Consider the following 48,147-nt stretch of genomic DNA (forward strand, 5'->3'; position numbering starts at 1 on the left):
CAGGGCGGCGCGCTCTCCCTGGCGTCCAGCGTTCTTTTCGGGCTGCTGCTTTTGGCCTGCGTTGCGCTGTGGATCATGGTGCGGCGCGGGCTGGTCTGAGCCTGCGCCGCGGCGGGCTCACATGCCGCTGTAAAGCGGGAAGCGCGCGCAAAGCGCCTCGACCTCGGCCTTGACGCGGGCCTCGACCTCGGCATTGCCCGCCTCGCCATGCGCGGCCAGCCCGTCCACCACCTCGACGATCCAGCGGGCGATCTGGCGGAACTCCTCCTCCTTGAAGCCCCGCGTGGTGCCGGCCGGGGCGCCCAGACGGATGCCCGAGGTCACGAAGGGCTTCTCGGGATCGAAGGGCACGCCGTTCTTGTTGCAGGTGATATGGGCGCGGCCCAGGGCCGCCTCGGTCGCCTTGCCGGTCACGCCCTTGGGGCGCAGGTCCGCCAGGCACAGGTGGTTGTCGGTGCCGCCCGAGACGATGTCGATGCCGCCGCGCATCAGCTCGTCCGCCATGGCGCGGGCATTGGCGACGACCTGCGCGGCATAGTCCCTGAACTCGGGGCGCAGCGCCTCGCCGAAGGCCACCGCCTTGGCGGCGATCACATGCATCAGCGGGCCGCCCTGCAGGCCGGGGAACACGGCCGAGTTGATCTTCTTGGCGATCTCGGCATCGTTGGTCAGCACCATGCCGCCGCGCGGGCCGCGCAGCGATTTATGCGTGGTCGTGGTCACCACATGGGCATGCGGCAGCGGCGAGGGATGCTGGCCGCCCGCCACCAGCCCGGCGATATGGGCCATGTCGACCATCAGCCAGGCGCCCACCTCGTCGGCGATCTTGCGGAATTCGGCCCAGTCCCAGATCCGCGAATAGGCGGTGCCGCCGGCCAGGATCAGCCTGGGCTTCGTCTCATGGGCCTTTTTGCGGATCTCCTCCATGTCCAGCAGCTGGTCCTGCTGGCGCACGCCGTAGCTGACGACGTTGAACCACTTGCCCGACATGTTGACCGGCGAGCCATGCGTCAGGTGGCCGCCCGAATTCAGGTCGAGCCCCATGAAGGTGTCGCCCGGCTGCAGCAGCGCCAGGAACACCGCCTGGTTCATCTGGCTGCCGCTGTTCGGCTGGACATTGGCGAAGCCGCAATCGAAGAGCTGCTTGGCGCGTTCGATGGCCAGCTCCTCGACCACGTCGACATATTGGCAGCCGCCGTAATAGCGCTTGCCGGGATAGCCTTCGGCATATTTGTTGGTCAGGACCGAGCCCTGCGCCTCAAGCACCGCCTTCGAAACGATGTTCTCGGACGCGATCAGCTCGATCTCGTCGCGCTGGCGGCCAAGCTCCTGGCGGATCGCCCCGAAAATGGCAGGGTCGCGGGTGGCAAGCTCATCGGCGAAGAAGCCCGCCCGGGATGGGTGTTCGTTCATGTCCTCTTTCTCCTTGTTGCCGCTATCCGGTCCAACCCAGCGCGGTCGAGATGCTGTTCATGGTCTGCATCAGCGGTATGGAAATCTCCGGCCCCGGCCGGTGGCGATTGTCGCCAAGCAGCCTGACCTGCACCCCGTGCACCCGTTCCAGATCGGCACGGACGCGGCCGAAGCGACCGGCCATGTTGGGAAAGCGTTCGCCAATGCCGGCCTGGCCGGTCAGGAAAACCACGGCAGCGCGGCTGCATTCATATTCCTGGCCGATGCGGCCGAAGATGTCGCCGCGCACCGCCGGGTCCCGGACCAGCGCCGCATAGGTCTCGGCGATCCGCATATCCGCGTGGAACAGCGATTTCTCGACCTCGTCCACGATCAGCCGGAAGATGCGCGAATCGCGGAGCATCCGCCGCAGAAGCGCGTCGCCGTCCTCGCGGTGGAAGCGCCGGAAGGTCTCGACGGCGGTGCCGAAGCCATACCAGCCGGTGATCAGGTGGCGGTTCTGCGACCAGGCAAAGACCCAGGGTATCGCCCGCAGGTCCTCGAGCCCGCCGGCGCCGAAGCGTCGGGTGGGGCGCGAACCCATCTTCAGCAGCGCCAGCTCCTCGACCGGGCTGGCCTGGCGGAAATAGTCGATGAAGCCGGGCCGGTGCAGCAGCGCGCGATAGGCGGTGCAGGACATGTCCGCCAGGGCTTCCAGCGTGTCGTTGAATTCCGGCCGCACCGGCTCGGGCGTCGCCTGCAGCGACTGCGCCAGGACCGAGGAGACCAGCAGCTCCAGCTCGTATTCCGCGGTGCTGCGATTGGCGAATTTCAACGACACGACCTCGCCCTGTTCGGTGGTGCGCAGCTGGCCGTTGATGGTGCCGCGCGGCAGGGCGGCGATGGCGCGTTCGGTCGGCGCGCCGCCGCGGCTGACCGAGCCGCCGCGGCCGTGGAAGAAGACCGGCACCAGCCCGTGCCGCGCCAGCACCGCCATGATGCTGCGCTGCGCCTTTTCCAGTTCCCAGGTGGAACACAGGAAGCCGCCGTCCTTGTTGCTGTCGGAATAGCCCAGCATGACCTCGACCCGGTTGTCCTCGGTCACCAGGCTGCGGCGGGCCAGCGGCACGCGCAGCAGCTCGTCCAGGATCCGCGGCGCGGCGCGCAGGTCGTCGATGGTCTCGAACAGCGGCACGACGCGCAGGTCCAGCCGCTCGGCCCCGAAGCCGGCATGGCGGGCCAGCAGGAACACCGCCAGCAGATCGTCGCAGGAGCGCGTCATGGACAGGATGAAGGTGCCGATGGCCTGCGGATCGGCGCCGAACCGGGCGCGATGCAGCAGCGCCAGCAACTCCAGCAATTCCCGCGCCTCGTCGCCAAGGGCGTCGCGGTCCAGCCGGGGCAGTTCCTCTTGCCCCAGTTCGCTGCGCAGCCGCCGCGACCATTCCGCGCTGCCATATTCCGGCGCCGGGCCGGACTGCGCCCAGATCCCGGCCAGCACCCGCGTGGTGACCGAGGAATTCTGCCGCACGTCCAGCGTCACGGTGCGGAAGCCAAAGACCTCGGCCTGCCAGCGCAGCGGCCGCACCAGCCGATGCGCCAGCGTCTCGGCGCCGATCTCGGCCAGCGCCGTCTCGACCCGGCGCAGGTCGGCGAGGAAATCGCGCAGATGCGGATAGGCCGGTCCCGGCCCGCCGGCCAGCGCAGCGATGCGGCGCTGCATGGCGCTTGCCGCCTGGCGGAACAGCTCGCCCGGATTGCGCTGTCGGTCGGCGGCGGGCAGGTCCGCGGCGTCGATCACCGCCGCCAGCCGCGCGCGGGTCTCGGGCCGCAGGCCGGCGATCTCGCTGCTGATGCTCAGATGCCGGGCGGCCAGCGTCAGGCCCTGAAGATAGCGGTCGAGGATCGCGTCGCGCCCCAGCTCCAGCGCGGCGCGGGTGGTCTCGACCGTGACATGCGGGTTGCCGTCCCGGTCGCCGCCGATCCAGGAATGGAAGCGCAGCGGCGCGCCGGTTTCCTCGCCGGGGCCGTAGCGGCCGGCGACGGCGTCGTGGAACTGCCGCACCAGGTTCGGCACCGCGTCGAACAGGCTGTCGCGGAAGAATTGCAGCCCCCATTCGATCTCGTTCAGGGGCGAGGGCCTTTGCCGGCGCAGCTCTCCGGTCAGCCAGAGCAGGTCGATCTCGCTTTCGATCTCGGCCATCAGCGCCGCCCGTTCCTGCCGCGTCCAGCGCTGGCTTTCCAGCCGGACCAGCGCGCGATAGATGCGGCGGTGGATTTCCAGCACCGTGACGCGCTTGGCCTCGGTCGGATGGGCGGTGATGGTGGGGCCGACGCGAAGCTGGCGCAGGCTGCGCGCGACGCTTTCGCGCGGCATGTCGGGGGCGGATTGCAGGGTCCGGGCCAGGCTGCCCTCGATCGCCGCGCGGCCCGAGCGGGACTCGACCGTGCGGCGCAGCCGCATGGCGGCATGTTCGTCGATGATCCGCAGGAGCTGGAACCAGATGTCGAGCCCCTGCAGATAGGCGCTCATCTCTGCTTCCTGCGGTTCCGCCGCCTCGCCGGTCAGCAGCGGCAGGACCTGCGGCGCGTGGCGCTGGATGACCCGGTGCCAGAGGCCGCGCAGCTCGCCGCGCAGCCGGTCGGCCTGACCCGCCGACGGCTCGGCACCGATATCCGCCACCCCCGCCCGCATCTCAGTTCACCCGGTCGCGGGGCTCGCGGCCCGCAAAGAAGTCTTCGAGGTTCTGGATGACGCGGAAGCCCATGGCCTCGCGCGCCTCGCGGGTGGCACTGCCCAGATGCGGCAGCATCACCAGCCGGTCGCAATCCTTGAGTTGCGGGTTGATGTTCGGCTCTCCGTCGAAGACATCCAGCGCCGCGCCGCCGATGGAGTCGAACCACAGCGCATGGGACAGCGCCGTCTCGTCGATCACCTCGCCGCGGGCGGTGTTGATCAGGAAGGCATCCGGCCGCATCAGGTCCAGCCGGCGCGCATCGATCAGGTGACGGTTCGATGCGCCCCCCGGGCAATGCAGCGAGATGAAGTCGCACATGGGCATCAGCGCGTCCAGGCTGTCCACCTGCACGGCGTTGCATTGCGCCAGCACCTCGGGCGCGACCGGGCTGCGGTTGTAGACCAGGATGGTCATGCCGAAGCCGTGATGGGCGCGCCGGGCCATTTCCTGGCCGATGCGGCCATAGCCGACGATGCCCAGCGTCTTGCCCGAGACCTTGGTGCCGACCAGATGCGTCGGCCGCCAGCCGGTCCAGAGCCCGGCGCGCAGCTCGCGCTCGCCCTCGCCGGCCCGGCGGGCGACCATCAGAAGCAGGGTCATCGCCAGATCGGCCGTGCATTCGCTCAGCACGTCGGGGGTGTTGGTCACCACGATGCCATGCCGGCTGACGCGGTTCAGGTCGATATGGCTGTAGCCGACGCCGTAATTGGCCAGGATCCGGGTCTGGGGCCGGTCCAGTTCCAGCGCCGGGGTGCCGATCCTGTCGGTCACCGTCGGCAGGATCGCGTCATATTCCCGCATGGCCGCCCGAAAATCCTCGGGCGCCAGGGGTTTGTCCGCAAGGTTCAGCTGCACGTCGAAGATTTCGGACAGCCGCGCCTCGACCGCTGCGGGCCAGCGGCGGGTGACAAGAACTCGGGGTTTTGCCATCGCCGCCCCCTATTGCATGACGCGAGCGATGGTTTCGCCGATCACGGCCGGATTCTCGGCCATGGTGACGCCCGCCGCCGCCAGGATCTCGACCTTCTCGCTGGCACTTTCCCCGAAGGCCGAGATGATCGCCCCGGCATGGCCCATGGTGCGGCCCTTGGGCGCGGTCAGGCCGGCGACATAGGCCACCACCGGCTTGCTGACATGGTTGCGGATATATTCCGCCGCCTCGGCCTCCTGCGGGCCGCCGATCTCGCCGATCATGCAGATCACATGGGTTTCGTCGTCCTGCTCGAAATGCTCCAGCACGTCGCGGAAGGACGAGCCGTTGATCGGATCGCCGCCGATGCCCACGCTGGTCGAGACGCCCAGCCCGCGCTCTTTCAGCTGCGCCGCCGCCTCATAGCCCAGCGTGCCCGAGCGGCCGATGATGCCGACATTGCCCGGCAGGTAGATATGGCCCGGCATGATGCCCAGCATGGCCTTGCCGGGGCTGATGGTGCCGGCGCAGTTCGGGCCGGTCAGGATCATCCGCCGTTCCTTGGGATAGCGGTACATGTAACGCTTGACGCGGATCATGTCCTGGGCGGGGATGCCGTCGGTGATGCAGACGCAGTAACGGATGCCGGCATCGGCGGCCTCCATGATGCTGTCGGCCGCGGCGGGCGGCGGCACGAAGACCAGCGTGGCCTCGGCCCCGGTCTCGGCCACCGCCTGCTTGACGGTGTCGAAGACCGGCACGCCCTCGCAGGTCTCGCCGCCCTTGCCGGGCACGACGCCGCCGACGACATTGGTGCCGTAGTCGATCATCTCGCGGGCATGGAAGCGGGCCATCTTGCCGGTGATGCCCTGAACGATGACGCGGGTTTCGCGATCCAGAAAAATGCTCATCAGACGGCCCTCAGGTTGGGATTGCGCTGGGTATCGGCGCGCCATGCGGCGACGGCGCGCTCGGCGGCTTCCATCAGGGTGGTGGCGCGGATCAGCGGCAGGCCGCTTTGCGCCAGGATCTTCTGGCCTTCCTCGACATTGGTGCCGGCCAGCCGGACCACCACGGGCACCGGCACCGGGTTCTCGCGCAGCGCGCGGACCACGCCCTCGGCCACCCAGTCGCAGCGGTTGATGCCGGCGAAGATGTTGACCAGGATCGCCTGCACGTTCTTGTCCGACATGACCAGGTTGAAGGCCCGCGCCACCCGTTCCGGCGTGGCGCCGCCGCCGATGTCGAGGAAATTCGCGGGCTCGCCCCCGGCCAGCTTGATCGTGTCCATGGTGGCCATGGCGAGGCCCGCGCCATTGACGATGCAGCCGATATTGCCGTCCAGGCCGACATAGGACAGGCCGTGGTCGGCGGCACGGGATTCCCGCGGGTCCTCCTGCGACTTGTCGCGCAGTTCGAGGATCTGCGAGTGACGGAACAGCGCGTTGTTGTCGAAGGTCATCTTGGCGTCCAGCGCCAGGATGCGGTCGTCGCTGGTCACGACCAGCGGGTTGACCTCGACCATCGTCGCGTCAAGCTCTCGGAAGGCGCGATAGCAGCCGCGCAGGGTGCGCACCATCTGCTGGACCATGGCGGGCTTGATGCCGAGCGCGAAGGCGATCTCGCGGCACTGGAATTCCTGCAGGCCCACGGCCGGCTCGACGGTGGCGCGCACGATGCTGTCGGGCTTCTCGGCCGAGATCTCCTCGATCTCCATGCCGCCCTCGCCGCTGGCGACGATCATCACCCGCTGGCTGGCGCGGTCCAGCACGAAGCCCAGATAAATCTCGCGGGCGATGGGCACGGCCGCCTCGACATAGACGCGATAGATGCCCTTGCCCTCGGGGCCGGTCTGGTGCGTCACCAGCTTCTGGCCGAACATCGCCTCGGTCGCCGCCTGGATCTCCAGATCGCTGTCGCAGAGCTTGACGCCCCCGGCCTTGCCGCGGCCGCCGGCATGGACCTGCGCCTTGACGACCCAGCGGTCGCCGCCCATCTCGCGGGCGCGATAGGCCGCCTGTTCGGGGCTGTAGGCCAACGCGCCCTGCGGAATGCCGACCCCGAAGCGGTTGAGTATTTCCTTGGCCTGGTATTCGTGGATGTCCATGTTCGCCTCCTCCCTCGGGCGCCGTTATTCGGCCGCGACCGTCGTCTGGTAATGATCCTCAAGCCGCTCGGTGATCCGGCCCATGTCGATATTCGCGCCCATCCCGGTCATCGCCGCGGCGAAGCGGGTGACGATGTCGGTGATCGCCTTCCGGTTCAGCAGGTTCAGGATGCCGATGCGGATCTGCACCGGCTCGGACAGCGTGGGCCAGATGCCGAAGCCCTGGGCGCGGCAGTTCTGCACCAGCTCCATCTCGCGGCCCTTCAGCGCCTCGGGCAGGTTCAGCACCACCAGCGAGGTCATGTTCGAGGTCACCTTGCAACCCATCGCCGTCACCGCGTCGCGCAGCGCCGCCTCGTGGAAGGCATAGGCCTTGGCGCGGCCGGCCACGGTCTGCTGCAGCAGGATACGCAGCGCCTCGTGGAAGGCGGCGACGGCATAGGCGCTGTGGGTGCGGTGATAGCTGCCCTTTTCCACATCCTTGCCGTCGATGATGCCCCAGTGCCGCGCCTCGAGGATCGGGTGATGCACGAAGGTCCGGCAGCCGGTCCGGCGCAGTTCCGCGATGTAGCGGTCGCTGAAGCTGACCGGCGCATAGGTCAGCGGCAGGCAGCAGATGCCCTTCTGCGGGCAGGAGGCCCAGCCATGCACGCCCGGATAGTCGTCGATGCGGAAATCCTCGACGCCCAGCGACGAGACCGCATCGACCAGCCCCATCGCACCGTGCCGTTCGCAGGCATCGGAAAAGCCGCGCATGTCGTTGGTCCGGCCCGAACCGGTTTCCCAATGCGCCATGGCGGCCCATTTCGGCTTGTGCTCGGCCAGCGCCGCCTCGACGATCTCGGCGGTCACGGACTGGCCGTGCGGCACGGTCACGACCTTGACCGAGGCCGGCTGCGGGTCCATCGGATTGGCGGCCAGCTCCTCGGCGGTGGCCGCCTTCATGCGCAGGGTCAGCCCGTCGATGCCCGAGAAGGTGCCATTGACGAAGACCACCACCTTGTCGCCCGGCAGCACGGCACTGAACAGGCAGTCGAGCCCGCTCCAGCCGGTGCCGGCGACGCCGAAGGTATGGATGTTCGCGGTGCCCATCACCTCGCGCAGCATCTGCTTGCATTCGATCATGCCGCGCAGCACATCGGCCTGCATGTGATCCGCGACCCCGGCGCTGGCAAAGCGTTGCAGCACCCGCAGGTCGGTATTGCCCGGTCCCGGGCCGGCCGCGAGAGTGTTGGGAATTTCAAGCTGCGGGAAGATCGCCACTTCAGCCATGATATTTCCTTACGATTAAGTTTCTTTAACTTCAAGAAAACCTCTCTCGACAGATGCCGCAACGTAAGATTATGCTGCTTCTCGGTATCCCTTTGGGTGGTCATATCCCTACCCAAAGGAGTGGGAGGACAAGATGCCGAAAAATTTCCCAGGCTTTTCCGCCTTTTACACGCGTGGGGCGGGCTGATGCGCACCGTCAGCAGCGTGGAAAAGGCGGTTACGATCATGCTGGGCGACAGCAATCCGCTGGTCCTGTCCGCCATGTCCGAGGTTTTTCAGCGCGACACGCGCTTTTCGCTGCTGGCCACCTCGGCCACGGCCGAGGGATTCCTGGCCACCGTGATGCGGATCCCCGCCCAGGTCGGAATCATCGACTGGAGCCTGCCCGCCATGGGCGGCGCCAAGCTGCTGGAACAGTTGCGCGAGCAGGAGGGGGCGCCGCGCATCGTGGTCTATGGCGACCAGGCCAGCGAGGCGCATCTGGGCGCGCTGGGGGCGGGCGCCGCCGGTTTCGTCGCCCGCAGCGACCCGGCCGAGACGCTGCTGGAGACCTGCCTGGCCGTGGCCGCGGGCAAGATGGTCTTTCCCTATCTGGACGTGCGCGCGCTGCAACGGAGTCCGCTGCAATCGCTGTCCCCGCGCGAGATGGACATGCTTGAGGCGCTGTCCAAGGGCCTGACCAACCGCGAGCTGTCGCGCGAGCTGGGCATCTCGGGCAATACGGTCAAGTTCCACCTCTCGAACCTCTACGAAAAGCTCTCGGTGCGCAGCCGCGCCCAGGCCATCGCCTTCTATTATTCCAGCCGCCACGGCCCCCCGCCCGGCAGGGGGAGCGACTGAATCTGTGGCAGATCGGAACCGATGGGAAATTTTATTTCTTGACTGGAAATACCAATCTGCCTTCTCTTGTCGCATTCCCCCACATGTCGCAGGAGCGTTCCGCCATGAGCTTCCACCCCATCGAACAAGCCCCCGCCCGCCTGAACCGCAGCGAGCTTGCCGTGCCCGGCAGCCAGCCGCAAATGTTTCAAAAGGCGGCGGATTCCGACGTCGACGTGATCTTCCTCGACCTTGAGGACGCGGTCGCGCCGGACGAGAAGCCGCAGGCCCGCAAGAACATCATCAAGGCCCTGAACGAGATCGACTGGGGCAAGAAGACCATGTCGATCCGAATCAACGGGCTCGACACGCATTACATGTATCGCGACGTCGTGGACGTGGTCGAACAGGCCGGCGAGCGGCTGGACCTGATCATGATCCCCAAGGTCGGCACCGCCGCCGATGTCTATGCGGTGGACATGCTGGTGACGCAGATCGAGGACGCGAAGGGTCTGAAGAAGCGCATCGGTTTCGAACATATCATCGAGACGGCGCTGGGAATGCAGAACATCAACGAGATCGCCGCCGCGTCCAAGCGCAACGAAAGCCTGCATTTCGGCGTCGCCGACTATGCCGCCTCGACCCGCGCCCGCACCACCGTGATCGGCGGCGTGAACGAGCATTATTCCGTCCTGACCGATGCCGATCCCGAAGGCGGCCGCCACGTCCATTGGGGCGACATGTGGCATTATGCGCTGTCGCGCATGGTCGTCGCGGCGCGCGCCAACGGCTTACGGCCGATCGACGGGCCCTTCGGCGATTTCTCGGACCCCGAGGGCTACAAGGCCGCCGCCTATCGCGCCGCGGTGCTGGGCTGCGAGGGGAAATGGGCCATNGCCGACAACCGCACCGGAGGGCCCGCGATGCGGAAACGCCGCTGTCCGCTGCGGAACGGCAGCAGCGCCTGTTCCACCACGGCGCCGATCTCGGCATCCAGCGCATGGGACTGGGTCAGCAGCGATTGCGCCTGCGCCAGCGCGCCGATGCGCTGGCGCAGCACCGCGCGCGCCTCCTGCCCCGAATGGGTCTGCAGCGTCTGGTTGACGATGGCCGACACCACCGTCAGCGTGTTCTTCATCCGGTGGCCCAGCTCGCCGTTCAGCAGCCGCATCTGGCGGCTGGCCTCGACCTTGCCGGTGGTCTCGATCACCGTGTCGATCATGCCGCGCACCACGCCGGTCTCGTCGCGGATCGGGCTGTAGCAGAAGGTGAAATGGCATTGCTCGGGATAGCCGTAGCGGTCGATGACCAGCGGGAAATCCTCGATGAAGGTGGCCTCGCCGGCATAGGCGCGCTCGGCGATGGGGCCGATCTCGGGCCAGGCCTCGCGCCAGATATCGGCGAAGGAGCGGGCGAGCACATGCCCCTTGTCGCCCAGGATCGGCCGGAAGGCGTCATTATACAACGAGACCAGCCCGGGCCCCCAGACGATGCATTTGGGGAATTTCGAGTTCAGCGCCATGCCGACCGCGATCTTCAGCGCCGAGGGCCAGCCGTCGGGCGGGCCAAGCTCGTTTCTGCTCCAGTCATGGGCGCGAATCGCCCGGGCCATCTCTCCGCCACCGTCCAGAAAATGCACCGAACCGCCCATTCCCCCACCTTTCCGTGCCACCCGCACCCGTCCCGCCGCCGGGTTCGTCCCGGCGCAACGCAACAACCCCCGCCCGGGTTGCGCAGGCAGGGGCCGGACCGCCTCCGGAGGGCGGGTGACAGGAATGTCGGACGCGGCCGGTGCGGACGTGGGGACGGTTCCGTCCGGCGGCAAAGCCTCTGGCGAACCCGGCACAACATGCGCCCTGCCGCCGCTTGGCCGGATCGGGCCGCGCCCTCCGCGCCAATCCGCAGAGGGAACAACCTGGCCCTCCGGCAGGTTCCTTTCCCGATGCAAGCCGAGGGACGTCCGATACATCACGAGGAGACCCGCAATGTCCGCACCACGCACGAATCTGGAAAAGCAGAAACGCCGCCACCTTGTCCCGATCATCGGGATCATCGCCGTCGTGCTGGTGGTGATCGCCGCCTTCCTGTGGTGGTTCGACGACGAGACCAGCAATCCCGAGATTCCCGGCCAGGTGCCGGGCCCCGTGGACGAGATCACCGAGCCCGCCCCCGCCGGAACCGGCACCGAAACCGGAACCGCGCCGCCCGAAACCGCGCCGCCGCCTGCAGAGCCGGCGGAATGAACCACCGGCGCGGCCGCCACCTGTCCTGAGGGCCGGGCGACCGGAACCATACCCGGCGGGGAGAGCGTCGCAGGCGCCTTTCAGGCCCAACCCCGCGGCTGGCCAAGGGAGAACCGGCAGCCGGAGGGGGCGCGGGCGCCGGTCATTGGCGCCTTGCGATGCCGGTCCGGGCGGTATGCGCGGGCGGCTGGCAAGGTCCTGCGGCCAGCAACGCCACCTAGGCGGTCACGCGCAGGATCGCCGCCCCAGCGCGCCAGCAGCAGGAAATGCATGAAGCTCAAAGCACACCCCAGACCAGCCGGCTGCTTGCAAGCCGAAGCCCGGCCGGCGAGCCGGCAGTTCCGACCGCGCGCAGAAAGGAACGGTGGTGATCGCCGCGAACAGGCTGAACCAGCCCGGGCCCCCGCCGTCCACCGCAACGACGCGGTTACGGGCCGCGAGAAATAGATGCTGAACATCGGCGTAGCGCCGCCGCCCGGATCCTCTGCAGGTCCGCGCGGCGGTCCAAGGCGCCCTGCAACACCCTGCCCGCCATGACCGGACCCGAAACCAGGTTGATCTCGCGATTCTCGATCCCCGGGGCCGCATCTGCGCGCAAAGCCGGAGGCAGGGCACCGGCCAGTCCGATCCCGTCACCGGGAGACCGGCGTCTCCGGCTCGACCCTGATCCGGCGGCGCTTGGCGCCGGTTTCGGGCGGCAGGCCGTGGTGAAAGGCCAGCTCGGGCAACGCACAGCCCAGGCGCCGCGCCATGGCGGCAAGGCCGGTGCGCAGCGCCGCCTCGGTTCCCCAAGCCGCGCCGTCCAGCCAGAGATGCAGCACCGCGCCGCGCTGGATGACCCGATAGTCCCGCAGCGCCTGCGGCAGGCAGGCGATGGCGGTGCGGATCGCCTCGGAAGTGACCAGACGCGGACCCGTGGCCGAGGTCCACCACAGCATGTCGTCCTCGCGGCCCTCGATCCGGGCGATGCGCTGGCTGGCGCAGCCGCAGGGGCAAGGCTCGGGATCGGGGATCAGCACGTCGTCCAGCCGATAGTTCAGGATCGGCAGGCTTTCGCGGGTGAAATCGTGGACGATCGGACAGAACGCGCCCGTGGCCCTGTCGATCACGTCGCGGTCGATGCGCAGCCAGCGTTCATTCAGGTGCAGGTGGCCCAGCCGGCAGGTCATCGCCAGAACGCCCTCGGTCGCCTGATAGACCTGATCGACGCGAATGCCGAAGGCGCGTTCGATCAGCGCCGCATCCTCGGGCGACAGCGTCTCGGCGACCGAGATCACCCGGCGCGGCGCCAGGGCCAGCCCGCCCGCCGCCTGCCGTTCGGCCAGCAATGCCAGGATGCGCGCGGGCGCGATCAGCACGCTGGGGTTCAGTTCGGCCAGCCGGGGCAGATGCGCCTCGAAAGGCGACAGCAGGTCGAAGAAGGCAAAGCGGACCAGCGCATTCGACAGGCTGCGATACAGCGCATTGTCGGCGCGCATGAAAAAGGCCACGCGCTGGCGCCGCCACAGTTCCGGCCAGTAGCGCCCCAGCATGATCGCGGCCCAGAGCCGCCTTTCCCGCGGCGTCGCCAGAAACAGCCCGCGCTGGCCCGAGGTGCCGGTGGACAGCCCGACCGAGACATCGCCGATCAGCGGACGGAAATCGCGGCTGGCCTCGGCGCGGATGGCGATCTGCATCGCCCTGTCGCGGTCGATGCCGCAGGTGTTGATGGCCGAGAAATGCGCCATCAGCCGCGCCTTGTCCATGCGCGGCAGCGCCTCCAGCGGCCGGTCGGCCATGCCGCGATAGAAGGGCGAGCGCGGCATGACCTGCGCGCTGAACCGGCGGAAGGCGGCAGCGTGATGCGCCTCGATCCGGGCGCGAGACGCGAAGCCGCGGCCATGGCGGCTGTGCAGGAAGGCGGTCAGGCTCATGGTGCGGTCTCGGGGCAATGCGACGGGTCGATGGCGATGTCGGGACGGCGCTGCATCAGGGCGCGCAGCCGCGCGAAGGTCCGGCGATAGGCGGCGGCATCGCCCAGGCGCGCCAGCACCGGGCCGGGCGGCGGCCGGTTTCGGCGCAACGGCGCCCGGCCATAGGCGGCATCGGCGACCAGGAAGCGCGCGGCCCCGGGCAGCCACAGCCCCGTCTGGCCGGCGCCGTGGCCGGGCAGCGGCACGGCGATCAGCCGACCGTCGCCCAGCAGGTCGTGGCCTTGCGGGAATTCGGGCAGGCCGGTGGGGACCGCCGGCCGCGCCTCGACCCTCTGCGGATCGCGCGCCAGGATCGCGTCGCGCAGAAGCGGCGGACAGGCAGCGCGCAGGCTGGCCAGATCGCCGAGCGTCCGCAGCTCGGCAATCGCCGCGGCCGAAGCCATGACCGGAATGCCGGCCGGCAGGTCGATCAGCCCGGCGCTGTGGTCGGCATGCATATGGGTCAGGAACACCAGATCCGGCAGGCGCGGCAATTGGCGCAGCAACTGCTCCTGCCCCGGCAGCCGGACAGGGGTCAGCCAGCGATAGAACCGCGCCGGAAAGCCGCGCGTCGCGGCGAAAAAGGCGGGGCCGTAGCCGGTATCGACCAGCACGCAGGCGCTTTCGGTCTGGATCAGCGTCGCCAGCGCCGGAAACCGCGCAAAGCCTGGGCCGGGCAGCCCGGCAGCCCAGGCCGGGGCGCGGCATTCGCCGATCTTCAGCGTGGTCAGGCGAAGCATTCCGCCACCCCTTCCTCGAACCCCACCCGCGGCCGATAGCCCAGATCCCGGCGCGCGGCCGAGATGTCCAGCGTCAGGCTGCTGCCCAGCGAGGCCACGGCCTGCAGGGTCAGCCGGGGCTCGGCCCCGCCGCGCATCCGCGCCAGCCGCTCGGAGGCCCCGGCCAGCCAGCGCGCCAGCCCGTGCGGCAACGGCATGCCGCGCAGGCGCAGCCCGCCGCGATGCGCGATGATCTCGGCCAGGTCGCGGAACCGAAAAGCCTCGCCCGAGGTGATGTTCCACACCCCGCCGCGCGGGCCCGAGGCGGCCAGGATCATCCCCCGCGCCGCATCGTGGCGATGCGTCAGGTCGATCAGCGCCCGGCCGCCGCGGATCATCGGCACCCGGCCGCGGCGCATGGCCTCGATCAGGCGCGGCAGCAGCGCCCGGTCGTGGCGGCCGTAGATGGCGCGCGGACGGATCGCCGTGCAGGCCATGGCACCGGCATGGGCCAGCACCATCCGCTCGGCCTCGCGCTTGCTTTCGGCGTAAAGCGACAACGGCCGGGCCGGCAGCGGCGCATCCTCGGCCAGGTCCAGCCTGTCGGTGCCGTCGGCATAGATGCTGGGCGAGGAAGCAAGGACGAAGCGCATGACCCCTGCCCTTTCGGCGGCCTCCAGCAGCCGCCGGGTCGCCAGCACGTTCGCGGCATGGAACTCCTCCCGCGTGCCCCAGGCGGAGCTCAGCGCGGCGCAGTGGAATACCACATCGATGCCGTCCAGCAGCGGGCCCAGATCGGCGCGGACCAGATCGGCGGCGCGAAAGCCGGGCAGCGCCACGGGCTGGCGCGCGGTGGTGCCGACATCCCAGCCATGGAGCGACAATTGCTCGACCAGCGCGCGGCCCAGGCAGCCGCTGGCCCCTGTCACCAGCGCGCGCATCAGAACCGCACCAGCGTACCGCCGAGCGAAATCCCGGCCGAGGTCCCCATCAGCAGCGCGGTATCCCCACGCACCAGCCGCCCCGAGCGCACCGCATGATCCAGCGCCGTCGGGATCGAGGCGGCGATCTGGTTGCCGGCGCGGGAAAAGATGTCGATCACCCGCTCGGGCGGCAGCCACAGGTTGCGGGTCGCGTGCTGCAGCGCCTGGGCGCTGGCCTGATGCGGGATGACGCAGCCGATGCCGTTCAGCCCGACATCGGCCTTTTTCAGCAGCCTTTGCAGAAAGCGCGGCAGATAGCGCAAGGCAAGCTTGAAGGCCTTGCCCCCGTCCATGTGAAAGCGGTCCTCGCCCGGCGCGATGCCGCGGGCCGGATTGACCCGCGTGCCGCCGGCCGCCAGCACGCAGGCGTCGTGGCCATGGGCATAGGTCTGGAAATCATGCGCCAGAACCGCGCCCTTGCCGCCCGCCTCGACCACCACGGCCGCGGCGCCGTCGCCGAAGATCGCCGCGGCCTCGGGCCGCTTCCAGTCCAGCCCGACCGAGGCGATGTCCGAGGAAAACACCAGCACCCGCCGCGCCCGGCCGCATTGGACATGCATCGCCGCAAGGTCCAGCGCCTGCAGGAAGCTGAGGCAGGTGGCATTCACGTCGAAGGCCGGAATGCCGGACCGGCCCAGCCCCAGGCGATCCTGCACCAGCGTCGCGGTCGAGGGGATCGGCTGCTCCATCACCCCGCAGGCGCCCAGGATCATGTCCAGGTCCCGCGGCGCGCAGCCGGCCATCTCCATCGCCCGGCGCGCCGCCTCGGCGCCCATGAACGAGGTCGTCTCGTCCGGCATGGCGACATGGCGCGAGGCGATGCCGAAGCGCGCTTCGCATTCGCCCGGCGCCCAGCCCATGCGGTCGTCGATATCGGTCGAAAGCAGGACCGTGCGGGGCAGGTAGCTGCCGGTCCCGATGATCGTGAGGTTGATCGGAGGCATCTTGAGGCACCATTACTGAACAATGTTCATTAACGTTGACAAGCGCGGCGATTCCTGTCAAGCATATTTTTGAACACAGTTCAGGAACGCCATGGCCAGACCCAGACAATACGATCACGACGCCCTGCGGACCCGCACGATCGAGGCGGCCAAGCTGCTTCTGGAAGAGGGCGGACCGGCGGCGCTGACCGCCCGCGCCCTGGCGAGTGCGGTCAAGACCACGCCCGGCACCATCTACAACCTCTTCGACAGCATGAGCGCGGTGCTGCAGGAGGTGAACCGGCAGGCGCTGGTCGATCTGGCCATCGCCGTGGATGCGGTGCGCGAGACCGATCCGCGCGCGCGGCTGCTGGCGCTGGCCGAGGTCTATGTGACCTTCATGCTGGATCGCCGCGCGGTCTGGCGCGCGCTGTTCGAGGGACCGCGCATCTCGAACAATTTTCCCGACTGGTATCTGGCGCAGATCGACGGGCTGATCGGCCGCATCACCCAGCCGGTCGCGGCCTTGCAGCCCAAGGGCGACCCGCGCCTGCTGGCCGAGCAGCTGCTGCTTTCGGTGCATGGCATCGTGGCGCTGGCGGCCATCGACCGGCTGGACCTCATCACCAAGCAAAAGCCCATGGACCTGGCGCATGCGGCGGTCGAGCGCATGATCGCCGCTATCCGCGCCGGGGCCGAGTGATGCCTGCGCTGCGGCACCGGCCATGCGCGGCGCGCTGATCCTGGGCTCGGCCCGCTGCGGCTCGACCCTGGTGTCGCAGATCCTGAACGCGCATCCGGCCGTCCTGTCGGTCTCGGAGCTTTTCGCCGCCGCGGGGCATAACGCCTTTCGCCCGGCGCATCTGGATGGGGCACGGTTCTGGGCGCAGATGGCCACGCCGTCGCGCGCCATGTCGCAGGTGGCCAATCCGGATGCCGCGCCGTCGGAATTCCTTTACGGCCGGGTTCCGCAGCCCGCGCATGACCCCTGGCATTGCCCGCCGATCCTTGCCGTCGCGCTGCCGCATCTGAGCCGCGACCCCGACGCCCTGTTCGCCGCGCTGGCCGCGCAGATGCGCCGGCGGCCCCAGGCCCCGCTGGCCGCGCATTATCGGGCGCTCTTCCAGGCGATGGCGCAGCAGATCGGCGGCCGCAGGATCTGGGCCGAGCGGTCGGGCGGCTCTCTCGTCGCCGCGGCGACGCTGCGCGGCATGTTTCCCGATGCGGCGCTGGTGCTGCTGACCCGCAGCGGGCCCGAGACGGCGCTGTCGATGCGCGACTATCCGGCGGCGCGGCTGGCGATCTGGTGCTGGCGGCGGCTCGGGCCCCTGGGCCTCGACCTGCTGCACCCGCGCCGGCATTTCGGGCGCGGCGCGCTATGGCCGCTGGTCGCCGCGGTCGGCGGGCGTTCCGGCGTCCGCCGCATCGTCTCGCAGCGGCCCGGCCTTGCCGAGACCGGGGCCTTCTGGTCGGCGGTGATGGTCCGCGGCCTGCGGGGCCTGCAGGGCGCCCGCCCGCTGATCCTGCGCTACGAGGATCTGTGCCGGGAACCGGGCATCTGGATCGAAAGGCTGGGGCTGCATCTGGACGCCGGCGCGCCCGCCGCATGGCTGGACCGGACGGCAGGCATGCCGCAGCAGCGCCCGTCGCGCCTTGCCGCCCTGTCCGCCGACGAGCGCCATGAGCTGGAGCGCGCCTGCGCCCCCGGCGAAGCGGCGCTGGCCGCCTATGCCTCGGGCTTGTCCGCCGGGGCCGCCCGCCTGCAAGGGTGATCCGCCACGGCCGGCGGGCGGCCTTGGCGCGCCACCCGCCGCGACGCGATGGCGCCGGGGCATCCCGGGGCCGCGCAATCGCCAGCGCGGATCACGGCAGCGGGATGGCATTCGCGGGAAAATTGTGGAAACTTCGGCCCTTCAGGCGCTTTTCGCGCCGAGTCGAAGTCTTCGGCGCCCGATCGATCCGCAAAAGAGAAAGGGACGCATGTCACAGACACCCGCACAGGACAAACCCATCGGCCAAGGCCACGAGGACGATCCCGGCGACCTCCTGCGAGAACAGGAGGCATTGGCCGGCCATCACGACCCCGATACCAGCATCGAGGCCCTGCCGCAGCCCGAAGGACCGACCGAGATCATCACCACCGATTACGAGATCGGCCAGGACAATATCGAGGGCGTCAAGCCGGTCGCCTTCGACATCCACAACCCGGTCTTCGTGATCTCGGCCGCGACGGTGGTGGTGTTCACCGCCGTCACGCTGATGTTTCCCGCCGTGCTCGGGCCGTTCTTCGGCGGCTTGCGGGACATGGTGACCGGCCGGTTCGACTGGTTCTTCCTGATCGCCGGCAATGTCTTCGTGCTGCTCAGCCTGGGGCTGATCCTGTCGCCTCTGGGCTCGGTCCGGCTGGGCGGGCCCGAAGCCAGGCCCGATTTCAGCCTGACCGGCTGGTTCTCGATGCTGTTCGCCGCGGGAATGGGGATCGGGCTGATGTTCTACGGCGTCAGCGAGCCGCTGGGTCATTTCACCGCCGCCCTGGGCGGACCGGTGGTCGAGGGCGGGCTGCGCACCGACTGGGCGCCGCTGGACGGCGCGGCGGGGGATGAGCTTGCCGCCCGCCGGCTGGCGATGGCCGCGACGATCTTCCACTGGGGCCTGCACCCCTGGGCGATCTATGCCGTGGTCGCGCTGGCTCTGGCGCTGTTTGCCTATAACAAGGGGCTGCCGCTCACGCTGCGCTCGGTCTTTCATCCGATCTTCGGCGACAGGATCTGGGGCTGGCCGGGCCATGTCATCGACGTGATGGCGGTGATGGCGACGCTGTTCGGGCTGGCCACATCGCTGGGAATCGGGGCCGAGCAGGCTTCGGCCGGCTTCGGCTTCCTGTTCGGTTGGAGCGCCACCGACACCTCAAAGATCGTGCTGATCATCGCGATCACCGCCGTGGCGACGACCTCGGTGGTGCTGGGCGTGGAAAAGGGCGTCAAGCGCCTGTCCGAGATCAACATGGTGCTGGCCCTTATCCTGCTGTGCTTCGTGATCTTCGCCGGGCCGACGGCCCAGATCGTCAGCGGCTTCTTCGGCAACCTGGGCGCCTATGCCGCGAACATCCTGCCGCTGTCGAACCCGTTCGGGCGCGACGACGACAATTTCCGGCAGGGCTGGACGGCCTTTTACTGGGCCTGGTGGATCAGCTGGTCGCCCTTTGTCGGCATGTTCATCGCCCGCGTCAGCCGCGGCCGCACCGTGCGGCAGTTCCTGGTCGCGGTGCTGATCGTGCCCTCGATCATCTCGGTGCTGTGGATGACCGCATTCGGCGGCACGGCGATCTCGGTCACGCTGGCGGGCTTTTCCGGCGTGACCGAGGCGGCGCTGGAATTGCAGCTGTTCCAGATGCTGTCGCAGCTGCCGCTGACCGCGATCACCAGCTTCGTGGGCATCATCCTGGTCATCGTCTTCTTCGTGACCTCTTCGGACTCGGGGTCGCTGGTGATCGACACCATCGCGGCGGGCGGCAAGATCCACGCGCCGATGCCGCAGCGCATCTTCTGGTGCAGCTTCGAGGGGCTGGTCGCCATCGCGCTTCTGCTGGGCGGCGGGCTGACGGCCCTGCAGGCGATGGCGGTCTCGACCGGGCTGCCTTTCACGCTGGTGCTGCTGGGCGCCTGCTGGGCCATCGTCAAGGGCCTGATCGGGGAACGGCGAGAGCTTGCCTGACCCAGCCGCGCCGTAGCGGAGCGGGCGGGCCCTGGCCTGTCCGTTCCGACGGCACCGACCGGCGGGATGCCGGCTGGCGGATACCCGGTTCACCCGTGGCCGCGCAGGAGGCCGCGCGGTCAGCCTGCTGACGGGTGGGAGCCGGCAGCCGTCGCCGGTGAAGTAATAGCCCGGATATTGCTGGAAACAGGTCTCCATGAAACGCTGGTGGTCGGCCCAGACCGTACGCATCTGACCCGGCCAGCTGTCGGCGATGCACAGCCGATCGGCCGCGGCGTCCAGCGCGCCGGCATATCAAGGCGCCGGATCAGCCCGTGCCGGATTTCCGCCGCCGCCTGCAACGCCGAAATGCAGCCGAGGAAATCGCCCTTGGTCAGCATCTCGCGCATCAGCAGGATCGAGCCTGCCTCGATGATGCTGTTGGCCGGCGCCACCCCGGCATCCATGAAAAAGGCATCGACCACATGCACGGGCTGGATCGCGCGCCGTCGCCGAAAGGCGGCCAGCGCACCGGGCAGCAGGACCGAACGCGACATCGGCAGCGCGCCGATGACGATCTTGCCGACCGCCTGCTCCAGCTCGTGAAAGGCCAGCCTTGCGGCCTGCGGCAGGTCGCGCGCGGCCCGGCTGGCGACGAGGCCGAAGGGGGTGCGCTGGAACAGGGGCCGCCCTGCCTCTTGCTCAAGCTGCGAGATGGCGCGGTGAACCGTCGGCTGCGACAGCTCCAGCGACCGTGCAGCGAGGGTGAAGTTCTCGAACTCGCAGACGCGGATCAGGGCGATGAGCTGCGCGTGACTGGCGTCAGCCGCAACCGGGGCGACAGCTCGACCAGCGGCGGGTCCAGCGCGCGGCAGGGCTTCTTTCCGACCCGGCGGGGCGAAATCCTGGCCAGGCGGAGCCGGCGGGCCTTTGCCCGGGCGAAAAAGGGCTGGGCGCGCCGCAGCTCCACCTGTTCGAGCCGCACCAGACCGAGCAGATGGGCTGGAAGCCCGAAACCTTCCTGGACATCACGCCGGTCTGGGACATCCGCCACCGCCCGATTTCATCCGGGGCGGAGCCGTCGCCACATGCCATAGAGATCGCGGGGATCGTCGGGATCGGCCAGCAGATCGAGCCGGTCGAAGAAATCGGTGCCCTGCACGCGAGCATGGACATAGCGCAAGGCGCTGAAATCCTCGATGGCAAAACCGACGCCATCGAACAGCGTGATCTGCTGATCGGACAGGCGACCGGGACACCGGCCGGACAGGACCTGCCATAGCTCGGTCACCGGGAAATCCTCCGGCATCTGCTGGATTTCGCCCTCGATCCGGGTCTGTTCGGAAAATTCCACGAAGACGTCCGAGCGCAGCAGGATGTCGCGGTGCAGCTCGGTCTTGCCGGGGCAATCGCCGCCGATGGCGTTCACATGCATCCCCGCGCCGACCATGTTGTCCGTCAGGATCGTCGCGCATTTCTTGTCCGCGGTGCAGGTGGTGACGATGTCGGCACCCTCGACGGCGTCATGGGCGGTGCGGCATTCGGTCACCGAAAGCCCCGCGGCCCGCAGGTTCGCCGCCGCCTTGCGGGTTGCCGCCGGGTCGATGTCGTAGAGCCGGACCCGGTCGATGCCGCAGATCGTCTGCAGGGCGATGGCCTGGAATTCGGCCTGGGCGCCGTTGCCGATCAGCGCCAGAACCCGCGCGTCCTTGCGCGCCAGCGCGCGCGTGGCGACCGCGGACATCGCCGCCGTCCGAAGCGCGGTCAGCAGCGTCATCTCGGCCATCAGCAACGGATAGCCGGATGCCACCTCGGACAGGGCGCCGAAGGCCACCACCGTCTGCAGTCCCCGCCGCTGGTTGACGGGATGTCCGTTCACATATTTGAACGCATAGTGCCGCCGGTCCGAGATCGGCATCAGCTCAATCACCCCCTCCGCGGAATGGGAGGCAAGGCGCGGCGTCTTGTCGAACTCGTCCCAGCGCAGGAAGTCGGCCTCGATGCAGGCCGCCAGTTCCTCGAGTGCCAGCGGCAGTCCGATGGAATGCACCAGCCTCGCCATGTTTTCGACGCTGACGAAGGGGACACGGGCACGATCCGGCAAGAGCATGGCGAACATCATCCTGGGTGGGTTTCGGATCTGATCGATGACGAGCGATCTTCAAACCTGTCCCGATGGCCCGTCGCAAGGTCATCGGGAGGTTTCATTCTAGGGCATCGGGCGGCGGAACGGGACGAAGATGCCGCGTTCCCTAGAACACCAGCGTCAGGTTGACGCTTGCGTTGAGCGCCGAAGGCCGGACCGGGGCCAGCGTCGGGTTGTCGATATAGGTGATCGCCGATTGCAGATAGGCGCCCTGTTGCAGCCGGTAGGTATAGGAGGCGAGGAAGCTGGTCGAGCTGGAAGCCGCCTCCAGCCCCAGATCGGTCGCGTTCTGCACCACCACGTCGCTGAAATAGGTCTTGGCGGCCCCGATCGAGAACACGTCGTAGGGCCGGCTCTTGAACGTCCCGATGCGATAGAAGACCAGCCCTGCGTCATGCGAGAAGGCGTTCACATCCTTCTTGGCAAAGTTCACGCTGCCGGTGACATACCAGCCCTGATAAGGCGCGGCCATGTCGGGCTGCGACAATTGGTAGGTCGCGACGACATAGCCGCCGTAATTCTTGCCGGTCGTCGCCGGATCGTCGAGATGAGCGAAGTCGGACGTGTTGTAGACGGCGCCCGCCCGCAGCCAGATGTTGCGCTGGTTCACGTCCGGCTGGACCCTGTAGCCGATCTCGTTGATGAAGACCGCCTTCGCCCCGCGGGTCGAGAATTTCAGGCCCGAATGGTTTTCCTCGCCATCGGCGAAAAGTCCGTCCGGGCTGATGCTGCGGGCGACACCGAAATGGTTGTAGAAACGCTTGTCCGCGGAAGACAGGCGAATGTCGAAGCCCGGCGCCGGTTTCAACCCGCCGACGCCCAGCCCGTAGAGGATGAAGCTTTGCGGACCAAGCGCCGAGGCGGCAAGGTTGTTGCCGATGGCCTGCCCGTAGAATTGCGACGCCATGTTGTATTGCCCGGCCTGCAGGACCACCCGCCCGTCGTTCAGCGGCACCATGGCGGAAAGCTGGTTGACATAGGCGTGGGAAAGCCCGGCCCCGGAAAAGGACGTGTAGCCGGCCACCGGGGCAAAGGTCAGAAGCGATCCCTCCGGCAGCCCGTATCGGCTCAGGTCATGCGTGAAGACCAGCGAGACCGAGGCATTCGCGGTCGGCTTCTGGCCGGTATAGATCTGTGGTCCGCCGTCGTTGCCGCGGACGTCATAGGTCAGGCCCTGGGTGGTGACGACCTGCAGGTTCCAGCCGCGGCGGAAAAGCTTCTCGCGCAGGCCGCCCAGTTCGGGGTCGATTGCCTCGCAGTTCGATGGATAGGGAACCTCGGACCCCCGGTGATTGAGCTGGTCGTATTTGGCGCAGTTCGGCAGCTCCTGCGCGACGGCCGGCGCCGTGCCGCCGGGAAGGGCCGTGGCGAACAGGCCCCCGAGCATGAGGGCCAGGGCACGCCCGCCGAAGCGGCGCGGTTTCTGCGGGTCGGGACTTTGCGTGTCGGTCACGATGTCATCTCCTGTTGGTGCGTTGGGGTCTTGTCGCCGGGTCTTCTTCGGACCCTTGGCTGGTCGTATCTGCGCCCGGCCTGCGATGCGGGCGCAGGCTTCCGTCCGGCGCCGCAACCTTCTTGCGGTCCGCCGGTCAGGGGTGGTTGGCGGCCGGGCCTTGGCCTATCGCGTCGGGCGTTCGCGATGCCGTCCGCCTGCAAGGGCCCGCTTCAGGTGGTCCGGCATGACCATTTCGACAGATCCTCCTTGCAGAGTTCCGCGAGGACGGCGACGCAGTTCCGGATCGCGGCAAGGCGCGCGATCTCGTATCCGTGGGTGTTCTGCGTGGGGAAGGCCAGGCAGGCCCCGCGCGGCGCATGGCCGTTGCGCATCACGATCGAGGCGTCGCTGCCGAAATCATGCACGACCGAGCGTTGCAGCCCGACCCCCGCCCGCGAGGCCGCGGCGGCGATCCGGCCGTTCAGCCCCTCATGGTAAAGGCCATAGCCGTCCTGCGCGTAGATCACCGGGTCCGGTCCGTCCACGATGTCGTATTCATCGGACAGGGGGGCGATCTCCAGCGCGATGATCGCATCCACGGGCTCGTTTCTGGTGAAATAGAGCGCGCCGCAGGCACCGACCTCTTCCATGGAGGAAAAGACCAGGCAGATCTCCGAGGCCGGGTTGCGGATCCGCCTGGCCAGCTCGATCAGGATCGCGACCGAGGCCTTGTTGTCCAGCGTATAGCCGGCGATGTGGTCGCCCAGCCGATAGGGCGCCTTGCGATGCCTTCCGACCAGCACGCGAGAGCCAGGCCGCACCCCCGCCTTGGCGATGTCGTCGCGGCTGCGCTTGGTCTCGACCCAGACATCCGACCATTTGACCGGCGCGGTCTCTTGCTGCGGATATTGCGGCGAGGCGCGGGTGATGTGGCGCGACCCGAAGCTGAGGACGCCCTGGATCGTCTCGTTATCGCCCAGGATATCCACGAGTCCCTCGCCATAGACCCAGGGGAAGGACGATCCCAGGGCGCGCAGCTTCAGCCGGCCATCGTCCCCGACGCCGCTGACCGATGCGCCGATTTCATCCTTGTGGGCGGTGATCGCCAGCCTGCCCGACCCGCTGCCGGGAATGCGCGCGACGAAATTCCCGGCGGCGTCCAGCGCGGCCTTGATGCCCAGTGCCGAGAACCGCTGCATAAGGAAAGCGTCGATCCGCGCCTCGACCCCGCTGGGCGAATGGCACATCACCAGCTTGCCGATCAGGTCGAACAATGCGCTGTCGCGATCCATGGCGGTCACCCCCTCTCGAAACGGCGCAGCCACTGGTCCAGCAGGCGGACCCCGTAGCCGGTGGCGTTCTTGCCGCCATAGGCCGAGCGGCGCGTGGCCCAGACGGTGCCGGCGATGTCGATATGCGCCCAGGGAGTATCGCCCACGAATTTCTGCAAGAGTTTCGCGCCGGAAACCGGGGCGGACAGGCCGGTGCCCAAAAGCCCCGCAAAGGTGCTCATGTTGGCCACATCCGCGACCGGGGTCTCGACCACATGGTCCTGGTTGGGCTGGCAGGGCATGCGCCACACAAGCTCTCCCGTCGCCCGCCCCGCTTCGTCGAGTTCGGCGGCCAGCGCATCGTTATTGGCATAGAGCCCTGCGAATTCCTCCAGCAATGCCACGGCGATCATGCCGGTCAGGGTGGCGATGTCGACGACATGGGCAGGCTGGTAGGTCTTCAGGCCATAGGCGATGCCGTCGGCCAGGACCAGCCGCCCCTCGCCATCGGTATTGCGGATCTCGATGGTCAGGCCGCCCAGGGATTGGATCACGTCGCCGGGCCGGAAGCTTTTCCCGTCGACGGCGTTCTCGGCCATCGGCACGATGGCCGCGACGTTGCAGCCCGCCTTGCGCGCGGCCGCCAGCTCGACCGCGCCCAGCACGGCGGCCCCGCCGCCCATGTCGAAGCCCATGCGCGCGATCACCGGCGCCGCGGTCTTGAGGTTCAGCCCGCCGCTGTCGAAGGTCATGCCCTTGCCGACCAGCACCGCGTCCCAGCCTTCGCGCGCCGGCGCGCCGCGCCATTCCACCACCGCCAGCAGCGGCGGAAATTCCGAGGCGCGGCCCACGGCCAGCAGGGCCGAGGCGCCCATCTCCTGCAGGGCGGCGCTGTCGAATATCCGCAAGGTCGCGCCCAGCGGCTCGAAGATCGCCGGCAGTTCCGCCGCCCATGCCTGCGGGGTCAGCCGGTTGGCCGGCGCCTCGACCCAGGCGCGGGCGCGGTTGACGGCCCGCGCCGTGCGCAGCGCCTGGTCGCGCACGCCGTCCCGTCCCGCCGGGATGAGCAGGCGCTGCGGCCAGGGCGTCGGATCGGGGTGCCTGCGCCCGGTATCGGGGCGGAAGCCGTGCAGCAGCACCCCCAGCAGGATCGCGGACAGGCGGGCATCGCCGGCCAGCGCCGCCCCGCCCGACAGCCGGGCGGTTTCCAGCCGAAGCGCCGCCATCGCCTCGACGATGTTGCCGCCCAGGCTTGCCCAGTCATGCGGCGTCGCCGTGCCGATCTCGGGCGCGCCGATCAGGATGATGCGGGCATCGGTGTCCTTCGCCGGCGGAACGTCGAGCCATTGGCCGGGCTGGGCGGCGAAGCCCGTATGGCGGATCGCCAGCGAAAGCCGGGGCTGATCCCTCTCCGGTATCGCGCCCTCCTTGCCGGCGAAGGCGAGAACGAATTCCGCCGCGGGTTCGTCGGATTGCAGGATGTCGATTTGTGTCCAGGCTGTCATGCCAACTCCCGAAAGGGCGAAGCTGCTGTTCTGCCATGCGAATCCAAGCGCCGGAGGGTGATGCAATATTTACTACACAATTGTGTAGTTGGCAATTCCTATATGCCCCCGGATGCAGGTCTTTTCGCGACGCGGATCGCGGCCTGCATGTCTTCGTCGGCCCAGGGGTTCTCGACCAGCGGAAAGACCGGACGATCCAGCCGCCGATAGGGAATCGAGGCGAAATCCAGGGTCATCGCGCCGGGCGTCGCCATATGCCAGATGTGATCGGCCAGAGGGCCGAAGCTGGCGACGTAATGGTTGCTGGACTTGACGACGACCAGCCGCTTGTCCTGCAGCGAGATGCCAAGCCCGGTGAAGCCGTCGGCGCCATAGAGCTGGCTGCGTGACGAGACGATCAGAATCTCGATGCCCCGGCAGCGGATCGCGGCAGAACGGCCCAGAGGCACGCGCATGCCGAAGGCCGTGCAGGCGTGATCCTTGGCCACCGCGACGATCTCGGCCACCAGATCGACCGGGTCGCCGGATTCCGGCCCCAGCTTGCCGCCCAGACGCAGCCGGATCGTGGCTCCCGGCCCGGCATCGGCGCAAAGCCGCGCGGCCTCGGGGTCGTAGAAGGCGCCGATCGCCGCATCGGCAATGCCGCGGTCCAGCAATGCGCGCAGAACGAAGGTGCTGTCGCCGGGCGCCCCGCCGCCGGGATTGTCGGCAAAGTCGCCCAGCACGACCAGGCCGTCCAGCCCTTCCGCCCGGTCGAGCGAGGATGCGAGGCCGGGGAATGCGGCCTGCAATTCCCGCCGCCTGTCATGGACCAGCCGCGCCAGCCGCAGGGCCTCTGCCTTGGCGGTTTCCAGATCGCCATCCGCGTAAACCAGCACGCGCGCGCCCATCTCCGGCACGTCGCCCCAGGGAAAGCCATGCGCGAATTCCGCGGTCACGATGCGCGGGTCGGCGCTGCTGTGGCGAAAGGCGGCGACGACCTGCTTCATCGCCCCCTCCGTGGTCGGAAAGAAACCGATCATCCGGCAGTCGATCAGCGCCGCGGCCGGGCGGATGTCCCCGCGCGCGGCCCGAAGGCAATGCCGATACAGATCCGCCGCCCGTTCGGCGAAATCGGTATGGGGATATTCGCGCATGATGGTGATCAGGTCGGCATGGGCGACCATGGCTTCGGTCAGGCTGCAATGCGGGTCCAGTTGGGCGCCGATGATTGCCCGGGGCGCGATCTCGCGGATACGGGCCAGCAGGTCGCCTTCGCAATCGTCGTATCCCTGCGCGATCATCGCACCGTGAAGGGCAAGCAGGACGACATCGACAGCGCCCGCGGCGCGCAGATCCTCCAGGATCATGTCGCGCAGTTCCTCATAGACGGCGCGCACGACCGGGGCCCCGGGCTCCGCCCCGGCGGCGATGCTCTGGACGATCTCGTGGCCGTCGACGCTGCATAGCCTGTGAAAGACCGCCAACATCTCGTCCTTCGGCGGCGCGATCTCGCCCGCCCGGACGCGGCGGACATGGTCGAGCGAAAAGGCCAGCGCGCCGGACGGGATCGGCGAGAAGCTGTTGGTTTCGGTCGCGAGGCCGGCGATGAAGACGCGCATAAGCCTTACCGGTTGCCGGCGACCGGGACGGGTGCCGGGACCGCCGCGGGCAGAAGATCGGTCAGGGCATGGGCGGTGCACAACACCTGCGTGAACAGCATCGAGGGGTTGTATCGCTGCGCGGCGATATGGGGCGGCTCGGATTCGTCCTCCACAAACATGAAGGCCGTGGTCGCGATCGCCCCGGTCGAGGGCACGAACCAGGACGATGCGCCGTATCCCACCGTCCGGCCGGGATGGCCCCAGACCTCCAGCCCGCCCCAGCGCCGCCTTTCCAGCCCGAGGCCGTAGGCCGCGCCAAGGCTCATCGGGTGGAAAGGCTTCTCGGCGGGCAGCGCCCAATGCGCAGCCATGTCCTGCAGCGTCACGCCCAGCGGATTGCCGGGCCGCGACAAGGCCCGGTAGAAGTCCAGCATGTCGCCGCAGTTCGAGATGATGTCGCCGGCGCCATAGGCCCAGGCCAGGGAAAAGCCCCTGGCGGCGCTGATGGCCGGCTGCCCGGCGCGCTTCAGATAGCCTTGCGCCAGCCGTTCCTCCGGATAGCCGCTGCCGACCCAGGAGTCCTGCATGCCGAGCGGGCCGAAGATCCGCTTCTTCACGTAGCCGGCATAGCCGCCCGGCGCCCTCGCATCCATCACCATGGCGGCGATCACCCATCCCGTGTTCGAATAGTCGAATTGCTGCCCCGGTGCGAACAGCACGCCTTGCTCAAGCGCCGGGATCACCATGTCCCGCGGAGCCATCCGGCCCGCCGAGGTCGGATCGATGAGCGAGAGATATTCGGGCAGCCCCGATGTGTTCATGATCAGATGGCGAAGCGTGATCCGCCCGTCGACCGGCAGGTCGATATGGCGGGCGACCGGGTCGTCGAGGTCCAGCAGGCCGTCGCGGCACAGAAGCAGGATCGACAGGGCGACAAAGGTCTTGGCCTGGCTGCCGATCTGGAACAGGTCCGATGACCCGAGTGCCGCCTCGCCCTGCGCGCGCGATCCGGCGGTGAGGCAGAGGCGCCCGGCATCGGGCAGGTCGATCCCGACGATCACGCCGATTGCGCCGAAATTCTCGACATAGTCGTCGAGCATGAGTTGCAAACGCTCGACAGCGCCGTGAGAGGTCATTGCTTCACCTGTATTGCCGATGGATGTGTGGCGCGAACGCCGGGCGTTCAGTTGGTCGCGGAAAGTTCGTGCCCCCGCGGATCGGCTGCGCCGCTTCCGAGATGCCGCAGCTCTGCCTCTTTCGCCATGGCGACGACGGCCGGATAGCGGCGGTCGACGAAAAGGCTCGTGATCGCGGTAAACAGGATCAGCAGGCCCGACAGCAGCGACATCGTCAGGTGGATTCTGGAAGGATCCCCCAGCACGATATCGGTAAACCCTGCATAGACCACCGTTCCGGTACCCGAGATCAACCCCAGCACGAGCAACAGGACGGCGGTGATCCGGGCGCGCAGGTGGGACGGCGCGATGCTGACATAAATGACCGAGATGACGATCGAGCACCCGCCGGAAATCGCGATGACAATGCCGACCGCTGCCGCCGCCCAAAGCCCGTTCGACATCAGCGGGCCGCCGATCACGAAGGGCAGGATCACAAGAAGCATGAGGGAAATCGCGGCCAGCGGCGCCTCGCGGCCCATCCAGCGGCGCACGATCTGATTGAAGAACACCCCGATGAAGGGAGAAAGCAGACCGGCGACCAGCAGGATCGTGCCCAGCGTGCTGCCGGTCCTCTCGATGGACCAGCCATAGGTTCTGGTGAAGAACGGCGCCAGCCAGCCGTTGAAGCCGACGGTGAAGATCGCGCTCATGCCCAGGCAGATGACCAGAAGCAGGATGAAGGGCAGCGTCGCCGTCAGGTATTCGCGAAACCCTGCCGCTTCGGGCGTGCCGATCGCGGCGGCGGCCATGGCGGGATTGCGCCGCCGCGGCTCGGGAAGGATGGTGACGACAAGGGCGGCGACGACAAGACCGGCGGCGCCGAATGCGATGGTGGTCCAGCGCCAGGCATCGTCGCTGGCCAAGGGCAGCGTGCCTTCCAGCGCGGCGGCATGAAGATATCCGTAAAGCGCGCCGCCGCCGACCATGGCAAGGACCCCGCCGAAGGTCACGCCGAAGAAGAGCAGCCCCGACGCCCTGGCAACGCGCCGAAGCGGAAACAGGTCGGCAATCAGCGACAGCGCGGCTGGCATCAGCGCCGCCTCGCCCAGGCCGACCCCAAGCCGGCACAGGAACAACGCGGTGAAGTTCGTGGCAAAGCCGCTGGCAATGGTCAGCAGGCACCAGGCGGTGATGGCGACCCCCAGCAGAAGCGTCCGGTCATAGCGGTCCGCCAGCCATGCCAGCGGCAGCGCGGCGACCGCCATGGCGATGGCAAAGGTGAAGCCGGTCAGGATGCCGATCTGCACGTCGGTCAGCGCCATGGCGTGCTTGATCGGCTCCATCAGCAGCATCGGCAGCGTCTTGTCGGCCATGGCGATCATCGCGGCCATGGCAAGGACGAGGGCCGCCAACCAGGCCCGTGCATGCTGCTTCTTTTCGGTATCCATCTTGCGCGTCTCCTCCCGGGCTCCCCTGAATTCAGGATTACTACACATTTGTGTAGTTCGAGTCCAGAAGATTGAATCCCGGACCTTCAAGCCGTTGAGAAATGGAGCATAAGCGGACGGCGGAATGCATTCAGGTCCGGCGGAGGCGGCGGAAATTGCCTTCGCACCGGCCTTCGCCTAGATTGCCGCCATGACACAGAAAGACCCGCCAGCCGAACAGACCAACGGACGCGAACGCCTGCTGGAGGCCGCCATCACGCTGTTCGGGCGCGACGGTTTCGATGCCACATCCGTCAGGGCGATTGCCGACGAGGCCGGCGTGTCCTGGGGGCTCGTCCGCTTCTATTTCCAGTCGAAGGAGGGTCTGCGCGACGCGGTGGAAAAGCGCGTGATGACCGACTATCTGCAGCTGGTGCAGGTCGCCAACCGTGCCACATCGCCGGAAGAGCTTTCCTCGATGATAGAGAGCCAGACGGGCAGCCTGTCGGGGATCGTCCGCTATCTGCGCCGCGCGATCATGGAAGAAAGGCCCATCGCGCTTGACTTCCTGCGCGAACTTCTGGGCACGACCGAGATGCTGAACGCGGATCTGCGCGCCCGGTTTCCGGATGAACCCGCCCTGTGGGATTCGATCCGGATGGTCGCCCAGCGAATCGGCTATCTTCTGCTGGCGCCGCAATTCGAAACCCTGCTGAATCGCAACCTCTTCTCGGTCGAGGAACTGAAGCGCCGCAACTTGCAGGAAGAACGGATCATGCAATTGATTTTGGCGGGCCTGGCATCGGAAGAAGGCGGAAAACGCGGCACCTGACCAGTATCGTGCTTGCATTTGGCCATTGACTACACAATTGTGTAGCTCCATTCCTGCCCCATGACGTGATGCAGTCGGGAGAGGGAGGAGCACATGGTCGCGAACGGGAATTCGACCGGAACCGACCCGCATGGGCGGGCGCGTTATCTGGCCTCGGGGCAGCGCAATGCGCGGGTCTTCAACGACACGGTGCGCCCGTTCTGGTCCGATGACGGAAAGCTCTTCTCCTATTGCCGCCGCACGCCGGAGGGAACGGATTACCTGCTGGTCGAGGCCCGGACTGGAAGGGTCGAGCCCCTTTTCAACCGAAAGGCGCTTGCCGCGCGGATCGCCGCCTTGCCGGTCGCGCCGCAGGCGGCCGAGCCCGAGGATGTGCGGCTTGCCCCCGATGCCAGGGCCATCGAGTTCCGCCTGGAAGGGCGTCTCTGGCGGGCCGAACGCGATGGGCTGGTCCTGACCGATCTGGGCCCTGTGGCGGCACCGACCGAAAACGTGGCGCCGGATCATTCGGCGCGTCTGGTCCTTCGGGATCACGATCTCTGGCTGGTCGATCATTCGGGCAAGCGTCCGCTGACCAGCGACGGCGAGGCCGGGAACGGCTACGGCGGTTTTCTCGGTTTCGATTACAACCTCACGCAAGGGCGCTGTCCGCCGATTGCGCTCTGGTCGCCGGATTCCAGCCGGATCGCCACCTTACGCACCGATCTGCGCCGGGTTCCCCTTGCCCATCTGATCGAGGCGGTTCCGGCGGACGGATCGCGTCCCAGGCTTCACAGCTTTCCCTATCCCGTCCCCGGCGACGAGCACGGCGCCCTGAGCGAGCTGTGGTTCATCGGCAGGAACGGACAGCGGGTGCAGGCCGGGATGGACAGACTGGTCAGCTTTGGCGCCAATCCGCTGATCAGCTATCCCGCCTGGTGGTCCGACGACGGAGGTCACTTCTACCTGCATGAGGGATCGCGCGACGGACACCGCCTGGATTTCTGGCAGGTGGACACCGCCACCGGCGACGCCAGGCGACTGGTCATCGAGGAAGGCTCCGGGTCAGGGCGGCCCTGTTTCAGCCCAAGCCCGCAACCACAGGTGCTGCGCGACGGCCGCATCCTCTGGGCGTCGATGGCCGACGGCTGGCGGCATCTCTATTTCGTCGATCCCGGCGATCCGCGCAGCCGCCGCCGCATCACCGCGGGCGAATGGAACGTCGTGTCAATCCTTCATGTCGACGAGGATGCCGGAACCATCCTCTTTGCTGCCGCGGGCCGCGAGCCGGGGCTGGATCCCTATTACCTCCAGGTCTATTCGATCCGTTTCGACGGGACGGATCTGCGCCGCCTGACCCGTCAGGATCTCAACCATGACCTGTCCCTGCCGCCGCGCGCGCTGACGCAGGTTCCGGCCGGCAGCGGGCGATATCCGAACGGCACCAGCCCCGACGGCGCGTTTTTCGTCGCCGCCCATGAGGCGCCGGACCGCCCGCCCGTCTCGGCCCTGTATGACCGGAGCGGCAGGGTGGTCATGACGCTGGAACATGCGGATGCCGGTGAAGCCTGGCCCGCCGACATGCCGCTGCCCGAGCCGTTCCACGTGCCGGCGCTGGACGGCGAAACGGCGCTTTGGGGGGTGCTCTACAAGCCGCCGGGGTTCGACCCGGAAAAATCCTACCCGGTCATCGACGTCATTTATGGCGGTCCGCAGGTCTTCATGGCGCCGAAATCCTTCGGCCAGACGACCTATGCCCGCTATGCCGAGGGCCTCGCCGCCGCGGGTTTCGTCACGCTTCTGCTTGACGGGCCCGGAACGCCGGGACGGTCCAGGGATTTCTGGCTGCATTCCCACGGCAGGATGGAATGCTGCGGCGGCCTTGCCGACCACGCGGCGGCCATCAGGTCGCTGGCGGCGGACCGCCCCTGGATGGACATCGCGAAGGGCGTCGGGTTGACCGGGTTCTCGGGCGGCGGCTACGCGACGGTTCGCGGCATGGCGGTCCATCCCGATGTCTTCACCGTCGGCGTGTCGATCTGCGGCAATCACGATGTTTCCCTGTATATCGCCAACTGGGCAGAGATGTTCCAGGGCATGGATGCCAGCGCGCGCCGCGGCCTGGCCAGCGCCGATGTGGCCGACCGGATCGCCGGCAAGCTGTTCCTGATTCAGGGAGAGATGGACGACAATGTCCAGCCCAGCCAGATGCTGCGCCTTGTCGATGCGCTGGTGAAGGCCGATGCCGATTTCGACATGCTGATCGTGCCGGGCGCCGACCATGGCGTTGCCTTTCACCCCTACGCCCTTCGGCGGACCGTCGATTATTTCCTGCGTCACCTTGCAGGCCGGGGATGAGGGGCCGTTATCCGCAATGAAGGAAGCCCTTGTCATCGGCGCCGGCATCGTCGGCGTCTCGACCGCCCTGGCGCTGCAGGAGCGCGGCTGGACCGTCACCGTCATCGACCGCAAGGAGCCGGGCAGCGAAACCAGCTTCGGCAATGCCGGCATCCTGCAGCGCGAGGCCGTGGCGCCCTATGCCATGCCGCTGGGGCCGGGCTTCCTGCTGGGGGTGCTTCTGGGCCGCAGGAACGATGTCCGCGCGCGATGGCGCGAGCTGGCATTGCAGGCCGGCGCACTGCTCCGCTACGGATTGCACTCGACCCCGGCGCGCCATGCCGTCCTGTCTGCGTCCTATGAGAGCCTGATCCGGACCTCGCTGGCGGCCCATCGGGATTTCATCGACGCCTCCGGCGCGGAGAGCTTGATCCGCCGCAGCGGATACCGCGAATATTTCCGCGATCCGCGCCTGTTCGAGGCTGCCGCCCGTCGCAGCGAGGAGATGGCCGCGCGTCACGGCCTGAACCTGGCGATCATGGATGCGGCGGCGCTGCAAGCGGCGGAGCCGGCCATCGCGGACCCCGGTGCTGGCGCCGTCCACTGGCTGGACCCGTGGAGCGTCAGCGATCCCGGTCGCCTGACCACGGCCTATGCGGCAGTTTTCGTCGCCCGAGGCGGACGGATCGTCCGGGCCGAAGTGACCGCGATCCGGGCAACCGCCACCGGCTGGAGCGCCAAGGCATGGGGACGCGGCTGGTCGGCGCCGCATCTGGTGCTTGCCGCCGGTCCGTGGACGCCGCGATTGCTGGCCGGGCTGGGCATCCACGTCCCGATGGTCTACAAGCGCGGCTATCACCGCCACTATGCGGCGCCGGTTCCGCTGCACGTGCCGATGCTGGATACCGACCACGGCTATGTCGCCACTCCGGTCGAGCAGGGGCTGCGGATCACCACCGGCGCGCATCTTGCCCGGCTGCACCTTCCGCCGGACTACGCGCAACTGGCCCGCGCCGAGGCGGCGGCGCGCGGTATCCTGGACATCGGGCGGGCCGATGAGATCCAGCCGTGGACGGGGACGCGGCCCTGCCTGCCCGACATGCTTCCGTTGATCGGGGAATCCGCAAGGCTTCCGCGGCTATGGGTCAATTTCGGCCACGGCCACCAGGGCCTGACGCTCGGCCCTGCCAGCGGCCGCCACCTGGCGGCGCTGATGTCGAACGAACCACCTCCGGCAGCGCCGGAACCGTTTCTCCCGGCAAGGTATGGGTTCTGACGGAAGCAGATTCGCCGCCCGGGTCGACATTCATGTGACGGGTCAGACGCGCCGGCAGGCCGGAAAGGCCGTTTACAGCTGGAAACTCGGCAAGAAGGAGAGCCGGCCGCTTGGCATGGCGATATTGTCCGATGCATGCGTGAACTGAGCATATCCGAAATCCGGCGCGCCCCTTCCGACCGCACCCCTCATGCCCATGACCGCTCCGGCCCCTTCCGCTCCCCCGATGCGCAGGCGTGGCTGCGAGAACACCTTGGCAAGAATCCAGACCGACAGCAGGCGAGTGCAAGGTGACAGGACCGTCCAGCGCCGTCTCGGCCAGCGGAAAATCCGGCGCGTTCCGTCAGCTCGGCCCGGACGATCCCTGCGCAACCGGATCCGTGCTGCCACGGATGCCCAGGACACTGCCAAGGTCGAGGCGCTGGTTGCGCGCCAGCCTTGGCAGATGCGCAAACGCCGGCCCGGCGACAACGGGATCGCGATCAGGCGAGAACTCGGCAATTCGTCCCGCAGCCGCGAAAACCTCTGGCGTCGAGAGAAGCGGCGGCACCACCCCCCAGCTTTCCGGGGATGGTGCGGGGCCTGCTGTCCCGAGGATCAGGCCAGGACCCGGCGGGAGGACGCCTGTGCCAGAATATCCGCAACCATGGCGCTTGCGACCTCGGTGGTGGTCTTGCCGCTGCTTCGGCTCAGCGCCAGGATGCGGCGGATGCGCTCGGCGATGCCTGCAAGCCGTTCGCGGCGATAGTTTTCGCCGCGGCGGTGTATCTCGCCCGCGACGCTGATGATGCCGCCGCCGTTGACGACGTAGTCGGGCAGATAGCTGATGCCGCGGGCCCGCAGATGCCCGGCGATGTCCGGGGTGGCAAGCTGGTTGTTCGCCGCCCCGCAGACGACCTTCGCGGTCAGTCGCGCGACCGTCTCGGCGGTCAGGATGCCGCGCAGGGCGCGAAAATATCCATCTGCTGGGAAAACACGTCATCCGGGCTGCGGATCTCTGCGCCCAGATCGGTCTGCGCACGCTTTACCGCATCCTGGTTCAGATCGGACACGATGAGCGCGGCCCCGGCCGCATGCAGCTTTTCGGCCAGCGCCATGCCGACATGGCCCAGCCCCTGCACCAAGACCCGCTTTCCGGTCAGATCGGTGCTGCCGAAGACCTGCTCGGCCCCGACCCGGAGACATTGAAACACGCCTTCGGCGGTGAAGGGCGACGGATCGCCGCTGGCATGGGCGCCGGTGTTCAGCCCGACGGCATAGGGGGTTTCGCTGGCCACGATGGCCATGTCCTCGGGCGTGATCCCGACATCCTCGGCGGTGTAGTAAAGCCCGCCCAGGCTGTCGACGGCACGGCCGAAGGCACGCAACAGCGCCTCCGACTTGTCGGTGCGCGAATTGCCGATGATCACCGACTTGCCGCCGCCAAGGCCCAGGTCGGCGATGGCGTTCTTGCAGGTCATCCCTTCCGCCAGCCGCAGCACATCGCGGCGTGCATCGTCACGCGAGGCATAGTTCCACATCCGGCATCCGCCCGCCGCGGGACCGCAAGCGGTGGAATGAATGCAGATGAAGGCGTCGAGCCCGCTTTCGGCATCTTCGGCATGGACAAGCCGTTCATAGCCCGCCGGCGGCGTTTCATCCGTGATCACAAGTGCCATGATTTCCTCCTCGGCTTGATCTCTGGACGATTATAACGCTTTTCTCCGGTGAAACTCTCCTATATGGAGGGTTAATAACGCAAACTTGGGTGACTATCGCTCTTATTCCGGGGTATTTGCGTGAATATCACCATTGATTCGATCGACCGCCGGATATTGCGCGTCCTTGGGCAAGAGGGCCGGATTCCCGTCGTCGAGCTGGCCGAGCGGGTCGGCCTCTCGGCCACGCCCTGCAAGCGGCGGCTGCAACGGCTGGAAGAGGGCGGCGTGATCGCCGGCTATGCCGCCCGGATCGACCACAAATCCGCCGGTTTCGGGATCACCGCCTTCGTCTCGGTCGAGCTGGAGCGACAAGACGGCGACGAGATCGAACTGGTGCAGCAGCAGGTCGCGCAATTCGACGAGGTCGTGGCCGGCATGCTGATGACCGGCTCGCAGGACTTCCTGCTGGAAGTCGTCGTCGGCAGCCTTGAGGATTACCAGGATTTCCTTCAGGGCAAGCTGCTGAAGATCGCCGGGGTGCGCAGCGTGCGCACGCATTTCGCGCTGCGCAAATTCATCGACCGGCCGCGCATTCCCTGACGGCGTGACACCCGCCGCCTTCGCCGGAACGGGGGTGCGATAGGTTGCCCCGGGGTGGTTGCGACAAGGCACCTCCCGCGACCTTTCGGGCATGATCAACAGCATATCCGGCGGCCCGTCCGGCTGGTCATGGCCAGTTCACGCCGCAAGGCCCGGTTGCAATGTCTCGATCAGGTTTGCTGAGCCGTTCCTCGGCCCCGGAATGATCGAAACCCTTCTGCTCAGCCCGTCTTCCAGACCTGCGGCGCGACGCGCTCACGATTGCCGCCCATGATCTTCGCCAGCGTGGCGGTGCCTTATCCCGCTCGGCAAGTCGCTGGGCAGCACAGGCAGGCGCCGGGGCGCGATCATCCGCAGTTCGTCGCCATCGGCGCCCGAGGGCAGGACCTCTGGCCGCGCCGCCGGCTTGCCGATCAGCTCGCCGATACCCTCGACCGGCTCGACAGGTTGCACAGGCCGGACTGATGGCGAAGCGTGATCGCGTCGCCGCTCTCCAGCGCCGCGATCTCGGGAAGGGTCCGGAACAGCAGATCAGCCTGCCCCTTTCCGCCAGCTGGCAGATGACGCGGGCGATGAAAAGCCTAGTGACTGATCCGAGCGCGAATTGCGTCCCGGCCTTTACCGTTCCGGCCGGTCGCGGTCGGGCCGGCCTCGGCCCGGCATTGGCAAAGAGCACGGTCACGATCCTTTCCAATTCGGCAACGGCCGGCCGGATCATCTCCAGCCCGGCGCCAGAGGATGGACCGGCTCCACAGGCGGCCCACACCCTTTCCCCAAACGGCGCACCGCCTCATTCGATGTCGAAGACGACGCCCTGCGCCAGCGGCAATGCGGTCGAGTAGTTGATGGTATTGGTCTGGCGGCGCATATAGCCCTTCCAGGCGTCCGATCCGCTTTCGCGCCCGCCGCCGGTCTCTTTCTCGCCGCCAAACGCCCCGCCGATCTCGGCGCCCGAAGTGCCGATATTGACATTCGCGATGCCGCAATCCGAACCTGCGGCCGAGACGAAGGTTTCGGCCTCGCGCAGATCCAGCGTGAAGATCGACGACGAAAGTCCCGCCCCCACCGCGTTATGCAGGCGGATCGCCTCGGCCAGATCGCTGTATTTCATCACATAGAGGATCGGGGCGAAGGTTTCCTCCAGCACCGGGCCGGTCTGTTCGGGCATCTCGACCAGTGCCGGACGGGCGTAGAAGGCGGTATCGGGCCCGACCGGCACGCGCTCGCCGCCATGCACCGTCCCGCCGGCGGCCTGTGCGGCTTCCAGCGCATTCTGCATCGCCTCGAAGGCTTGGCGATCCACCAGCGGGCCGACCAGCGCGCCGCTGTCCAGCGGGTTGCCGATGCTGACCGAGCGATAAGCCTTGATCAGCCGGGGCACCAGCCTGTCGTAGACCGATTCATGGACGAACAGCCGGCGCAACGTCGTGCAGCGCTGGCCGGCCGTGCCCATCGCGCCGAAGGCAATCGCGCGCAGCGCCATGTCCAGGTCGGCCGAGGGGCAGACGATGCCGGCATTGTTGCCGCCCAGTTCCAGGATCGAGCGGCCAAAGCGTTCCGCGACCTTCGGACCGACGATCCGGCCCATGCGGGTCGAACCGGTGGCCGAGATCAGCGGCACGTCATGGCTGGCGACCAGAGCCGCGCCGATCTCGGGGCCGCCGATCAGCACATGGCTCAGTCCCTTCGGCGCGTCGCCGAAGCGTTTCAGCGCGCGCTCGAAGATGGCCTGGGTGGCCAGCGCCGTCAGCGGGGTCTTTTCCGAAGGCTTCCAGACCACGGCATTGCCGCAGACCAGCGCCAGCGCGGCATTCCACGACCACACCGCGACCGGGAAGTTGAAGGCCGAGATGACGCCGACGACGCCAAGCGGGTGCCATGTCTCCATCATCCGGTGGCCGGGACGTTCCGAGGCGATGGTCAGGCCGTAAAGCTGCCGGGAGAGGCCCACGGCAAAGTCGCAGATGTCGATCATCTCCTGCACCTCGCCCAGGCCCTCGGACGGGATCTTGCCCGCCTCGATGGATACGAGCTGGCCCAGATCATCCTTGGCGGCGCGCAGTTCCTCGCCCAGCAGGCGAACCAGTTCGCCCCGACGCGGGGCGGGGACGGTGCGCCATGCCTCGAAGGCCGCGCGGGCGCTGGCGATGGCCTGCTGCGTATCCTCGGCGCTGTGGGCCTTCAGCCGGGCGACCTCCTCGCCCGTGACCGGCGAAAAACTGGCCAGGGTGCCGCCGGTACAGGCATCGGACGCCACGCCAAGGCGGGTCAGCAAGTCGGTCGTGCGGGCGGCGATGGATTGGGACATGGGTTCTTCCTCTTCTGTCATCCGAATTTCACCACGCCGAGCCCGGCGGGCGCCGTCTGCCCAGGCAGGGCATGTGCAAGGCGGCGCTGCGGCTCGGGCGTGTAAAGGTCATACCAGTGCTGGTTCTTGCGGCCGAGGGCATGTTCGGCGCTGAAGCTGCCGCCAAATTCGCGGCAGGTCACCTCGATCACCCAGTCGCGCAGCTGCGCCTCCTGCGCCGGATCGAAGGCGATCACCCGCTCCACGCTCAGCACGACCTGCCGGCCGCTGTCATCGGGGGTCGAGCCGGAAACGAGCCCGGTATTGCCCGCCTGTGCGACGACATGCAGCCCATCCCGCGCGCAGATTTTCAGCGCGCGGGACACGTCCTCCGTGCCGGCGGGCCGCAGCACCGCCAGCACATGGCCGCGATCATAGCGCGCGCCGGTCTCGTAGGACAGCATCTGATCCGGCGCGGTCAGCATGCCGCGCGGCCCCACAACTCGTCCAGGGCCGTCACGCTCATGCGGCAAGTCCGTCCAGCGCCTTGAGGCTTGCGTCCAGCGAAGCGGACTGGATGGCGGCGTAATGATCGAACTCGTTCAGAACGGCTGCCCCCAGATCGGCTTCGAACCGCCGCTGGCTGGGGCTGGCCGCGAAATCCTGCGCCGCATCATCGCCGAGGTTCGACTGGAAGATTCCGGCGGCGCTGACGGGCAGGAAATCCTCATAGATGATCGGATCGTAACGCAGCGCGCCTTGCGCGATCAGCGTTTCGAGATCCTTCCCCCCTGCCCCTGCGGCCAGACCCTTTTCGGTCGGCGCATAGGTGAAATAGGCCAGACCTTCGGCGCGCAGGCTTGCCCAATCGTCGGGGAAAGCGGCAAAGGCCTCGGTCAGTGCGGCCATGTATTCGGATGCATTCGAGCCGTCCGCCGCCGGGCGACAACGCCGGCGGGTCTGGCTCAGCAGGCGGTCGTAAAGTGCCCGCCCCTTGGGGGTCAGCGCCACGCCGCGCTGTTCGATCTCGCCAAAGCGGGCGGTGTGCGAGCCTTCCCGCCAATCCTCGCCCGCGCGGAACAGGACCGGCTCTTCCAGCGCCTTGAACGAGGTCTGACGCAGCAGGATCGGGCATTTGCGCGTGGGCGGGCCTTCGACCACGGCCTTGGGCGTGATGCCGCGGGCGGGCATCCGGGCCTGCACCTTGTCGATGTCCAGCGTCCGCGGGGTCAGGTGGTTGATATGCGGCCCCTTGAAGGACACCACATCGGCGATCAGCCGATGGGCGTCATGCAGCCGGCGATACATGTCATGGCCGACATTCGCGTGCGGCTGCCAGCGGAAGGTTTCCAGCGCCTCGGTCACGAAACGCCCGGCTTCGGCATCGGTCAGACCGCCCTGGGCTTCAGCATGCTCGATCAGGTCCAGGCAGCCTCGCGTGAAAATCCGGCGTCCTGACAGAAGCCGCGCCGCCTCGGCCCGCAGGGCGTCATCCTCGATCAGGTCCAGCCGCAGCAGCGAGGTAAAGACGCGGAACGGATTGCGCTTCAGCGCCTCGGCCCCGACCGGGCGGAAGGCGGTGGAATGGACCGGCACGCCCGCCTCGGACAGATCGTAATAGCCGACCGGATGCATCCCCATCACGGCAAACAGCCGCCGCATGATGTGCAGTTCCTCGGCGGTGCCAAGCCGGATGGCGCCGTGGCGTTCCTCGGAAATGCGGGCAAGGTCGTCGACCTCCTCAAGTCGCGCACGTTCGGCCGGGTCCGCGGCAAGGGTTTCGTCATTCACCCCGGCCACCAGGTCCATCAGCGTGCCATAGGCGGGCACCTCGTCGCGATACATGGCGGACATGGCCGCCGAAAAGCGGCTGCGGATCGTGTCGGGGCTGATATGGATGCCGGCGCTCATGGGACGCTCCTTTCTCTGTGGTGCCTTGGATAGCACGAGCGATCCGGCGCGGCCTTCGTTGATTGGGGCTGACATCATGCCAGCCGGGAATGACTCTGATCCGGGCCTGCCATCCGGGGCGCGTTCGACAAGGCGGATCATGCTGCTGAAATCGCAGACCAGCGACGCAGCAGGACCCTTGCCGAATAATCAGGGAACTGATCTGAACGCATGTCCGATCGGCATGATCGCCCGCGGACCCTTACGGACGATCAGCGGCCGTTTCTTCCATCAGCCAGTCGCGAAACAGGATCAGAGGGTGATGCGTGCCGCGATCCTCGGGCCAGCACAGATGATAGGCTTCCACGCTTTCCAAGGCCAAGGGCAGCGCCTCGACGATGCGGCCCTTGCGCAGCTCATCTTCGAACATGAATCGGGGCAGCAAGGCGATACCGAGACCCGCCGCCGCCGCTTCGAACAGCGTCGTGAACTGATCGAACAGCATGCCGTAAACCGCCTGATCATCCACCCCGTAATGACGCAACCAGCATTCCCACGCATCCGGCCTGGTGGTCAGATGCAGCAGCGGCGCCAAGCGGATGTCGTGGGGCTCGCGAAACCGGAAACGCTCCATCATCTGCGGCGCGCAGACCGGCACGGTGACTTCGGCGCGCAGCGCCACCATCCTGGCGCCGGTCCATTGCGGCGGGCCGAAATAGATGGCGGCGTCGATGATGTCCTGGCTGAAGTCGAACTTCGTCGGCCGGCTGAGGACGTTCAGCATCACCTCGGGGTGGCGCGCGACGAATCGCGGCAATCGCGGCGTCAGCCAGCGCGCGCCGAATGTCGGCGGCACACCCAGCGTCAGCGAGCCGCCGGACGGGTTGGCCCGCAGGTTCAGCGAAGCGTTCGAGATCCTGGCCAGCGCATCGCGGATTTCCCGCGCATAGACCATGCCGCCCAGGGTCAGGCGTATCTTCTGCTTCTCACGGACGAACAGCTCGACCCCCAGCTGCCCTTCCAGGGCCTTGATCTGCCGCGAGACCGCGGATTGCGTCAGCGACAGCTCATCGGCCGCGCGGGTGATCGAGCCGGTTCGGGCGGCGGCATCGAACGCCGCAAGCAATGGCAGCGACGGAAGGAAGCGGCGGGCAGAGAGGATGGCTATGACTCCACGGTATGATGTCATGCAAAACGCTTGCTAGCGTAATGGCGCCCGACCCCTGAATAAAGATGAAAAAAACCGGCCCTGCCCACACCGGCCTTCAGGACAAAACGGGAGGAATGATGCTCAACGATCCGCGCTCGCACGGCCTGTGGGAAAAAACCGCACCAGCCCCGCCGCCGACCCACGCACTTGAGGGCGAGGTGATGACCGATGTGGCGATCATCGGCGGCGGCTATACCGGCCTTTCCACCGCGCTGCATCTGGGCGAACGCGGCATCGGCTGCGTCGTCGTCGAGGCCGAGCAGATCGGCTTTGGCGGCTCGGGCCGCAATGTCGGGCTGGTCAATGCCGGCATGTGGGTGATGCCCGAAGACCTGATCGCCACGCTGGGGCCGGATCATGGCAACCGGCTTCTGGATCTGCTGGGCGGGGGGCCGGCGAAGGTCTGGGATATCGCACGCCGCTACGGCATCGATTGCGAGGCCACGCCGGTCGGCACGCTGCATGCCGGTGCGGGGCGCAAGGGATTCGACGAACTGGCCGAACGCGCCCGGCAATGGCAGAAGCGCGGCGCCCCGGTCGAGCTTCTGGGCAGGGAGGAGGCCGCCCAGATGCTGGGCACCCATGCCTTCGAAGGCGCCTTGCTGGATCGACGGGCGGGAACCATCCAGCCTCTGGCCTATGCGCGCGGGCTTGCGCGGGTCGCCATCGCCAAGGGCGCGGCGATCCATACCGGCACGCCGGCCATTGCGCTGGAACGCAGCGGCAATGGCTGGCTGCTGCGCACCCCGAAGGGCAGGGTCAAGGCGGGTCGGATCGTCGTGGCGACCGACATGTATACCCGCTTCGTGATGACGGACATCGCCCGTGAGCAGGTCGTCCTGCCCTATTTCAACATGGCGACGACACCCCTGCCCGAGGATATGGCACGAACCATCGTGCCGGGCCGTCAGGGTGTCTGGGACACCAGGGACGTGCTGCTGTCCTATCGCTTCGACAGGATGAACCGGCTGATCTTCGGCTCGGTCGGTGCGCTGAGGAACGGCGGCGCGGCAGTGCATCGGGCTTGGGCCAGGACCGCGCTGCGCCGCCTTTATCCGCAGATCGGGCCGGTCCGTTTCGAACAGGAATGGTTCGGCAGCATCGGCATGACGTCGGACAACCTGCCGCGCTTTCACCGGCTGGACGACGGCGTCTTCGCCTTCTGCGGCTATAACGGCCGCGGCATCGCACCGGGCACCGTCTTCGGGCAATGCATGGCCGCCCTGCTGGCCGGCGAGATTGCCGAATCCGACCTGCCCCTGCCCGTCACCCGCCCTGCCCCCGTCGCCTGGCGCGCGTTGCAGCAGGTGTTTTATGAAGCCGGCGCCCAGGCGGTTCACCTGGCCGAGACCGGCCGCAACACCCTCCTCAAAGCCGTTTCTTCCGAAAAAGGCGCCCGATGACGACCGGCTTCATCCGCGCGCCGCGCATCGCCGATCTGGCAATCTCGGAAATCGTCCACCAGACCGAGAAGGCCGCCGTGCGAAGGCGCAGGGTCGCGACATCGTCGCCGGTCATCCTGCATGGCTCTGCTGCACAAATCGGATGATGATCGGACTTCCCCTTTCCTCGGACGGACTGGTCCCACCGCCTCCGTGACGGGTGCCAAGAGCCGTGAAGCGGTTGAGCACGGCTCCCCCCCCCCGCCTGGTCGCCTCGAACGCGAGCGCGTCGTCCGTATCGCGCGGAGGGGCGTCCCGTCGCAATCCCATACGACAGATGTTCCGAGGACTTTCCGGCCGGAATCGCGCTGGCCGCAATCATGTTCCGGCTATGGAGGTTTGTCCCTAGCCCGTGCGCCGCGCGATCCCCGGCCGATCAATCCGGCGCGAATGTCATGTCGGGATTGCAGCTTGAACGAGGTGGAATGCAGATGGGAGAGGCCACGTGATGCCATCATCCCGCTCCACCAAGGCCCGGCTTCCGGGTTGCAGCTCGTCGATTTTTCAGCACCGGGCCAAGTCAATCAGGACGGAACGGGTGATTCGTCCTTCGGAGCAGCACCGAGCCCTTTTTCCAGGGTGGAACGGCGGATCGATCCTGCCAATCGAAAAGGGGCGATTTGGACAGAATGTACCAGTTTGGCCGCCGCATCCGCCTGCCCATGGTCAGAATGTCCGCATATCGAGCGGTCGCGTCGCGGAGAACAGACAATGTGACCAATCAAATCATTGATATAAAACAATAAAATATTGACAGCCAGACGCAATATATCGTTCCTGCAATTGGGGGGCTTCGTCGGGAACGCTGCGTGCGGACACCGGCAGCTAGGGGAAGGGAGGAAATGATGCGTCATTGCAGCATGCCGACATGGCGACAATCAGCGGTACCAGGTGACCGGCAGGTCACAGGCGCCCAGCAGGACACTGGTCGCCTTGGTGAACGATGCCCGGTGCTGCCCCATCCAGGGCCTTGAACTGCATCGCGACCGGATGACCTGACGGCGGCTCGTGCCGTAGCGCGCAGCGCCGCACAGGATCTCCGGCATCTGACGAAACCGACCGGGCAGGCCGGCAAAGCCGGCTTGCGGGTGATCGTTTCGGCGCAACCTTCAGCATCAAGTACACCAGCATGGCATACAAGACTGACTCAGAAATCGCCTCGAAGGCGACCAAGCTGCCGATCGGGGAGGTCGCGGCAAAGCTCGGCATCGCGGTCGAGGACCTGCTGCCCTATGGCCACGACAAGGCCAAGGTCAGCCAGCAATTCATCGACCGGCTGGCCGACCGGCCCTCGGGCAAGCTGGTGCTGGTCACGGCGATCAATCCGACCCCGGCCGGCGAGGGCAAGACCACCACCACGGTCGGCCTGGGCGACGCGCTGAACCGCATCGGCCATCGCGCCTGCATCTGCATCCGCGAGGCGAGCCTGGGGCCGAATTTCGGCATGAAGGGCGGCGCGGCGGGCGGCGGCCATGCGCAGGTGATCCCGATGGAGGACATGAACCTGCATTTCACCGGCGATTTCCACGCCATCACCAGCGCCCACAACCTGCTGTCGGCGATGATCGACAACCACATCTATTGGGGAAACGAGCAGCAGATCGACCTGCGCCGCGTGGTCTGGCGCCGCGTGCTGGACATGAACGACCGCGCGCTGCGGCAGATCACCTGTTCGCTGGGCGGCGTGACCAACGGTTTCCCGCGCGAGACCGGCTTCGACATCACCGTCGCCTCCGAGGTCATGGCGATCCTGTGCCTGGCGACCGATCTCGACGATCTCGGGCGGCGGCTGGGCGACATGATCGTCGCCTATCGGCGCGACAAGACGCCGGTCTATTGCCGCGACATCAAGGCGGACGGTGCGATGACCGTGCTGCTGAAGGACGCGATGCAGCCCAACCTGGTGCAGACGCTGGAGAACAACCCGGCCTTCGTCCATGGCGGGCCCTTCGCTAATATCGCCCATGGCTGCAATTCGGTGATCGCCACCGCCACGGCGCTGAAGCTGGCCGATTACGTGGTGACCGAGGCCGGCTTCGGCGCCGATCTGGGGGCCGAGAAGTTCTTCGACATCAAATGCCGCAAGGCCGGGCTGAAGCCGGACGTGGCGGTGATCGTCGCCACGGTCCGCGCGCTCAAGATGAACGGCGGCGTCGCCAAGGCGGACCTCGCGGCCGAGAATGTCGAGGCGCTGCGCAAGGGCTGCGCCAATCTGGGCCGCCATATCGCCAACATGAAATCCTTCGGCGTGCCGGTGGTCGTCGCGGTCAACCATTTCGCCGGCGATACCGAGGCCGAGATCCGGGCGCTGCAGGACTATGCCAGGGCGCGCGGGGTCGAGGCGATCCTGTGCAGGCACTGGGCCGACGGCTCGGAGGGCGCGGTCGATCTGGCGCAGAAGGTCGTGCAGATCGCCGAGGCGGGCGGCGCGGAATTCGCCCCGCTCTATCCCGACGACCTGCCGCTATTCGCCAAGATCGAGACCATCGCCAAGCGCATCTACTATGCCGACGAGGTGCTGGCCGATACCGCGATCCGCAACCAGCTGAAGGAATGGGAAGGCCAGGGCTACGGCCATCTGCCGATCTGCATGGCCAAGACCCAGTACAGCTTCACCACCGACCCCAATCTGCGCGGCGCGCCCGAGGGCCATTCCGTGCCGATCCGCGAGGTGCGGCTGGCCGCCGGCGCCGGTTTCGTCGTCGTCATCTGCGGCGAGATCATGACCATGCCCGGATTGCCTCGGAAGCCCACGGCCGAGGTGATCGGACTGAACGGGGCGCGCGAGGTCGAAGGTCTGTTCTGACCGCCCGGCCCGTCGCCCGACCAAGCGACCCAACGACGCTGCGGCGGCGGTGGCCCAGGGCTGCCGCAGGACCGGGCGCATTATCAGGAAGCGAAGACAATGAATGCCAAGATCATCGACGGCAAGACCTTTGCGGCAACGGTCCGGGACCGGGTGGCCGGGACCGTGGAGCGGCTGAAGGCGGAAGCCGGCATCACCCCGGGACTGGCGGTCATGCTGGTGGGCGAGGACCCGGCCAGCGAGGTCTATGTCCGTTCCAAGGGCAAGGCGACGCTGGAAGCGGGGATGAACTCCTGGGAGCACCGGCTGGATGCCGATACTTCGGAAGCGGACCTGCTGGCGCTGATCGAGCGGCTGAACAACGATCCCGAGGTGCATGGCATCCTGGTGCAGCTGCCGCTGCCGGCGCATCTGGACCCGGACGTGGTGATCAATGCCATCGACCCGGCGAAGGACGTGGACGGCTTCCATATCTCGAATGTCGGGCTGCTGGGGACGGGGCAGAAATCCATGGTGCCCTGCACGCCGCTGGGCTGCCTGCTGATGCTGCGCGAGCATCACGGCTCGCTCTCGGGGCTGAACGCGGTCATCGTCGGCCGCTCGAACATCGTCGGCAAGCCGATGGCGCAGCTGCTGTTGGGTGACAGCTGCACGGTGACCATCGCCCATAGTCGCACGAAGAACCTGGCCGCGGTCTGCCGCAACGCCGATATCCTGGTCGCGGCTGTCGGCCGGCCGCGGATGATCCCCGGCGACTGGGTTAAGCCCGGCGCCACGGTGATCGACGTCGGCATCAACCGCATCGAGAACGAGGGCAAGACCCGGCTGGTCGGCGACGTCGATTTCGACAGCGCCGCGGCGGTCGCGGGCGCCGTCACCCCGGTGCCGGGCGGCGTGGGGCCGATGACCATCGCCTGCCTGCTGGCCAATACCGTCACCGCCTGCTCGCGGGCGCATGGCCTGCCCGAACCGGAAGGGCTGACCTCCTGACGGGGGCGGCGAACTGGAACCGAAGGAAGAAGGAACCCGATATGAGCTTTCACGTCATCGAACAGGCCCCCGCGCGGCTGAACCGAAGCGAGCTGGCCGTGCCCGGCAGCGCCCCGCAGATGTTCCAGAAGGCCGCCGAATCCGAGGCCGACGTCATCTTCCTGGACCTCGAGGACGCGGTCGCCCCGGATGAAAAGGCCGAAGCGCGCCGGAACATCATCCGGGCGCTGAACGAGATCGACTGGGGCAGCAAGACCATGTCGGTGCGCATCAACGGCCTGGATACGCATTACATGTATCGCGACGTCGTGGACGTGGTCGAACAGGCCGGCGAGCGGCTGGACCTGATCATGATCCCCAAGGTCGGCACCGCCGCCGATGTCTATGCGGTGGACATGCTGGTNACGCAGATCGAGGACGCGAAGGGNCTGAAGAAGCGCATCGGTTTCGANCATATCATCGAGACGGCNCTGGGNATGCAGAANNTCANCGNNATCGCCGCCGCNTCNAANCGCAACGANAGCCTGCATTTCGGCGTNGCNGANTATGCCGCCTCGACCCGCGCNCGCACCACNNTNATCGGCGGCGTGAACNNNNATTANNCCGTCCTGACCGATNCCGA

The 48,147-nt window shown here is 67.5% G+C and carries 40 protein-coding genes and 4 pseudogenes (1 of these 44 only partly in view); 17 read left to right on the forward strand and 27 right to left on the reverse strand.

The window, feature by feature from the left end; translation table 11 throughout:
• Nucleotides 1-117 precede the first annotated feature (117 nt).
• From glyA to L632_RS0119170, 6 genes are read right to left on the reverse strand one after another with little or no spacing between them, the layout of a single operon-like run.
• Complete coding sequence (glyA, locus tag L632_RS0119145; RefSeq protein ID WP_028714596.1) at nucleotides 118-1,413, reverse strand: serine hydroxymethyltransferase; 1,296 nt, start codon at nucleotides 1,411-1,413, stop codon at nucleotides 118-120.
• 22 nt (nucleotides 1,414-1,435) lie between these two features.
• Nucleotides 1,436-4,087, reverse strand: coding sequence for a phosphoenolpyruvate carboxylase (locus L632_RS0119150; RefSeq protein WP_028717379.1), 2,652 nt, complete (start codon nucleotides 4,085-4,087; stop codon nucleotides 1,436-1,438).
• A 1-nt stretch (nucleotide 4,088) separates the two neighbouring features.
• The gene (locus tag L632_RS0119155) at nucleotides 4,089-5,060 is read right to left on the reverse strand and encodes a D-glycerate dehydrogenase (protein WP_028714598.1); all 972 of its coding nucleotides are present in this window, start codon (nucleotides 5,058-5,060) and stop codon (nucleotides 4,089-4,091) included.
• 9 nt (nucleotides 5,061-5,069) lie between these two features.
• A complete protein-coding gene (gene sucD / locus L632_RS0119160) occupies nucleotides 5,070-5,951 on the reverse strand; it encodes a succinate--CoA ligase subunit alpha (protein ID WP_028714599.1) in 882 nt (293 codons plus the stop codon).
• On the reverse strand, nucleotides 5,951-7,147 hold the full coding sequence (locus L632_RS0119165) for a malate--CoA ligase subunit beta (RefSeq protein ID WP_028714600.1): 1,197 nt from the start codon (nucleotides 7,145-7,147) through the stop codon (nucleotides 5,951-5,953). The genes sucD and L632_RS0119165 overlap by 1 nt, the downstream gene beginning before the upstream one ends.
• 24 nt (nucleotides 7,148-7,171) lie before the next feature.
• Entirely contained in the window at nucleotides 7,172-8,419 is a 1,248-nt protein-coding gene (locus L632_RS0119170) for an aminotransferase class V-fold PLP-dependent enzyme (RefSeq protein ID WP_028714601.1), read from the reverse strand.
• A gap of 186 nt (nucleotides 8,420-8,605) precedes the next feature.
• Between L632_RS0119170 and L632_RS0119175 the strand changes: the two genes are divergently transcribed.
• Both L632_RS0119175 and L632_RS23170 read left to right on the forward strand, forming a co-directional pair.
• Nucleotides 8,606-9,259 carry a response regulator transcription factor gene (locus L632_RS0119175; protein ID WP_028714602.1) on the forward strand — a complete coding sequence of 218 codons (654 nt, stop codon included), beginning with the start codon at nucleotides 8,606-8,608 and terminating at the stop codon, nucleotides 9,257-9,259.
• Between the two features lie 104 nt (nucleotides 9,260-9,363).
• A pseudogene (locus tag L632_RS23170) lies at nucleotides 9,364-10,131 on the forward strand (CoA ester lyase); the annotation flags it as partial.
• Here the strand turns inward: L632_RS23170 and L632_RS25210 are convergent.
• On the reverse strand, nucleotides 10,092-11,291 hold the full coding sequence (locus L632_RS25210; RefSeq protein ID WP_371256006.1) for an HWE histidine kinase domain-containing protein: 1,200 nt from the start codon (nucleotides 11,289-11,291) through the stop codon (nucleotides 10,092-10,094). The pseudogene L632_RS23170 and the gene L632_RS25210 sit on opposite strands and share 40 nt — an antisense overlap.
• Here L632_RS25210 and L632_RS23175 point away from each other — a divergent pair.
• The gene (locus L632_RS23175) at nucleotides 11,224-11,481 is read left to right on the forward strand and encodes a hypothetical protein (protein WP_036698908.1); all 258 of its coding nucleotides are present in this window, start codon (nucleotides 11,224-11,226) and stop codon (nucleotides 11,479-11,481) included. The genes L632_RS25210 and L632_RS23175 overlap by 68 nt on opposite strands.
• A 632-nt stretch (nucleotides 11,482-12,113) precedes the next feature.
• Here the strand turns inward: L632_RS23175 and L632_RS0119190 are convergent.
• The 4 genes from L632_RS0119190 to L632_RS0119205 are packed head-to-tail and all read right to left on the reverse strand — an operon-like array spanning nucleotide 12,114 to nucleotide 16,079.
• On the reverse strand, nucleotides 12,114-13,394 hold the full coding sequence (locus L632_RS0119190) for a F390 synthetase-related protein (protein WP_028714248.1): 1,281 nt from the start codon (nucleotides 13,392-13,394) through the stop codon (nucleotides 12,114-12,116).
• Nucleotides 13,391-14,173 (reverse strand): MBL fold metallo-hydrolase, encoded by a 783-nt coding sequence (locus tag L632_RS0119195; protein ID WP_028714249.1) that lies wholly within the window; start codon nucleotides 14,171-14,173, stop codon nucleotides 13,391-13,393. The genes L632_RS0119190 and L632_RS0119195 overlap by 4 nt, the downstream gene beginning before the upstream one ends.
• Nucleotides 14,161-15,093 carry an NAD(P)-dependent oxidoreductase gene (locus tag L632_RS0119200; protein WP_028714250.1) on the reverse strand — a complete coding sequence of 311 codons (933 nt, stop codon included), beginning with the start codon at nucleotides 15,091-15,093 and terminating at the stop codon, nucleotides 14,161-14,163. Before L632_RS0119200 ends, L632_RS0119195 begins: the two co-directional genes overlap by 13 nt.
• Entirely contained in the window at nucleotides 15,093-16,079 is a 987-nt protein-coding gene (locus L632_RS0119205) for a 3-oxoacyl-[acyl-carrier-protein] synthase III C-terminal domain-containing protein (RefSeq protein ID WP_028714251.1), read from the reverse strand. The genes L632_RS0119200 and L632_RS0119205 overlap by 1 nt, the downstream gene beginning before the upstream one ends.
• Before the next feature lie 91 nt (nucleotides 16,080-16,170).
• Between L632_RS0119205 and L632_RS0119210 the strand changes: the two genes are divergently transcribed.
• The 3 genes from L632_RS0119210 to L632_RS0119220 all read left to right on the forward strand — a co-directional run bounded on the left by L632_RS0119210 (nucleotide 16,171) and on the right by L632_RS0119220 (nucleotide 19,772).
• Complete coding sequence (locus L632_RS0119210; RefSeq protein ID WP_028714252.1) at nucleotides 16,171-16,761, forward strand: TetR/AcrR family transcriptional regulator; 591 nt, start codon at nucleotides 16,171-16,173, stop codon at nucleotides 16,759-16,761.
• Nucleotides 16,762-16,783: 22 nt separating this feature from the next.
• Nucleotides 16,784-17,830 (forward strand): sulfotransferase, encoded by a 1,047-nt coding sequence (locus L632_RS0119215; protein WP_028714253.1) that lies wholly within the window; start codon nucleotides 16,784-16,786, stop codon nucleotides 17,828-17,830.
• A gap of 208 nt (nucleotides 17,831-18,038) precedes the next feature.
• Nucleotides 18,039-19,772 carry a BCCT family transporter gene (locus L632_RS0119220; RefSeq protein WP_084648153.1) on the forward strand — a complete coding sequence of 578 codons (1,734 nt, stop codon included), beginning with the start codon at nucleotides 18,039-18,041 and terminating at the stop codon, nucleotides 19,770-19,772.
• Between the two features lie 119 nt (nucleotides 19,773-19,891).
• Here L632_RS0119220 and L632_RS24760 read toward each other — a convergent pair whose 3' ends face one another.
• From L632_RS24760 to L632_RS0119265, 10 genes and pseudogenes are all read right to left on the reverse strand, one after another.
• Complete coding sequence (locus L632_RS24760; RefSeq protein WP_198019379.1) at nucleotides 19,892-20,308, reverse strand: hypothetical protein; 417 nt, start codon at nucleotides 20,306-20,308, stop codon at nucleotides 19,892-19,894.
• Between the two features lie 141 nt (nucleotides 20,309-20,449).
• Nucleotides 20,450-20,626, reverse strand: a pseudogene (locus L632_RS25215) (LysR family transcriptional regulator); the annotation flags it as partial.
• Nucleotides 20,545-20,805, reverse strand: coding sequence for a hypothetical protein (locus L632_RS25135; protein ID WP_198019380.1), 261 nt, complete (start codon nucleotides 20,803-20,805; stop codon nucleotides 20,545-20,547). The pseudogene L632_RS25215 and the gene L632_RS25135, both read right to left, overlap by 82 nt.
• 9 nt (nucleotides 20,806-20,814) lie before the next feature.
• On the reverse strand, nucleotides 20,815-21,861 hold the full coding sequence (locus L632_RS0119235; protein WP_198021852.1) for an ornithine cyclodeaminase: 1,047 nt from the start codon (nucleotides 21,859-21,861) through the stop codon (nucleotides 20,815-20,817).
• Between the two features lie 142 nt (nucleotides 21,862-22,003).
• Nucleotides 22,004-23,350 carry a carbohydrate porin gene (locus tag L632_RS0119240; protein WP_028717383.1) on the reverse strand — a complete coding sequence of 449 codons (1,347 nt, stop codon included), beginning with the start codon at nucleotides 23,348-23,350 and terminating at the stop codon, nucleotides 22,004-22,006.
• A gap of 212 nt (nucleotides 23,351-23,562) precedes the next feature.
• Nucleotides 23,563-24,624 (reverse strand): M42 family metallopeptidase, encoded by a 1,062-nt coding sequence (locus L632_RS0119245; RefSeq protein ID WP_028717384.1) that lies wholly within the window; start codon nucleotides 24,622-24,624, stop codon nucleotides 23,563-23,565.
• Nucleotides 24,625-24,629: 5 nt separating this feature from the next.
• Entirely contained in the window at nucleotides 24,630-26,108 is a 1,479-nt protein-coding gene (locus L632_RS23640; protein WP_051476499.1) for a leucyl aminopeptidase family protein, read from the reverse strand.
• A 98-nt stretch (nucleotides 26,109-26,206) separates the two neighbouring features.
• Entirely contained in the window at nucleotides 26,207-27,709 is a 1,503-nt protein-coding gene (locus L632_RS23185) for a M81 family metallopeptidase (RefSeq protein ID WP_051476500.1), read from the reverse strand.
• 5 nt (nucleotides 27,710-27,714) lie between these two features.
• On the reverse strand, nucleotides 27,715-28,827 hold the full coding sequence (locus L632_RS0119260) for a serine hydrolase (protein ID WP_084648154.1): 1,113 nt from the start codon (nucleotides 28,825-28,827) through the stop codon (nucleotides 27,715-27,717).
• A 47-nt stretch (nucleotides 28,828-28,874) separates the two neighbouring features.
• Nucleotides 28,875-30,257 carry an MFS transporter gene (locus tag L632_RS0119265; RefSeq protein WP_028717386.1) on the reverse strand — a complete coding sequence of 461 codons (1,383 nt, stop codon included), beginning with the start codon at nucleotides 30,255-30,257 and terminating at the stop codon, nucleotides 28,875-28,877.
• Nucleotides 30,258-30,447: 190 nt separating this feature from the next.
• Between L632_RS0119265 and L632_RS23645 the strand changes: the two genes are divergently transcribed.
• The 3 genes from L632_RS23645 (at nucleotide 30,448) to L632_RS0119280 (ending at nucleotide 34,660) form a co-directional block, all read left to right on the forward strand.
• Nucleotides 30,448-31,068: a TetR/AcrR family transcriptional regulator gene (locus tag L632_RS23645; RefSeq protein WP_051476501.1), complete on the forward strand. Its 621-nt coding sequence runs from the start codon at nucleotides 30,448-30,450 to the stop codon at nucleotides 31,066-31,068.
• A 93-nt stretch (nucleotides 31,069-31,161) separates the two neighbouring features.
• Nucleotides 31,162-33,405 (forward strand): DPP IV N-terminal domain-containing protein, encoded by a 2,244-nt coding sequence (locus L632_RS23195; protein WP_051476502.1) that lies wholly within the window; start codon nucleotides 31,162-31,164, stop codon nucleotides 33,403-33,405.
• 16 nt (nucleotides 33,406-33,421) lie between these two features.
• Entirely contained in the window at nucleotides 33,422-34,660 is a 1,239-nt protein-coding gene (locus tag L632_RS0119280) for an FAD-binding oxidoreductase (RefSeq protein WP_028717387.1), read from the forward strand.
• A gap of 597 nt (nucleotides 34,661-35,257) precedes the next feature.
• Here L632_RS0119280 and L632_RS23200 read toward each other — a convergent pair.
• A pseudogene (locus L632_RS23200) lies at nucleotides 35,258-36,318 on the reverse strand (Glu/Leu/Phe/Val dehydrogenase).
• A 120-nt stretch (nucleotides 36,319-36,438) separates the two neighbouring features.
• Here L632_RS23200 and L632_RS0119290 point away from each other — a divergent pair.
• The 3 genes from L632_RS0119290 (at nucleotide 36,439) to L632_RS24480 (ending at nucleotide 37,742) form a co-directional block, all read left to right on the forward strand.
• On the forward strand, nucleotides 36,439-36,900 hold the full coding sequence (locus L632_RS0119290) for an Lrp/AsnC family transcriptional regulator (protein ID WP_084648155.1): 462 nt from the start codon (nucleotides 36,439-36,441) through the stop codon (nucleotides 36,898-36,900).
• Between the two features lie 270 nt (nucleotides 36,901-37,170).
• Nucleotides 37,171-37,365, forward strand: a complete 195-nt coding sequence (locus L632_RS0119295) for a hypothetical protein (protein ID WP_028717389.1) — start codon at nucleotides 37,171-37,173, stop codon at nucleotides 37,363-37,365.
• Nucleotides 37,365-37,742 (forward strand): hypothetical protein, encoded by a 378-nt coding sequence (locus tag L632_RS24480; RefSeq protein WP_156933697.1) that lies wholly within the window; start codon nucleotides 37,365-37,367, stop codon nucleotides 37,740-37,742. The genes L632_RS0119295 and L632_RS24480 overlap by 1 nt, the downstream gene beginning before the upstream one ends.
• Here the strand turns inward: L632_RS24480 and L632_RS0119300 are convergent.
• From L632_RS0119300 to L632_RS0119315, 4 genes are all read right to left on the reverse strand, one after another.
• Nucleotides 37,691-39,208 carry an aldehyde dehydrogenase family protein gene (locus L632_RS0119300; protein ID WP_028717390.1) on the reverse strand — a complete coding sequence of 506 codons (1,518 nt, stop codon included), beginning with the start codon at nucleotides 39,206-39,208 and terminating at the stop codon, nucleotides 37,691-37,693. The two genes, L632_RS24480 and L632_RS0119300, sit on opposite strands and share 52 nt — an antisense overlap.
• Before the next feature lie 17 nt (nucleotides 39,209-39,225).
• Complete coding sequence (locus L632_RS0119305; RefSeq protein WP_156933698.1) at nucleotides 39,226-39,672, reverse strand: FAD-binding protein; 447 nt, start codon at nucleotides 39,670-39,672, stop codon at nucleotides 39,226-39,228.
• 37 nt (nucleotides 39,673-39,709) lie between these two features.
• Entirely contained in the window at nucleotides 39,710-41,098 is a 1,389-nt protein-coding gene (locus L632_RS0119310; protein ID WP_028717392.1) for a VOC family protein, read from the reverse strand.
• A gap of 241 nt (nucleotides 41,099-41,339) precedes the next feature.
• Nucleotides 41,340-42,266, reverse strand: a complete 927-nt coding sequence (locus L632_RS0119315) for a LysR substrate-binding domain-containing protein (RefSeq protein WP_232221005.1) — start codon at nucleotides 42,264-42,266, stop codon at nucleotides 41,340-41,342.
• A 95-nt stretch (nucleotides 42,267-42,361) separates the two neighbouring features.
• On the opposite strand from L632_RS0119315, the gene L632_RS23205 reads away from it, so the two are divergent.
• Together L632_RS23205 and L632_RS24485 are read left to right on the forward strand one after the other, a co-directional pair.
• A complete protein-coding gene (locus tag L632_RS23205) occupies nucleotides 42,362-43,690 on the forward strand; it encodes an FAD-binding oxidoreductase (protein WP_198021853.1) in 1,329 nt (442 codons plus the stop codon).
• Nucleotides 43,687-43,836 (forward strand): hypothetical protein, encoded by a 150-nt coding sequence (locus tag L632_RS24485; RefSeq protein ID WP_156933699.1) that lies wholly within the window; start codon nucleotides 43,687-43,689, stop codon nucleotides 43,834-43,836. The genes L632_RS23205 and L632_RS24485 overlap by 4 nt, the downstream gene beginning before the upstream one ends.
• A gap of 417 nt (nucleotides 43,837-44,253) precedes the next feature.
• Here the strand turns inward: L632_RS24485 and L632_RS24490 are convergent, their stop codons facing one another.
• A complete protein-coding gene (locus L632_RS24490; protein WP_156933700.1) occupies nucleotides 44,254-44,496 on the reverse strand; it encodes a hypothetical protein in 243 nt (80 codons plus the stop codon).
• A gap of 362 nt (nucleotides 44,497-44,858) precedes the next feature.
• Between L632_RS24490 and L632_RS0119330 the strand changes: the two genes are divergently transcribed.
• The 3 genes and pseudogenes from L632_RS0119330 to L632_RS0119340 all read left to right on the forward strand — a co-directional run.
• Nucleotides 44,859-46,535, forward strand: a complete 1,677-nt coding sequence (locus tag L632_RS0119330; protein WP_028717394.1) for a formate--tetrahydrofolate ligase — start codon at nucleotides 44,859-44,861, stop codon at nucleotides 46,533-46,535.
• A 99-nt stretch (nucleotides 46,536-46,634) separates the two neighbouring features.
• On the forward strand, nucleotides 46,635-47,525 hold the full coding sequence (gene folD / locus L632_RS0119335; protein ID WP_028717395.1) for a bifunctional methylenetetrahydrofolate dehydrogenase/methenyltetrahydrofolate cyclohydrolase FolD: 891 nt from the start codon (nucleotides 46,635-46,637) through the stop codon (nucleotides 47,523-47,525).
• A 41-nt stretch (nucleotides 47,526-47,566) separates the two neighbouring features.
• Nucleotides 47,567-48,147 (forward strand): annotated as a pseudogene (locus tag L632_RS0119340) (CoA ester lyase) (it continues 394 nt past the right edge of the window).

Origin of the sequence: Paracoccus sp. J39, assembly GCF_000518925.1 — a bacterium.
Lineage (GTDB): Bacteria > Pseudomonadota > Alphaproteobacteria > Rhodobacterales > Rhodobacteraceae > Paracoccus.

Coding starts and splice junctions, on each gene's coding strand:
- glyA (WP_028714596.1), bottom strand. CDS start 1,413: ATGAACGAACACCCATCCCGGGCGGGCTTCTTCGCCGATGAGCTTGCC.
- L632_RS0119150 (WP_028717379.1), bottom strand. CDS start 4,087: ATGCGGGCGGGGGTGGCGGATATCGGTGCCGAGCCGTCGGCGGGTCAG.
- L632_RS0119155 (WP_028714598.1), bottom strand. CDS start 5,060: ATGGCAAAACCCCGAGTTCTTGTCACCCGCCGCTGGCCCGCAGCGGTC.
- sucD (WP_028714599.1), bottom strand. CDS start 5,951: ATGAGCATTTTTCTGGATCGCGAAACCCGCGTCATCGTTCAGGGCATC.
- L632_RS0119165 (WP_028714600.1), bottom strand. CDS start 7,147: ATGGACATCCACGAATACCAGGCCAAGGAAATACTCAACCGCTTCGGG.
- L632_RS0119170 (WP_028714601.1), bottom strand. CDS start 8,419: ATGGCTGAAGTGGCGATCTTCCCGCAGCTTGAAATTCCCAACACTCTC.
- L632_RS0119175 (WP_028714602.1), top strand. CDS start 8,606: ATGCGCACCGTCAGCAGCGTGGAAAAGGCGGTTACGATCATGCTGGGC.
- L632_RS23175 (WP_036698908.1), top strand. CDS start 11,224: ATGTCCGCACCACGCACGAATCTGGAAAAGCAGAAACGCCGCCACCTT.
- L632_RS0119190 (WP_028714248.1), bottom strand. CDS start 13,394: ATGAGCCTGACCGCCTTCCTGCACAGCCGCCATGGCCGCGGCTTCGCG.
- L632_RS0119195 (WP_028714249.1), bottom strand. CDS start 14,173: ATGCTTCGCCTGACCACGCTGAAGATCGGCGAATGCCGCGCCCCGGCC.
- L632_RS0119200 (WP_028714250.1), bottom strand. CDS start 15,093: ATGCGCGCGCTGGTGACAGGGGCCAGCGGCTGCCTGGGCCGCGCGCTG.
- L632_RS0119205 (WP_028714251.1), bottom strand. CDS start 16,079: ATGCCTCCGATCAACCTCACGATCATCGGGACCGGCAGCTACCTGCCC.
- L632_RS0119210 (WP_028714252.1), top strand. CDS start 16,171: ATGGCCAGACCCAGACAATACGATCACGACGCCCTGCGGACCCGCACG.
- L632_RS0119215 (WP_028714253.1), top strand. CDS start 16,784: ATGCGCGGCGCGCTGATCCTGGGCTCGGCCCGCTGCGGCTCGACCCTG.
- L632_RS0119220 (WP_084648153.1), top strand. CDS start 18,039: ATGTCACAGACACCCGCACAGGACAAACCCATCGGCCAAGGCCACGAG.
- L632_RS24760 (WP_198019379.1), bottom strand. CDS start 20,308: ATGTCGCGTTCGGTCCTGCTGCCCGGTGCGCTGGCCGCCTTTCGGCGA.
- L632_RS0119235 (WP_198021852.1), bottom strand. CDS start 21,861: ATGCTCTTGCCGGATCGTGCCCGTGTCCCCTTCGTCAGCGTCGAAAAC.
- L632_RS0119245 (WP_028717384.1), bottom strand. CDS start 24,624: ATGGATCGCGACAGCGCATTGTTCGACCTGATCGGCAAGCTGGTGATG.
- L632_RS23640 (WP_051476499.1), bottom strand. CDS start 26,108: ATGACAGCCTGGACACAAATCGACATCCTGCAATCCGACGAACCCGCG.
- L632_RS23185 (WP_051476500.1), bottom strand. CDS start 27,709: ATGCGCGTCTTCATCGCCGGCCTCGCGACCGAAACCAACAGCTTCTCG.
- L632_RS0119260 (WP_084648154.1), bottom strand. CDS start 28,827: ATGACCTCTCACGGCGCTGTCGAGCGTTTGCAACTCATGCTCGACGAC.
- L632_RS0119265 (WP_028717386.1), bottom strand. CDS start 30,257: ATGGATACCGAAAAGAAGCAGCATGCACGGGCCTGGTTGGCGGCCCTC.
- L632_RS23645 (WP_051476501.1), top strand. CDS start 30,448: ATGACACAGAAAGACCCGCCAGCCGAACAGACCAACGGACGCGAACGC.
- L632_RS23195 (WP_051476502.1), top strand. CDS start 31,162: ATGGTCGCGAACGGGAATTCGACCGGAACCGACCCGCATGGGCGGGCG.
- L632_RS0119280 (WP_028717387.1), top strand. CDS start 33,422: ATGAAGGAAGCCCTTGTCATCGGCGCCGGCATCGTCGGCGTCTCGACC.
- L632_RS0119295 (WP_028717389.1), top strand. CDS start 37,171: ATGATCTTCGCCAGCGTGGCGGTGCCTTATCCCGCTCGGCAAGTCGCT.
- L632_RS24480 (WP_156933697.1), top strand. CDS start 37,365: ATGGCGAAGCGTGATCGCGTCGCCGCTCTCCAGCGCCGCGATCTCGGG.
- L632_RS0119300 (WP_028717390.1), bottom strand. CDS start 39,208: ATGTCCCAATCCATCGCCGCCCGCACGACCGACTTGCTGACCCGCCTT.
- L632_RS0119305 (WP_156933698.1), bottom strand. CDS start 39,672: ATGCTGACCGCGCCGGATCAGATGCTGTCCTACGAGACCGGCGCGCGC.
- L632_RS0119310 (WP_028717392.1), bottom strand. CDS start 41,098: ATGAGCGCCGGCATCCATATCAGCCCCGACACGATCCGCAGCCGCTTT.
- L632_RS0119315 (WP_232221005.1), bottom strand. CDS start 42,266: ATGACATCATACCGTGGAGTCATAGCCATCCTCTCTGCCCGCCGCTTC.
- L632_RS23205 (WP_198021853.1), top strand. CDS start 42,362: ATGATGCTCAACGATCCGCGCTCGCACGGCCTGTGGGAAAAAACCGCA.
- L632_RS24485 (WP_156933699.1), top strand. CDS start 43,687: ATGACGACCGGCTTCATCCGCGCGCCGCGCATCGCCGATCTGGCAATC.
- L632_RS0119330 (WP_028717394.1), top strand. CDS start 44,859: ATGGCATACAAGACTGACTCAGAAATCGCCTCGAAGGCGACCAAGCTG.
- folD (WP_028717395.1), top strand. CDS start 46,635: ATGAATGCCAAGATCATCGACGGCAAGACCTTTGCGGCAACGGTCCGG.